General features: G+C 47.4%; 44 protein-coding genes and 1 pseudogene (1 of these 45 running past the window's edge). 35 read left to right on the plus strand and 10 right to left on the minus strand.

Features of this window, described 5'->3' with window-relative positions; translation table 11 throughout:
- Positions 1 to 57: 57 nt before the first annotated feature.
- From ACYVGO_RS18155 to secG, 4 genes and pseudogenes are all read left to right on the plus strand, one after another.
- Positions 58 to 993 (plus strand): annotated as a pseudogene (locus tag ACYVGO_RS18155) (AAA-type ATPase lid domain-containing protein); the annotation flags it as partial.
- 106 nt (positions 994 to 1,099) lie between these two features.
- A complete protein-coding gene (lptE, locus tag ACYVGO_RS18160) occupies positions 1,100 to 1,543 on the plus strand; it encodes an LPS assembly lipoprotein LptE (RefSeq protein ID WP_371731997.1) in 444 nt (147 codons plus the stop codon).
- 88 nt (positions 1,544 to 1,631) lie between these two features.
- The gene (locus ACYVGO_RS18165) at positions 1,632 to 2,462 is read left to right on the plus strand and encodes a hypothetical protein (RefSeq protein ID WP_460970469.1); all 831 of its coding nucleotides are present in this window, start codon (positions 1,632 to 1,634) and stop codon (positions 2,460 to 2,462) included.
- 58 nt (positions 2,463 to 2,520) lie between these two features.
- A complete protein-coding gene (gene secG / locus ACYVGO_RS18170; protein ID WP_142772120.1) occupies positions 2,521 to 2,925 on the plus strand; it encodes a preprotein translocase subunit SecG in 405 nt (134 codons plus the stop codon).
- A 67-nt stretch (positions 2,926 to 2,992) separates the two neighbouring features.
- Here the strand turns inward: secG and ACYVGO_RS18175 are convergent, their stop codons facing one another.
- Entirely contained in the window at positions 2,993 to 3,700 is a 708-nt protein-coding gene (locus ACYVGO_RS18175; protein ID WP_142772119.1) for a hypothetical protein, read from the minus strand.
- 250 nt (positions 3,701 to 3,950) lie between these two features.
- Here ACYVGO_RS18175 and ACYVGO_RS18180 point away from each other — a divergent pair, with 250 nt between their 5' ends.
- The 3 genes from ACYVGO_RS18180 (at position 3,951) to ACYVGO_RS18190 (ending at position 6,583) form a co-directional block, all read left to right on the plus strand.
- A complete protein-coding gene (locus ACYVGO_RS18180; RefSeq protein ID WP_012925587.1) occupies positions 3,951 to 4,247 on the plus strand; it encodes a co-chaperone GroES in 297 nt (98 codons plus the stop codon).
- 112 nt (positions 4,248 to 4,359) lie between these two features.
- Positions 4,360 to 5,997 (plus strand): chaperonin GroEL, encoded by a 1,638-nt coding sequence (gene groL / locus ACYVGO_RS18185; RefSeq protein ID WP_142772118.1) that lies wholly within the window; start codon positions 4,360 to 4,362, stop codon positions 5,995 to 5,997.
- 163 nt (positions 5,998 to 6,160) lie between these two features.
- Positions 6,161 to 6,583, plus strand: coding sequence for a DoxX family protein (locus ACYVGO_RS18190; protein WP_460970470.1), 423 nt, complete (start codon positions 6,161 to 6,163; stop codon positions 6,581 to 6,583).
- Positions 6,584 to 7,061: 478 nt separating this feature from the next.
- On the opposite strand, the gene ACYVGO_RS18195 is transcribed toward ACYVGO_RS18190, so the two are convergent.
- Positions 7,062 to 7,724, minus strand: coding sequence for an ABC transporter ATP-binding protein (locus tag ACYVGO_RS18195; RefSeq protein WP_142772116.1), 663 nt, complete (start codon positions 7,722 to 7,724; stop codon positions 7,062 to 7,064).
- Positions 7,725 to 7,883: 159 nt separating this feature from the next.
- Between ACYVGO_RS18195 and sucC the strand changes: the two genes are divergently transcribed.
- On the plus strand, positions 7,884 to 9,101 hold the full coding sequence (sucC, locus tag ACYVGO_RS18200) for an ADP-forming succinate--CoA ligase subunit beta (protein ID WP_142772115.1): 1,218 nt from the start codon (positions 7,884 to 7,886) through the stop codon (positions 9,099 to 9,101).
- 123 nt (positions 9,102 to 9,224) lie between these two features.
- Here the strand turns inward: sucC and ACYVGO_RS18205 are convergent, their stop codons facing one another.
- Positions 9,225 to 10,058 carry a M48 family metallopeptidase gene (locus tag ACYVGO_RS18205; RefSeq protein ID WP_142772114.1) on the minus strand — a complete coding sequence of 278 codons (834 nt, stop codon included), beginning with the start codon at positions 10,056 to 10,058 and terminating at the stop codon, positions 9,225 to 9,227.
- A gap of 198 nt (positions 10,059 to 10,256) precedes the next feature.
- On the opposite strand from ACYVGO_RS18205, the gene ACYVGO_RS18210 reads away from it, so the two are divergent.
- From ACYVGO_RS18210 to ACYVGO_RS18255, 10 genes are all read left to right on the plus strand, one after another.
- Positions 10,257 to 10,868 (plus strand): fumarylacetoacetate hydrolase family protein, encoded by a 612-nt coding sequence (locus ACYVGO_RS18210; RefSeq protein WP_142772113.1) that lies wholly within the window; start codon positions 10,257 to 10,259, stop codon positions 10,866 to 10,868.
- A 210-nt stretch (positions 10,869 to 11,078) separates the two neighbouring features.
- Complete coding sequence (locus tag ACYVGO_RS18215; RefSeq protein ID WP_460970508.1) at positions 11,079 to 12,995, plus strand: M23 family metallopeptidase; 1,917 nt, start codon at positions 11,079 to 11,081, stop codon at positions 12,993 to 12,995.
- A gap of 48 nt (positions 12,996 to 13,043) precedes the next feature.
- Positions 13,044 to 13,493 (plus strand): thioredoxin-dependent thiol peroxidase, encoded by a 450-nt coding sequence (gene bcp / locus ACYVGO_RS18220; RefSeq protein ID WP_460970471.1) that lies wholly within the window; start codon positions 13,044 to 13,046, stop codon positions 13,491 to 13,493.
- 56 nt (positions 13,494 to 13,549) lie between these two features.
- A complete protein-coding gene (locus tag ACYVGO_RS18225) occupies positions 13,550 to 14,407 on the plus strand; it encodes a transketolase (protein WP_460970472.1) in 858 nt (285 codons plus the stop codon).
- Between the two features lie 40 nt (positions 14,408 to 14,447).
- Complete coding sequence (locus ACYVGO_RS18230) at positions 14,448 to 15,428, plus strand: AAA family ATPase (protein WP_460970473.1); 981 nt, start codon at positions 14,448 to 14,450, stop codon at positions 15,426 to 15,428.
- Positions 15,422 to 15,994: a hypothetical protein gene (locus ACYVGO_RS18235; RefSeq protein WP_460970474.1), complete on the plus strand. Its 573-nt coding sequence runs from the start codon at positions 15,422 to 15,424 to the stop codon at positions 15,992 to 15,994. The genes ACYVGO_RS18230 and ACYVGO_RS18235 overlap by 7 nt, the downstream gene beginning before the upstream one ends.
- Positions 15,995 to 16,002: 8 nt before the next feature.
- Positions 16,003 to 16,956, plus strand: a complete 954-nt coding sequence (locus tag ACYVGO_RS18240) for a transketolase family protein (RefSeq protein ID WP_460970475.1) — start codon at positions 16,003 to 16,005, stop codon at positions 16,954 to 16,956.
- 104 nt (positions 16,957 to 17,060) lie between these two features.
- Positions 17,061 to 17,633, plus strand: coding sequence for an RNA polymerase sigma factor (locus ACYVGO_RS18245; RefSeq protein ID WP_142772106.1), 573 nt, complete (start codon positions 17,061 to 17,063; stop codon positions 17,631 to 17,633).
- A gap of 72 nt (positions 17,634 to 17,705) precedes the next feature.
- Entirely contained in the window at positions 17,706 to 18,170 is a 465-nt protein-coding gene (locus ACYVGO_RS18250) for a hypothetical protein (protein WP_142772105.1), read from the plus strand.
- A gap of 9 nt (positions 18,171 to 18,179) precedes the next feature.
- Positions 18,180 to 18,632 carry a hypothetical protein gene (locus ACYVGO_RS18255; protein ID WP_142772104.1) on the plus strand — a complete coding sequence of 151 codons (453 nt, stop codon included), beginning with the start codon at positions 18,180 to 18,182 and terminating at the stop codon, positions 18,630 to 18,632.
- 122 nt (positions 18,633 to 18,754) lie between these two features.
- Here the strand turns inward: ACYVGO_RS18255 and ACYVGO_RS18260 are convergent, their stop codons facing one another.
- The 4 genes from ACYVGO_RS18260 to ACYVGO_RS18275 form a co-directional block, all read right to left on the minus strand.
- Complete coding sequence (locus ACYVGO_RS18260) at positions 18,755 to 19,783, minus strand: LiaI-LiaF-like domain-containing protein (RefSeq protein WP_142772103.1); 1,029 nt, start codon at positions 19,781 to 19,783, stop codon at positions 18,755 to 18,757.
- 75 nt (positions 19,784 to 19,858) lie between these two features.
- Entirely contained in the window at positions 19,859 to 20,326 is a 468-nt protein-coding gene (locus ACYVGO_RS18265) for a PspC domain-containing protein (RefSeq protein ID WP_460970476.1), read from the minus strand.
- A 249-nt stretch (positions 20,327 to 20,575) separates the two neighbouring features.
- Entirely contained in the window at positions 20,576 to 21,196 is a 621-nt protein-coding gene (gene trpF / locus ACYVGO_RS18270; protein WP_460970477.1) for a phosphoribosylanthranilate isomerase, read from the minus strand.
- 163 nt (positions 21,197 to 21,359) lie between these two features.
- Entirely contained in the window at positions 21,360 to 22,349 is a 990-nt protein-coding gene (locus ACYVGO_RS18275) for a c-type cytochrome (RefSeq protein ID WP_460970478.1), read from the minus strand.
- A 367-nt stretch (positions 22,350 to 22,716) separates the two neighbouring features.
- Between ACYVGO_RS18275 and ACYVGO_RS18280 the strand changes: the two genes are divergently transcribed.
- The 6 genes from ACYVGO_RS18280 to ACYVGO_RS18305 all read left to right on the plus strand — a co-directional run bounded on the left by ACYVGO_RS18280 (position 22,717) and on the right by ACYVGO_RS18305 (position 34,546).
- Positions 22,717 to 23,055, plus strand: coding sequence for a PadR family transcriptional regulator (locus tag ACYVGO_RS18280; RefSeq protein ID WP_142772099.1), 339 nt, complete (start codon positions 22,717 to 22,719; stop codon positions 23,053 to 23,055).
- Positions 23,052 to 25,730: an ABC transporter permease gene (locus ACYVGO_RS18285; RefSeq protein ID WP_460970479.1), complete on the plus strand. Its 2,679-nt coding sequence runs from the start codon at positions 23,052 to 23,054 to the stop codon at positions 25,728 to 25,730. Before ACYVGO_RS18280 ends, ACYVGO_RS18285 begins: the two co-directional genes overlap by 4 nt.
- A gap of 85 nt (positions 25,731 to 25,815) precedes the next feature.
- The gene (locus tag ACYVGO_RS18290) at positions 25,816 to 28,473 is read left to right on the plus strand and encodes an ABC transporter permease (RefSeq protein WP_460970480.1); all 2,658 of its coding nucleotides are present in this window, start codon (positions 25,816 to 25,818) and stop codon (positions 28,471 to 28,473) included.
- A 160-nt stretch (positions 28,474 to 28,633) separates the two neighbouring features.
- Positions 28,634 to 31,297, plus strand: coding sequence for an ABC transporter permease (locus tag ACYVGO_RS18295; protein ID WP_460970481.1), 2,664 nt, complete (start codon positions 28,634 to 28,636; stop codon positions 31,295 to 31,297).
- 117 nt (positions 31,298 to 31,414) lie between these two features.
- The gene (locus tag ACYVGO_RS18300) at positions 31,415 to 34,075 is read left to right on the plus strand and encodes an ABC transporter permease (RefSeq protein ID WP_460970482.1); all 2,661 of its coding nucleotides are present in this window, start codon (positions 31,415 to 31,417) and stop codon (positions 34,073 to 34,075) included.
- Between the two features lie 15 nt (positions 34,076 to 34,090).
- A complete protein-coding gene (locus tag ACYVGO_RS18305) occupies positions 34,091 to 34,546 on the plus strand; it encodes a YybH family protein (RefSeq protein ID WP_460970483.1) in 456 nt (151 codons plus the stop codon).
- 74 nt (positions 34,547 to 34,620) lie between these two features.
- On the opposite strand, the gene ACYVGO_RS18310 is transcribed toward ACYVGO_RS18305, so the two are convergent.
- Positions 34,621 to 35,475: a sugar phosphate isomerase/epimerase family protein gene (locus ACYVGO_RS18310; protein ID WP_460970484.1), complete on the minus strand. Its 855-nt coding sequence runs from the start codon at positions 35,473 to 35,475 to the stop codon at positions 34,621 to 34,623.
- A 303-nt stretch (positions 35,476 to 35,778) separates the two neighbouring features.
- Between ACYVGO_RS18310 and ACYVGO_RS18315 the strand changes: the two genes are divergently transcribed.
- From ACYVGO_RS18315 to ACYVGO_RS18340, 6 genes are all read left to right on the plus strand, one after another.
- On the plus strand, positions 35,779 to 36,117 hold the full coding sequence (locus ACYVGO_RS18315) for a PadR family transcriptional regulator (RefSeq protein ID WP_182464038.1): 339 nt from the start codon (positions 35,779 to 35,781) through the stop codon (positions 36,115 to 36,117).
- Positions 36,118 to 36,227: 110 nt separating this feature from the next.
- Positions 36,228 to 38,840 carry an ABC transporter permease gene (locus tag ACYVGO_RS18320; RefSeq protein ID WP_460970485.1) on the plus strand — a complete coding sequence of 871 codons (2,613 nt, stop codon included), beginning with the start codon at positions 36,228 to 36,230 and terminating at the stop codon, positions 38,838 to 38,840.
- 2 nt (positions 38,841 to 38,842) lie between these two features.
- A complete protein-coding gene (locus tag ACYVGO_RS18325; protein WP_460970486.1) occupies positions 38,843 to 41,461 on the plus strand; it encodes an ABC transporter permease in 2,619 nt (872 codons plus the stop codon).
- Positions 41,462 to 41,574: 113 nt separating this feature from the next.
- Positions 41,575 to 44,217: a permease prefix domain 2-containing transporter gene (locus ACYVGO_RS18330; protein ID WP_460970487.1), complete on the plus strand. Its 2,643-nt coding sequence runs from the start codon at positions 41,575 to 41,577 to the stop codon at positions 44,215 to 44,217.
- A gap of 90 nt (positions 44,218 to 44,307) precedes the next feature.
- The gene (locus ACYVGO_RS18335) at positions 44,308 to 46,917 is read left to right on the plus strand and encodes a permease prefix domain 2-containing transporter (RefSeq protein WP_460970488.1); all 2,610 of its coding nucleotides are present in this window, start codon (positions 44,308 to 44,310) and stop codon (positions 46,915 to 46,917) included.
- Between the two features lie 69 nt (positions 46,918 to 46,986).
- Positions 46,987 to 49,632 carry an ABC transporter permease gene (locus ACYVGO_RS18340; RefSeq protein WP_460970489.1) on the plus strand — a complete coding sequence of 882 codons (2,646 nt, stop codon included), beginning with the start codon at positions 46,987 to 46,989 and terminating at the stop codon, positions 49,630 to 49,632.
- 62 nt (positions 49,633 to 49,694) lie between these two features.
- On the opposite strand, the gene ACYVGO_RS18345 is transcribed toward ACYVGO_RS18340, so the two are convergent.
- Together ACYVGO_RS18345 and ACYVGO_RS18350 are read right to left on the minus strand one after the other, a co-directional pair.
- The gene (locus ACYVGO_RS18345; protein ID WP_460970490.1) at positions 49,695 to 50,159 is read right to left on the minus strand and encodes a hypothetical protein; all 465 of its coding nucleotides are present in this window, start codon (positions 50,157 to 50,159) and stop codon (positions 49,695 to 49,697) included.
- 97 nt (positions 50,160 to 50,256) lie between these two features.
- The gene (locus ACYVGO_RS18350; RefSeq protein WP_460970491.1) at positions 50,257 to 50,619 is read right to left on the minus strand and encodes a DoxX family protein; all 363 of its coding nucleotides are present in this window, start codon (positions 50,617 to 50,619) and stop codon (positions 50,257 to 50,259) included.
- Between the two features lie 155 nt (positions 50,620 to 50,774).
- Between ACYVGO_RS18350 and ACYVGO_RS18355 the strand changes: the two genes are divergently transcribed.
- The 5 genes from ACYVGO_RS18355 to ACYVGO_RS18375 all read left to right on the plus strand — a co-directional run.
- Positions 50,775 to 51,164 carry a winged helix-turn-helix transcriptional regulator gene (locus tag ACYVGO_RS18355; RefSeq protein ID WP_142772090.1) on the plus strand — a complete coding sequence of 130 codons (390 nt, stop codon included), beginning with the start codon at positions 50,775 to 50,777 and terminating at the stop codon, positions 51,162 to 51,164.
- A 219-nt stretch (positions 51,165 to 51,383) separates the two neighbouring features.
- Positions 51,384 to 51,710: a PadR family transcriptional regulator gene (locus ACYVGO_RS18360; protein ID WP_142772089.1), complete on the plus strand. Its 327-nt coding sequence runs from the start codon at positions 51,384 to 51,386 to the stop codon at positions 51,708 to 51,710.
- A gap of 89 nt (positions 51,711 to 51,799) precedes the next feature.
- On the plus strand, positions 51,800 to 54,415 hold the full coding sequence (locus tag ACYVGO_RS18365) for an ABC transporter permease (RefSeq protein ID WP_460970492.1): 2,616 nt from the start codon (positions 51,800 to 51,802) through the stop codon (positions 54,413 to 54,415).
- Positions 54,416 to 54,514: 99 nt separating this feature from the next.
- On the plus strand, positions 54,515 to 57,112 hold the full coding sequence (locus tag ACYVGO_RS18370; protein ID WP_460970493.1) for an ABC transporter permease: 2,598 nt from the start codon (positions 54,515 to 54,517) through the stop codon (positions 57,110 to 57,112).
- 99 nt (positions 57,113 to 57,211) lie between these two features.
- Positions 57,212 to 57,671, plus strand: partial view of an ABC transporter permease gene (locus ACYVGO_RS18375; RefSeq protein ID WP_460970494.1) — the 5' portion only. 2,138 nt of this gene lie beyond the right edge of the window; the window shows 460 of its 2,598 coding nt (coding positions 1–460); the start codon lies at positions 57,212 to 57,214; its stop codon lies beyond the right edge, outside the window.

The following is a 57,671-nucleotide window of genomic DNA, read 5'->3' on the forward strand; positions in this document are numbered from 1 at the left end:
ACGCAGGTTTTGGATTAGTGCAGTCTGTAAGTCGGCTTCGCTATGACGATTGGACAAGTCCAGACTCAGAAAACCGATGTGCGGGTTGTAGCGGCTACCAATGTCAATCTGATGGATGCGGTAGAAAAAGGAAAGTTCCGGGAAGATTTATATTATCGGCTAAACACCGTTCCCATTTTCGTCCCCCCTCTGCGCGAACGCGGCACCGACATCGAACTCCTGTTTCGCAAGTTTACATCCGACTTTGCCGAACGCTACCGTATTAATCCATTGCAGTTAACCGACGGAGCCAAGCAAACCTTGGTGGCGTATCCGTTTCCGGGTAACATCCGGCAGTTGAAGAATATTGCCGAGCAGATATCCATTCTCGAATCGGAACAGAATAAACCGATTGACGCCGAAACACTGGCAAAATACCTGCCTACATCCCAGCAACCCAACCGAACGCTGGCCCTGTTCCCACAAGCTCATGGGTCAACTGCCGAAAATTTTTCGGAACGCGAACTGCTCTACAAAGTGCTGTTTGATATGCGCCGGGACGTCAATGACCTCAAAAAACTAGTTCGTGATGTTCTCGGTAATGAACAGGACGGGCGGCAGATTCTACACAATCATAAAGACCTCTTCGACTCAATTTCGCCCGATAGTGACCTTCGCCCGGCGACGGATATAGGCGTAACCCGATTTCTGCCAGCTACCAATGGCTCTATTCGTCCAGAGAATCCACCGCCTTCTGAAACCTACGGAAGTCATCCACCCGTGCAAATTTTCGACGATGTAGATGGTGACGTCAATGAAGTGACGGAGGTAGAAGACGTAACCCACGAAACTGAGGAAGACGACTCGCTTTCACTCGAACGACAGGAGAAAGAAATGATCCTAAAAGCCCTTCGGCGTAATAACAACAAGCGTAAATACGCAGCTCAGGCACTTGGCATCTCCGAACGGACGTTATACCGGAAAATCAAACAATATGAAATTGATGAAGAGTAAAGTAGTAATGAATAATGTTCAATGGATAATGGATAATTGTTTAGAGCGCCCTATTCTCCTTACATTATTCATTATCCATTGTACATTATTCATTTCCTCCTGCGGTGTGTATTCTTTTACAGGTACAACGCTTAATCCAGCCATAAAAACGGTTACAGTAAATAACTTTGTACTGGCAACAGCAGGTGGTCCGGCCAACCTGCCCCTAACCTTTAATGAGAAACTAAAGGAATATTACCAGCGCTATACCAACCTTAAGGTAGTACCGGCCAACGGCGATATGGTGCTGGAAGGCAATATTACAGGTTATGATCTACTGGCCGTAGCGCCGACTGCCCAGGATCAGGCTGGGGTTAACCGACTGCAGATCACGGTACTGGCCCGATTTTATAACAATAAAGACGAAAGTAAGAACTTCGAGCAATCATTTTCATTTTATCAGGATTTCCCACAAGGCCAGACACTCAGTCAAAACGAAAGCCGGTTAGTCCCAAAAATTCTGGATCAGATCGTACTCGATATATTTAATAAAACTGCCGCCGACTGGTAAAAAGATTTACGAGGTACGAATTACGATGTTCGATGTAAAAATGTACTTTCGTAAATCGTAATTCGTACCTCGTAAATCGTATATCCCTTTGCTTGCCCTCGATAAAGAAACATTCTCGTACTGGGTCACCCATCCCGACGACCTGTCAACTACCGATTTCGTGCAGTTGCAGGAGAGTTTATCAACCTATCCGTACTGTCAATCGTTACATACACTAACAGCTAAGGCGGCTTCAATCCATCAGCGCAGCCAGGCCATATCCCATGTACGTCAGGCCGCAGCCCATGCATTGAGTCGTAATGCGTTACGTAAACTGATTGAGAATGAGTTTCAATGGTCCGAAAACCTGCTGACGAAACTCAATGAGTTATCAGCTAAACACGTCCCTATCCCCGACGATTATCAACAGGAAAGCTATGCACTGTTTAAGTCGAAGGCAGGGCTTAGCAACGGATTTCCAAAATTATCTCTGCTACGGTTACCTGTCCCAGGCGAAAATCGTCAGCTAGAAACAATACCTACCCCAGAAGATCCTACACTAGCTGAAACAAACCTGCAACATGAATTGGCGCAGATAGCTGAACCGGTCGTTGTTCAACCGGAACCCTCCCCCGCCGACCTGGAACGGCAACGGCAGTTCGACCTGATCGACAGTTTCATCAAGAATGAACCCCGGATCTCACCCGTACGAACCAAACTTGGCGAACCTTTGGCTCAGGAAGACCTAACCAAGCGTGCCAAGCCCGTTGGCGGTGGGTTAGTGACCGAAAGTTTTGCCAAAATTCTGGAGAAGCAGGGGAAAATAGATAAAGCCTGCGAAATGTACCGACAGTTAATGGTAAAAAATCCCGAAAAAAAGGCGTACTTTGCGGCAAAAATCAGTGAATTAGAGAACACGAAGAATTCGGCAGAGGACTAAGTTCAATTTTTCTCTAAATCTGTAAACGCATTAACCAAAATATTTAGCAACTTTTTTCATGATAACGGCAACTATTGTCATCATTTGTATTGTCACTGTTCTGCTAATTCTTATTGTATTAATTCAGAACTCAAAAGGAGGAGGATTAGCTGGCGAATTTGGTGGTCTGGGTTCTAACCAACTTATGGGTGTAAAGAAAACCACCGACCTGCTTGAACAAATTACCTGGGGACTTGGTATCGCCATGATGGTGCTATCGATGGCATCTTATATCTTGGTCGATCGCAATCAGGTAACGGGTATCAATAGCGCAAACGTTGATCGAGCACAAACCCAAACGCTGCCAGGTGCTGCCGCCCCAACGCCTGCTCCTAGCGCAGCGAACGGCGCTGCACCAAGCCAGGCTGTTCCAGGAGCCCAAACTCCAGGAGCATCCACTTCAGCGCTGACACCCCAGAAGTAAACCCGTATTCGGGCAACAAAAAAGCCAGACCGTTTCGAAACGGTCTGGCTTTTTTGTTGCCCACTAATTAGGCAACTGCCTGTGCCAGCAATTGCCGGGCAATAGGTAATAGTGTTTCCTGAACGGGGTAAGTTCGTTTACTCTCCAGCATATACGTTGCCGGATTAGGCAGATACCGGTGCCGTCGGATCAGGTCGAGTTTAATATTTTCAACCGTATTCACTAAACTCTTCTGCACAGCTTCAACAAAACGAAGCTGCACTAACCGACCACCAGGTTCCTGTTCAGAATAAAGTGTCATGGAAAAATAATAGACCTGCGTTTCGGCCTGATTGGTAGCATGAATGAGCAGATACCCCTCCTCCGGCCGCAATGGCAACAGACCTACTGGCGCTAGCGTCAGCGATTTAGCTATATCATCCCAGCGCTGCCGTCCCTCAGTTAACAAGGTTTGAAAGCGCGGCAGGGCAAATTCCATAATGGCATCCACTTCAGCCATAAAGGCAGGGTCCGTTACCTCAGATTTGTATTCGATTCGGGGCGGTGGTCCACTAACTCGACTGACACGCTTGGGGAAAGCCGCATTTAACGTACCTTTGCCCCTCGCAAAACGAATACCTGCATCGTAGTGACCGCGTAGTTCGGGTAGGTCCGGGAAGAGTTTGTATTCCGTAAAATTCTGCTGAACCGCCTGCAAGTATGCCATCACGACATATTTCTGATATTCGGCATCAAGCCAATTTTGCGTAAACCAGTCAGGTTGTAATTTTTTCATAAACCGGAAAAAGGCATTTTGTGGGTGTATGATTTGGTTAATCTAGGCAATCATTCGTAAACAACCAAATTCTATTCGCCAGAAGTGCATAACCTGCCGAAGGAAGTTTAGTCAATGTAGTGAATGGCAGTATGTCAGACAAAAACCTGAAAATTTGGCAGTTTACCGCATTGGCACAGTAATTGGCGGGTCCAGAACGTCGTGTAAGTACAGTACACAAACAGTTAATAACCTTAATCAACTCATTATCATGGTAGCAGAAACGGAAAGCGTTAAAGTGAACGTGAAACCGCTGGCCGACCGGGTGCTGGTAGAAGCCGCACCGGCTGAAGAAAAAACCTCGTTTGGAATTATCATTCCAGACACGGCGAAAGAAAAACCCCAGCGTGGTACGGTCGTTGCCGTTGGCGCAGGTAAGAAAGATGAGCCGCTGACGGTTCAGGTGGGCGATACGGTACTGTATGGCAAATATGCTGGTACAGAAATCACCGTTGATGGCAAAGAATACCTCATCATGCGTGAATCCGACATTTTCGCAATCCTGTAAGTTGAATGACTAATGCACAATGAATAATGTATAATGGCACCAAAAAGGTCATTGACACTATTCGCTTTTCATTCTTCATTTTACATTTTTCATTCTACATTTTCCCAAAACAATGGCTAAGAAAATATTTTTCGATACTGAAGCTCGTGAGCGCATTAAGAAGGGTGTTGACACCCTGGCCGACGCGGTGAAAGTTACCCTCGGTCCTAAAGGCCGCAACGTTATTCTTGATAAGAAATTCGGCTCACCTGTAATCACCAAAGATGGTGTAACGGTGGCCAAAGAAATTGAACTGAAAGACGCCATGGAAAACATGGGCGCTCAGTTGGTAAAAGAAGTTGCTTCGAAAACCGCTGATTCGGCTGGTGACGGAACAACTACCGCTACTGTATTGGCACAGGCGATCTACTCGATCGGTGCGAAAAACGTAGCGGCTGGTGCTAACCCAATGGATTTGAAGCGTGGCATTGAGAAAGCTGTTCTGGCTGTTGTTAAGAACCTTTCGGAGCAAGCTCAAACCATCGGTGATGACTTCGGCAAAATTGAACAAGTGGCTACCATCTCGGCTAACCATGACGAGGAAATCGGTAAAATGATTGCCGAAGCCATGAAGAAAGTAGGTAAAGAAGGTGTTATCACGGTTGAAGAAGCTCGCGGTACCGAAACGGAAGTTAAAACCGTAGAAGGTATGCAGTTCGACCGGGGTTACCTGTCGCCATACTTCGTAACGAACACCGAGAAAATGGAAGTTGAACTGGAGCGTCCGTTCATCCTGATTTCGGAAAAGAAAGTTTCGTCGATGAAAGAGTTGCTGCCCGTACTTGAGCAGGTTGCTCAAACAGGCCGGCCTCTGTTGATCATCGCTGAAGATGTTGATGGCGAAGCTCTGGCTACGCTGGTTGTTAACAAAATCCGTGGTGCCCTGAAAGTAGCTGCTGTTAAGGCTCCTGGCTTCGGCGATCGCCGGAAAGCTATGCTGGAAGACATCGCTATCCTGACAGGTGGCCAGGTTATCAGCGAAGAGCGCGGCTTCAAACTTGAAAACGCATCGATCGAATACCTGGGTCAGGCTGAAAAAATCCTGATCGACAAAGACAATACAACTATTGTTAACGGTGTTGGCGAGAAAGAAAACATTTCTGGTCGCGTAAACCAGATCAAAGCCCAAATCGAAAACACGACATCAGACTACGATCGCGAGAAATTGCAGGAGCGTCTGGCCAAACTGTCGGGTGGTGTGGCTATTCTCTACATCGGTGCTGCTACCGAAGTAGAAATGAAAGAAAAGAAAGATCGTGTTGACGATGCGCTGCATGCAACCCGTGCTGCTGTTGAAGAAGGTATCGTAACGGGTGGCGGTATCGCCCTGATCCGTGCTATCTCTTCGCTTGACGGTATCACAACAATCAATGAAGACGAAAAAACCGGTGTTAACATCATCCGTGTTGCCCTCGAATCACCTCTACGTACGATTGTAGCTAACGCCGGTGGCGAAGGTTCAGTTATCGTGAACAAGGTGAAAGATGGTCAGGGTGGATTTGGTTACAACGCCAAGAACGATACATTCGAAGATCTGTTTGCCGCTGGTGTAATCGATCCTAAGAAAGTAACGCGTCTTGCTCTGGAAAACGCAGCATCGATCGCTGGTCTGTTATTGACGACCGAGTGTGTTATTGCAGACGAGCCAGAAGAAGCTCCAGCTGGTGGCGGTCATGGTCACCCAGGCGGTGGCATGGGCGGCATGATGTAATATCAAGTTGCTGATTTTTTATAGAAACGCCCCTGGTCGAAAGATCGGGGGCGTTTTTTCTTAACTCCGTCAAGTGCGTTACCAAAAGCAGTAAAGCCACCTACCCAGGCAATTAAATTAGCGGCTTATTGTAGCTTTGATGGGAATATAACTAAGAGCATGTATGAAGAAATTCTTCTCCACAGAAGGGATTTTACAGGAAAGTGGCCTTACATTGATCAGGCTTATCGTCGGTTTGTTCCTGGTGTATCATGGCTGGGAAGTATTCGATGCGACTAAAATGAACGAATATGCAGCCTGGGATAATTTCAAGCAGGATTTCTCCCCTACGTTCATGGTTTATCTCGGCAAAGGTTCTGAATTGGTAGCTGGCCTGCTGCTTACCACCGGTTTATTAACCCGATTGGCCTGCCTACTTATTATAGGCACCATGCTTTACATTACGTTTTTTGTAGGTCATGGAAAATTTTGGTACGAGGACCAACATCCCTTTCTATTCGTACTTCTTGCGATGGTTTTCTTTTTTACCGGGCCTGGCAAATGGAGTCTGGATGCCTTACTTACAGGGAACCGTCTGAAAAGTTGACGTGCCGCCCTTTAATCAATTATGAGGCCATACAGGAAGCAATAACGTATGCATTACCATAACGTATGTTTCGTACAAGAAACTGTTGATAAGCCAATGGGATTACTCATCGAAACGGTTTGCAGAAATGGATTCGGAAGGTCAATAAAGGTGAGGGAACAGGCCTATTTCGCTTAGCTAAGCAGTCAAATTAACTGTTTGTAGACAGGTCAAAACCTAAACTATAGGCAAACAAAAAAGCCAAGCGAGATACTCTCTTGGCTTTCTGATTTACTCAACGTTATGAAAAACTTTTCTTTTCGACACAATTATAAAACAAAAATACAGAATTTTGATTCTTTTTAGTTAATTTTTTTTTGGATAAAATCGTAAAATCCTAATAATAAGTTCTTTATAAGAAAAACCGCACACTTTTAAACGATTATTTATAAGTAGATTTACTTATAAATACAGACACAAAACAATACACGAACAATAATTAATTAAACAAAAGCCCATCCCGAATCGTAACCGTTCGATCGGCGAGGGCGGCTAAAGCCTCATTGTGGGTTACTATAATAAACGTTTGACCCAGTTCGTCACGTAACTGAAAAAATAACTGGTGTAGCTCCTCTGCGTTCTTAGAATCAAGGTTCCCGCTAGGTTCATCTGCAAAGACAATGGCGGGTTGGTTTATCAACGCCCGCGCTACAGCTACCCGTTGTTGCTCACCTCCTGATAATTGAGAAGGTAAATTTGTTAAGCGATCGCGCAGGCCAAGCTTTACTAATAATTCGGTAGCTCGCTGCCGAACAGCACTCTCCTCCTTACCTGCTATAAACCCAGGCAGGCATACATTTTCAAGAGCCGTAAATTCGGGTAGCAGGTTATTGAACTGAAAGACAAAGCCAATCTGCTCGTTACGAAATTGAGCCAGCTGACGGTCATTTAATGCAAAGACATTTTGTCCGGCAATCTGCAATTCACCTGCATCAGGCCGATCGAGTGTACCCAGGATTTGAAGTAGGGTAGTTTTGCCAGCCCCTGATGCCCCTACAATAGAGACAACTTCACCCGATTCAATATTCAGGTTAATTCCTTTCAGAACGGGCAGATTGCCGTAGTTCCGGCGTATATCAGTAGTTTGAAGAAGCGAACTCATAGTGAATGATAAATGATGAATGATGAATGCCAAGCTGAAAAAGAACAACTGAGCGTGATTTTAGTCGATCACGTTCATCATTCTTCATTCATCATTCATCATTTCCTGTTAACTTGCCGCACAAAAATACGATTTCCAATCCTCCTTGTTGCAGTTGTCATGAATATACACGAGTATCAGGGTAAAGAAATTCTCAAAAAGTACGGTGTCCGCATTCAGGAGGGCATTGTAGCTGAGTCGCCCGAAAAAGCCGTTGAAGCCGCCAAACTGATTATTGCTCAATCGGGCCAGAAGTTTGTCGTGGTTAAGTCCCAAATCCATGCTGGCGGACGAGGAAAAGGCCAGATTGTGGGTTCTGAACAACGCGGAGTAGCCTTAGCCAAATCGGTCGATGCTGTGCGCGACATCGCCAAAAACCTCATCGGGAATGTACTGGTTACCCACCAGACAGGACCAGAAGGCAAGCGGGTCAACAAAGTTCTCATTGCTGAGGACGTTTATTATCCAGGTGCATCCTCCCCAAAAGAGATGTACATCGGCATCCTGCTCGACCGTACGAAAGCCTGCAACGTAATCATGGCCAGCACCGAAGGGGGTATGGACATTGAAGAAGTAGCAGAACACTCCCCCGAAAAGATCGTGAAGGAGTGGATCGACCCTGCCGTTGGTCTGCAACCTTTCCAGGCTCGTAAAGTAGCCTTTGGCCTTGGTCTGGAAGGGGAAGCCTTCAAGGAGATGGTGAAGTTTGTTACGTCGCTTTACAAAGCGTATGTAGATACAGACGCGTCGATGTTCGAAATTAACCCGGTTCTGAAAACATCGGACAACAAGATTCTGGCTGTCGATGCCAAAGTTAATTTGGACGACAATGCTCTCTATCGTCATCCCGATCTGAAAGCCATGCGCGATCTGGCCGAAGAAGATCCCCTTGAAGTGGAAGCCTCTGCCAGTGACCTGAACTATGTAAAACTCGACGGAAACGTAGGTTGTATGGTAAACGGCGCAGGTTTGGCCATGGCAACGATGGATATCATTAAACTGTCGGGTGGCGAACCGGCTAACTTCCTTGATGTTGGGGGTGGAGCGAATGCCAAGACGGTAGAAGCGGGTTTCCGTATTATCCTGAAAGATCCAAACGTAAAAGCCATTCTGATCAATATCTTCGGCGGTATCGTACGTTGCGACCGGGTAGCTACTGGTGTTGTTGAAGCTTACAAAGCCATTGGCGATATTCCGGTTCCAATCATTGTTCGTCTGCAAGGAACGAATGCAGCTGAAGGCGCTAAAATCATTGATGATTCAGGCCTCAAAGTACAGTCGGCCGTTGAGCTGAAAGAAGCTGCCGAAAAAGTACGGCAGGTTGTAGCAGCGTTGTAATTTCTGTCTGGGCCAAGCTCTGTCTTGGCCCAGGAGATATTTAAGAATTGGCCAAGCCAGAGCTTACCCAGACGAAAAAAGCCGGAACGAAAGTCCCGGCTTTTTCTACTATAAGTGCACGGATTAACGCCGTGCGCTGGCGTAGTACTTCTGCGCATCAGGTAATAATTTCTGCAAATCGGCAATCCGACGGGCATCAGATGGATGATCCGAAAAAAACTCAGCGGGTGCTTTACCACCACTTGCTTTTGCCATCCGTGTCCAGAACGTAATTGCCTCGGCAGGGTTATAACCCGCCATCGACATGAAAATCAGGCCAAGGTGATCCGCTTCTGACTCTTGGTTACGACTATGCGGTAGCGCCCCAAAATATTGATACATCAGGGGACCTCCTGTACCAATAGCTTGTTGAAATAAAGCTTGTGTCTGCGGGCTTTTTGAAGACGTAGCAATTCCAGCTGCAACTTGCCCAGCCTGCAATAGTCCATTAGCAACCAACCCTTCGCTCATTCGTTCGTTACCGTGTTCGGCAATAGCGTGCGACACTTCATGACCTAATACGGTTGCTAAACCCGCTTCGTTTTGCGTGTAGGGTAAAATACCGGAGTAGACAACAATTTTACCACCCGGCATACACCAGGCATTCACCTGATTACTCTGCACCAAATGGTATTCCCACTGGAAGCCTTCGAGCCGTTTAGAATACCCGTTGCTATTCATGTAACTTTCAACAGCCTGCCGAATACGATTGCCAACCCGATTAACCATTTCAGCGTCTCCGCTGCTGGTAGGAACAACCCGGCTTGTATCCAAGAATGCTTTATACTGAGTGAAACTCATGGCTAGCATATCATTATTAGGTACCAGGATCAGTTGTTTGCGGCCCGTTAAAGGCACTTTCTCGCAAGCTGTTACAGCAAAAGCGAGCGACAACATGACAATTATGATTTTTCTCATTTGTTTGTGTATTGTTTGGTAGAGTGTTCTGACGGTATATGACCTGCAAAGTACCAGAATTGTTCAAATTTTTCCGAATGGATGCGGTCTACCCCTCTTTAGTCCTTAGATTTGTGCCAATCTAAATAGTTTAGTAACGCGGATATCGTGTCCGCTTTTTACCTTATAAGAGCGGACACGATGTCCGCGTTACTTTATATGAAAATTATTTGCGTTGGTCGAAACTACGCCGACCATATCAAGGAACTCAATAATGAACAGCCCGAAGATCCAGTTATCTTCATGAAACCCGAAACGGCCATTCCCCTAAAAAACGAGCCATTTTTTTATCCTGACTTCTCCAGCGATGTTCATCACGAAGTTGAGATTCTGGTAAAAATTAACCGGGTGGGCAAGAACATCGACGAGAAATTCGCGCATAAATACTACGACGAAATTGGCGTTGGTATCGACTTCACAGCTCGGGATCTGCAAAGCAAGTTAAAAGCAAAAGGATTGCCCTGGGAGTTAGCCAAAGGATTCAACGGCTCCGCTCCTATTTCCTCTTTTGTTCCAAAGACGGATTTCCCGGATCTGCAAAATTTAAATTTCCATTTAGACATCAACGGCGAAACCAAACAAATTGGCAACACGAACCTGATGATGTTTAAGATTGATTACCTGATTTCATTTGTATCACGCTATTTCCTGCTTCAGCAAGGCGATATACTATTTACAGGAACACCCAAAGGTGTTGGCCCTGTAAAAATCGGCGATCGACTGACGGCCTTCATTGAAGATAAGCCCATGTTGACGTTTGACGTGAAGTAATCTCATCTTGTAAGGCCGAACCTTAGTCCGGCCTTACAAAGACTATTTACAATTTTGCTTTTGATACGTTTCCTTTTTTATACGTTCATTTCTATTCTGTTCTGTGTAGAACTGGCCACCGGACAATCGGCGAAACCAGTCTCATCAACTCAATCAGGACAGCCCCAAACAGGCTATATTCAACCCGGTACGCTTGTCGATGGCTACTTTATGTTTCCGATCCAGCCTGGGGCCAGTAATTCGTTGTCAGGTGGTATGGGGGATTTACGGCCCAATCACTTTCATGCTGGTTTAGATATCCGTACCGGTGGGCGCGAAGGGCTGGATGTCCATGCGGCTGCGGATGGGTATGTATCCCGAATTGCAGTTTTCACGGGTGGATATGGAAACGTGATTTTCATTAAACACCCCAATGGTCTGACCACCGTTTATGGTCACCTGAAAGCCTTAAAAGACACCCTTGGCCGTTTCCTCCGCGAGCAGCAATACGAGAAAAAAACATTTGAAATTGACCTGCGCCCTCAACCGGGCCAGTTCCCGGTTAAGCAGGGCGATGTTGTTGCGGCATCAGGAAATACTGGCGGATCGGGTGGGCCGCATTTACACTTCGAGATTCGGGATAATAAAGACAACCTGATTAACCCGTTGCTGTATAATTTCTCCGAAATTCAGGACAATGTACCGCCCTATTTTGAGCGCGTGGCCCTGAAAACAATGACCGCCACCTCGCGCATTAACGGCGAATACCAGCGTGTCAGTTACGCACCCGTACGCCGACCCGACGGCACGTATACCATTGTTCAGCCCATTACAGCTTCAGGATTAATTGGGATGGAAGTGCTGGCTTATGACAAAACCAGCGGTTCGCCTTATCGAAATGGCATCAGTTGCCTGGAAATCCGGCTCGATGGTCGCGAGGTGTTTTCGTATAACATGAATAGCTTCCCGAACGAGCAAACGCGGTTCATGAATGTTCATGAGAACTACGAGGTCGAGCAAATGAGTGGCCAGCGGTATCATCGGGGCTATATTGCCGATGGCAATATTTTGAATCTGTATAAGCTCCAAAGTAATGCCGCCTATCGCGGGCGGTTACCTCTATTAGACGGCCAGCCACACGAAGTTACCCTGACGCTCTATGATGCCTCCGATCAGTCAACACAGTTAACCTTTACGATTCTACCGGAAGCGGCACCGGCCAGTCAAATCCGGCCAGATTCATTGACAATTCCGCCGGCCAATTTTAGAGGGGAGTCACTAAGCGGTGAGCCGATAGCCACCATCACGACTGACGAAAATGTGCTGAAGCTAACGGTCAAGAATATTACCGCTTCAAGCCCACCGGTAGCTAAATTAATCACCGGCCGCGTAGTGACCGAGCAGCCAATTAGCTATATACGTAACAACCAAGCAGTTTATCTTATAGATTTGCGCCAGACTTTACCCGACTCCGTCCAGTTTGGCCGAAGTGTAATACGAACAAATTTTAAAAAGCGTATCATACCGGGCCGGAGCGAAGTAGTTGTCGATTGGAATACCCGACTGGAATTCAGTCCACGAACACTGTTTGATACGTTGCATCTGGCTATGCGGGCGTTGCCAGGGGGTGGGTTGGAAATAAATCAGTCGACCATTCCACTCAACGATTATTTAACGATCCACTACACACCGAATTATCCGATTGCCATTGATACGGCTCGAACGAAAGCATATTGGACGAGCGGTGGGAACGCAAGTTTTCTGGGGGGCACGTGGGCTAAAGGACATATTGAATTTAAAACCCGTTGGCTGGGGAAGTTTCAGTTAATGACCGACATCAATCCACCGAGGGTTGAAATTCTGTCGGCCACGCCTAAGGGAATTACGGCTCGTATTCGGGACGACCTGTCAGGCATTGCCGAATTCCGGGCGCTGGTCAATGGTGAGTGGGTGCTGATGCAGTACGATTACAAACGGGCATTACTCTGGTCCGATAAACTAAACCCAGATGAACCTTTCGAGGATGGTGCCGAGGTGTTAGTTCAGGTAAAAGACCGGTCGGGCAATATTGGTTCCGACACGACAACTATTGACGTACCCAGAGCACCCGTTCGGCGAAAAGCGGCTCCGAAGAAAAAGAGAAGATAAAAAAGCTTACTGAATACCGTAAACTGAATACAATAAACTGTAAACTGAATGAGCCTTTCTATCGGTGATCCAGCTCCCGACTTTACGAGCACTGACCAAAATGGCCAGCCCATTAGACTATCTGACTATCGGGGCAAAAAAGTGGTGCTCTACTTTTATCCTAAGGATGATACGCCGGGTTGTACTGCGCAAGCCTGTAGCCTACGCGACAACTACGCCGATTTACGCGCGGCCGGTTACGAAGTAGTGGGCGTTAGTGTGGATGACCAGAAAGCACACCAGAAATTCATTAAAAAATATGACCTCCCCTTTTCGCTCGTTGCCGATACAGATAACCAGTTAGTAGAAGCCTACGATGTATGGAAAGAGAAGTCGATGTATGGTCGGAAGTTTATGGGTACCGTCCGAACAACATTTATTATTGACGAGGCTGGTATCATCACAGATATCATCGGCAAAGTAGATACCCAAAACCACGCAAAACAAATTTTAACCTAATACGGGCAAGTCCCGTCATTTTTGATTGAAAAGCGGGTTCCCACCCGTACTACCTCATGGAAATCGAACAACTCAAAGGCACGGCTACGGCCGTTCGGCGCGATATTCTTCGCATGGTTGCCGCTGTTAATTCGGGTCACCCCGGCGGATCGTTAGGTTGCACTGATTTTTTTGTCGCCCTTTACTTCGAGGTGATGAACCGGAAAAAAGATGCCGACGGCACGCCTATTTTTGACATGGACGGCCGGGATGAAGACATCTTCTTCCTCTCGAATGGACATATTTCGCCCGTTTTTTATTCGGTGTTGGCACGGGCAGGCTATTTTCCTGTCGCGGAATTAGCCACTTTCCGTAAGTTAGATAGTCGGTTACAGGGACACCCTACAACGGCCGAACACCTTCCCGGCATTCGCATTGCGTCGGGTTCGCTAGGTCAGGGTTTATCCGTAGCCTGTGGAGCTGCTTATTCCAAAAAGCTCAATGGGGATAAAAACCATGTGTACGTCCTGATGGGCGATGGTGAGCAGCAGGAAGGCCAGATTTGGGAAGCCGCTCAGTTTGCTCCCAACAAAAAACTCGGCAACCTGACCGCCATCATCGACCTCAACCACGCTCAGATTGACGGCACGACAGACAACGTCAATAGCAACCGTGATCTGGCTGCCAAATACCGCGCTTTTGGCTGGTACGTCGAAGAGATGGAAGGAAATGACATTGCCGATGTCATTCATACCCTCAAAAAATCGCAGGAAGACCCGGATGTACCAACGATGATTCTAATGCACACCGAAATGGGCTTTGGCGTTGAATACATGGTGGGTAACTACAAATGGCACGGTACGGCTCCTAACGCCGAGCAGTTAACCCAGGCTCTGAACGGTCTGCCACTATCGATTGGTGTAACGGATTATTGATTGTTTAAAAACAGCATCCTGCTGTTTTTAACATAGCCCCATGAAAATCAAACGCCTGATCATCGAAAATTTCAAGTCCATTGAACGGATCGAGCTTGTTGAGCCGAATCCGTTCACGGTCTTTGTCGGCCCTAACGGGTCGGGTAAGTCGAATATTTTCGAGGCTTTGGAGTTTGTGAATCGCTGTTCAAAAGCCTTAGTCTCTGAGGTTTTTAGAGAATTTGGGGGAGTAACTAAAATTAGTCGCCGGAATGGCGCTGACATAGATAGGTTTCACTTTAACGCTGAATTTGACAAAGAGAGTGAGGTCACCAATATGGAGTTTGCTTACAACACTATCACGGATAAGATTAAGCAGCCCAATCATATTGATGATGCATGGCTTCATTTACGCCAGGATACAGTGGACCAATTTTATCAACGTTTCGGCCGAATTTTTGTCAGTAATGAAAAGCTATTAAAAGTCAACTATCAAGATGATCGCTCCCTTAATATAGCTGCAACTAATTTGGAAGCTGTTTTAAAGCGAATTCTAACGGACAATGTACTTCGGGTTGAAATCTTTGAATGGTTAGAATTATTCGTTCCTGGATTTAAAGCCGTTGAGGTGGATGATCGGGATGAACTCCACTGGTTCGAGGAATTTGCCCCCAGTTATTTCACTAAAGACCTAATCTCCGACGGAACATACAACATTCTGGCGATACTTGCCGCTGTTTATCAAAGTGACGATAAGCCTCAATTTCTTTGTATCGAAGAGCCCGAAAATGGCCTTCATCCACAGGTTGCGCGTGAGTTAGTAGACTTTTTTCGTATCATGTGCGAAGAACGGGGCCATCACATTTGGCTAAATACACACTCGCAATCCATGATCTCCCGGCTTAAACCTGAAGAAATGGTTATCGTCGATAAGAAACAGGGAGCTACGCGAATCAAGCAGATTTCAAAGGAGGAATTTAAAAATTGGCGGATGGACGAAGCCTTACTAATGAATGCTTTCGGAGGTGGGCTTGCGTGGTAAATGTTGGTTTTATTTGTGAAGGTAAAACAGAACAAGAAATTATTGAATCAACCAATTTTCAAGATTGGCTCAATCGAAATAGCTTAAGGTGTGTTAATCCTGTTTTCGATGTTGCTGGAAGTGGTAATCTACTACCTCATCGTCTCGCAGATATCCGCGATACACTATTTAGGAATGGAGCTAACATCATTGTTATTATAACTGACCTCGACCAAGATGAGTGTATTACGGTAACGCGTCAGCGTATAACTCAACAAGATAATCAAGTTGTGATTGTTGCTGTAAAACAAATCGAATCTTGGTTTTTAAGTGATTCAACTACTTTACGCCGACTGTTTTCAGATAATACATTTGAGTTTATAAATCCAGAAGCAGAGGATAATCCATTTGCTACCTTAAAGCGCTTATTTGAATTAAAGACTCAGCGGGGTATTGGTACAAAACCGATGTTAGCCCGACGAATGTTGAAGTACGGTTTCAGCATCGAAAACGCGGCTCAGCACCCAAATTGTACCAGTGCCAATTATTTTTTAACCAAATTGCAAACCCTCGCTTCGGCGAATTAATATAGACCATGAAAAAATACGAGTATACCGAGAAAAAAGATACGCGTTCGGGTTTCGGCGCGGGTATATCTGAACTGGGCCGGACGAATCCTAACGTTATTGCCCTGACAGCCGATTTAGCGGGTTCGCTCAAGTTGGAGACATTTATTAAAGAATATCCAGAACGGTTCGTTCAGTGTGGGATTGCCGAAGCCAATATGATTGGTGTATCGGCGGGTTTGACCATTGGTGGTCACATTCCGTTTGCCACAACCTTTGCCAACTTCGCTACGGGCCGGGTGTATGACCAGATTCGTCAGTCGGTGGCGTACTCGAATAAGAATGTTAAAATCTGTGCTTCCCACGCAGGCTTAACCTTAGGCGAAGATGGTGCTACACACCAGATTCTGGAAGATTTGGGCATGATGAAAATGTTGCCCAACATGACCGTCATCAATCCATGCGATTACAATCAAACCAAAGCGGCTACACTTGCCATTGCTGAGCATGTGGGTCCGGTTTATTTGCGCTTCGGTCGCCCGGTGATTCCTGTGTTTACCCCCGCCGATCAGAAATTTGAGATTGGTAAGGCCTGGACCGTTAATGAAGGAAAAGACGTATCTATTTTCTGCACAGGTCACCTGGTTTGGGAAGCCATCAAAGCCGGTGAAATTCTTGCCGAACAGGGAATCGAAGCCGATATTATCAATATTCACACGATTAAGCCGTTAGATGAAGAGGCTATTCTGGCATCGGTGAAGAAAACGGGCTGCGCCGTATCGGCAGAAGAGCACATGATTAATGGTGGGTTGGGCGATAGCGTTGCACAGGTTCTGGCACAAAACTTCCCTGCTCCACTCGAATATATCGGCGTTCATGATACCTTCGGCGAAAGCGGTACACCTGATCAACTGATGCAGAAATATGGCCTGACTGCCAACAAAATTGTTGAGCAGGTTAAGAAAGTAATGGCACGAAAATAGGTTTACGGTTTTTGGTTTACGGTTTACGGTTGGCTGGCGCGAAAGCAGTTTACATGCGCCAACCAACCGTAAACCAAAAACCTAAAACCGTAAACCATGAAACAATGACTGACGCAGAAATCCTCGCCAAATACCGCGACCCGTCAAGCCGGAATTTTGCCTTTAATCTGCTGGTACGCCAATACCAGCAGAAAATTTATTGGCATATCCGTAAAATGGTCATTGACCATGACGATACCGACGACCTGGTGCAGGAAACGTTCATAAAAGTGTGGAACAGCCTGGAACAGTTTCGGGGTGATAGTCAGTTATATACCTGGATATACCGAATTGCCACCAACGAATGTCTTAACTTTCTGAATAAGAAACGTCGACGTTTTTTTCTGCCGATTGGCGACGTGGAAGGTGAGTTAATGCAGAAGCTGGAAAGCAATGCCGATTATGTTACATCGGGCAACGAACTCAGTGGTGAAGACGTACAGTTAAAACTGCAAAAGGCGCTGTTAAAATTACCAGATAAACAGCGGTTAGTGTTCAACATGAAGTACTTCGATGATATGAAGTACGAAGAAATTTCGGACATTACCGGTACATCGGTTGGTGCCTTAAAAGCATCGTATCACCTGGCGGTTAAAAAAATTGAGGATTATTTGACTAAAACTGATACAACCGATTAAACCACAGCCGCTTTAGACTGTCCAATCTGCAAACACGGGAATGAAATTGTGTATTAGATACACACCACGATAATGACTAATAAAAACGAATTTCGGCTTGATGAACTGCCACCTGAGCATCCCATGCGGCAATTGCCGTTTGTGGCACCAGACGGTTATTTTGACACGTTGCCATCGCGCGTGCAGGCTCGCGCGATTCGTAAGTCGAAGCCGGCCTTCCGTATTACCTGGTCCTGGCAACGTACAGTAGCCTCGCTGGCAGGAGCTAGCCTGATTGCTGTACTTGTTTGGCAAACCTTGCCTCAACGGCAGGAATCGTTGGGGAGTGAGGCATTGGCTGGTGTAAGCAATGAAGTTATTACCGCTTATCTTGACGAACAGGGCGTTGATGCAAATGAACTAGCCGATGCTCAACAGCTTCATTCTTCATTAGGGAGTGATACAACAGCGATTCAGTTTCTTAATGTGCAGCCGATCGACATTCAGCAACATATCAAAGAAGAAACTGGACTGGACAATACGAATCTCGGTTCCTGATTTTTTAGCATGGTTAACTTTACCACAATGAGACACGCATGGATTGGTTGGCTGGTTGGGCTGGTGTTTATGGCACAGGTGGCCAGCGCACAGAACGACGTCAACGGACGGCAGAAGATAGAAGCGGCTAAGATTGGCCTGATCACGAATCGGCTTAACCTAACAACCGATCAGGCTCCGCAATTTTGGGCGGTTTACAATGAATACAACGCCAAGAAGCAGGAATTAAACCGTCGGATTCGGCAATTGAACAACGAACCGTCGCGTACAAACCTAAACGATAATCAATTAGTGAACGGGTTGCGGGAAGTCAATGCCACCAAGCAAAAACTGGCTGATCTTGATGACGAATACATGGGCCGTTTCCTAAAAGTAATTAGTCCGCAACAATTGGCTGAGTTGTACAAGACCGAGCAGATGTTTAATAAAATGCTGCTCAATAAATTGAATCAAGGCAACTGAACCGCACGGGCGGCCCCGCAGGGTTTAGCTGATTGAGGGATTAATCCGATTTTGTTTTATAATTCGCTTCGAAGAAGCGCAAAACAAAATCGGATTAATCCCTCAATCAGCTAAATCCCGGTCTAGTAACGCACCACCTTAAATCTTGAAATGCCCCCATCGAAACGGATGGACATTTTCTTCTTGCTGGCATCGTAACCAGGGCTTTCAAATTCGCCACCACCAACGTCGGTAAAATCATCCAGCTGTTCCAGATTCAGGGCACCGTCTTTCTTGATCCGACAACCCACTTCTTTCGGAACCCGGACCGTTACTGAAGCCGCTCCCACGTTTAACTTTATCTCAGACAGATCGGCTTTGGCACCGAGTTTTAAATCCAGATCGGCAGCTCCGGCGCCAATTTTCAGGCTCTTGACAGCATAAGCACTTAAGTCCAAATCCCCCTGCCCTGCTCCAAGTGCTACGTCCATTGTCCAGACAGGCGTAGCGTTCAGGTGCACATCAACCCGATTCTCGAACTTGCCATCTTTCAGATCAATGTGTTGATCGTCATCCGTGGGCTTTAGTTCAATGGTTGGGATATGGGTGGTTTCATCCCGATCTACCGACATCGAATAACTACCCGAGGTTTGTTTTGTATCGGCTTTGATAAGTTCCGTACTGGGATCGCTGATGGTAAACCGGCCAGCGCCCCCCGACAATTTCAAGACAGCTTCACGAGTATCAACATCCATTGTTTCAGCAAACGTGTTAGTCTGGATTCTTGTGTTCTCCGAATCCCGATGCTCACGCTCCGACCGATAATCGTCATCCGTATTATCGTCGTCATCGCTGTCGTTATTTCCATTGTCATCATCGTCGTCATCATTATCATGCCAGCGCATGTTGAACTCATCGTGGTTTCGATTATGCGACAGGAACCCGAACAATGTTGTTGGCACGGCTACAGCCAGCATGACAGTTGTAACAAAAGCTGCCGGATTTCCACGACGTTCCAGAATCAGGTTTACACCCGCCAGAATTAGCAATACTGGCCATAAATTCACTAATGAATGCCAGTCTATATCGAGCATTCCGGCCCGCCGGGCTAAAAACAACACCCCCAGCGTTAACAGGAAAATGCCCCAGAACAATCCATTTTTTCGTTGCATAAGTTTTAAGGATGTATGATGTAGGATATATGATGTATTAACTTAATACATCATATATCCTACATCATACATTTTTTAAAGGGTTCCGTTTGGGTCGTTGGTGGTTGTATTATCGTAAGGAGGTTTGATCCGATCCTTAAAAATCAGCCACAAACCAATTGCGATCAGAATAAACGGCCATAGATCACCAAAGTCAATGTCGAAATAACGGTCCAGTAAAAACAGGACACCCAGGATAATCAGTACGGCCCCGCCAATAATGCTACGGTCGGGTGATGCAGGCTTGTTCGGATTGTAGGGATTCATGGCAAAATAAGGATTAGAGAAAGCTGACGACTGGGATACAGAACCATCGAAACGGCGCTCGGGTAATGCGATCCACAAGATAATGTAAATGATGATGGCCGGAAAGTGCGGCAGGAAAATTCCGATCACAAATAGTACGCGTACCAATGCACGATCAATGCCAAAATAATCGGCCAAACCAGCACACACGCCCCCAATTTGGGCCTGGTCGGCAATACGTTCTAATCGCTTGTTCATGGCTTCTTTCCGGAACGCCGGACCGTTGTTTAAATCCGATGTAAACCTAATAGATAGCTATTTTGCCCCAAAGGAGATTTGGAAGAATGGACGCGGCTATGGATAGAAGTATGTTTTCAATGATAGTAGGTAATGCATAGTAGTGGTCAGTATTAGGAGCGAGAAGCGAGGAGTGAGAATGGCTGACGCAAAACTGATATACGCGTCAGCTATTCTCACTCCTCGCTCCTAACTCCTAATACTAATTTCCTACTCTTCTTCAATCGCTTCCAGAATATCCATCAACTCACCGAATTCCTTATTACCGGGTTGTTCTTCATCGCCACCACTAAGCGCAATTCCCTGAACAGATAATTCGGCTAATAACTCATGGACATTCTCGGCAGATATGCCAATCCCTAACAGTATAGGATAGCGTGATGCTAATCGTTGCAGGGTCGTTTTCAGCTCATCGTCAAGATGGAGCGGCCTATTGCTTTCCAGCAGAATATAATCGGCTCCGGCAACACCCGTCTGAAACAGGGTATCGAGCTGATCAAGTGTCAACTGTGATAAATCGACGTGCAAAATCAACGGCTTAGTAAACGTACTCAGGTAAGATAAGAGGGCTGATTCGTTGACCTGTAGTATGTCAGGTTTGTACGTATCAAGAAGTTGCTCAATAACTTCAGGATCTGTGGATGTAGTTTCGCCAACAATCTGAACGCCTGCCACCCAGCCTCTGATCTCGTCAAATTTTTTCGGTTCGATATAGTCCGGTGAATCGGCATCCATCGAGAAGCCAAGCATATCGACACCCATACCTGCGCAATAGCGGGCATCGCTGAGATTAGTAACGTTGGAGATTTTAACGAGCGTTTTAAGAGACATAGTTTCAGTGAGCAGTTTTTCGGTAGCAACAGCTTGTTTCCGTAGCGTACCGACAAAGTTACGGACAGCAAGGCATAAAAATACCTTCTGAGGTTAGCAGCTAATCTATACTACTAGACCCAGAAGGTATCTTGCCGAATTACGTTATCAGTTCGTGACGGAGTTAGCGTATGGCTACATGGGGCTTGAACTTCTCTGTCACCTTATTAGGGATCGGTTTCAGCGACATCAGATAGGTGTAGATAGCCCCTAAATCCTGTTCTTTCATACCCGCATACATCATCCAGGGCATCACCGTCTGAAAATCATTCGGTCCAAGTTTTTGCGGCTTGTAACTACTATCAGCATATGTCTTGAAACGAGCGATAAATGCCTCTTTAGTCCAACTGCCAATACCAGTTTCCTTATCGGGAGTGATGTTAGACGTATAAAGCATTCCGGATGGCAGTTTGAAATCCCGCCCGCCCGCAAACGATTTTTCCTTAATAATCTGGCCCTTATCAACCTGCGTATGGCACTCTACACAACCGGCTATCATAACCAGATACTTACCGGTGGCCAGTTCATCTTTCGGATCAGGCATTGACATAGGCTCAGCTTTTACCGGAATCGTGTTCAGGATAAAGTTGAACGGAAAATCAGCTTTCGATTCAGCAGGTTTATTTTCAATTGGCTTGAGCGTACGCAAATAAGCAATAATGCTCTGAACATCCTCATCGCCCATTTTGCCATAATACGGATAGGGCATGACGGGAAAGAAGGCATGGCCATCACGGCTAACACCGGTTGTAATAGCCCGGTAAATCTCGCCGTCGGTCCAGTTGCCTATGCCATAGGGCGTAATGTTTTTCGCGGTGAACGAGCCGGGAAAACCCATTTGCTGATTAAACAGTTCGCCACCTTTCCCTATCGTTCCGGGCATCAATGGTCCAGAAAAGAGTGTGTAATCGCGGGTACTATGGCAGTCGATACAGACTGTCACGTGATTCGCCAGATAGGCACCCCGTTCAATTCGTTGTGGTGTGGCATCCACTTTCAGGGATGGAGCTTCACCCACATTCGGCAACGCCAGTTTAACATAAGCCAGCAAAACTACGACGCCTAACGCAAGGACGCCGATCACGATACCGATCACTTTAAAAACTTTTTTCATAATTCGTTAAAAGAGGAAAGCCCGGTTGGTCGGGGTGGTCATTTTTACCGTAAGATATTGGCAAACAGCAGCCAAGAGTAAGTCATAGCTTCATATTTTTAGTAAACGGCAATTATTTTGTGTATCCGCGTTGACTAAAAACCGTTCTCGGTCTTTTTCAGCTATACCTCATGCATACTTATCTATATCAGGGTTTCCTCAAATCCTACTGCATCACCTCACGAATCCATCCTGTTCACCATCGGACAAAAAGTGTACGATTTCGGACAGAGCCATTTCGTTAAACAGCCCTTGTTAAGCTTAAAATGGCCTTTTCACGGATTGGCAAAGCATTTGTTCTACAAAAGTTGATTTTATCCTTCGAGTTATGAAACGAACATACTTAGGCGAGTTTGAAGAAATCGTTTTACTAACGGTTGCAGTCCTGAACGATGCGGCTTATGGCGTTGCGATTACCGATGAGCTAGATCGGCAAACGGGGCGCTCGGTTAGTATCAGTGCTGTTCATGCTGCTCTGCATCGACTCGAAGAAAAAGGCATGCTCAAATCGCACATGGGCGATGCTACGGCCGAGCGTGGTGGGCGTCGCAAACGCCTGTTTACGGTCACGGCCCTGGGTAGCCGTGCACTACACGATATTCGGGCCATGCGGGATCAACTGTGGAATTCGATTTCGCCCAATGCCTTACCTGCTATTAGCTTATGAGAACGCTCCGCACCAGCGGCCCAACGGAGGCATTCCAGCCACAACCACCTCGCTGGGCGGATCGCCTGCTGGAATGGTTTTGCGCTCCGCATTTGCTGGAAGAAGTGCAGGGCGATTTATACGAGCGCTATAGGCGGGATGTGCATCGAATGGGCGCTAAAAAAGCCAATCAGCGGTATAGCGCCAATGTACTACGGTTTATACGCCCCTTTGCTCTGAAACGAAAACCAACCGCCCAGCGGTCTGAACAATACCCATCACTTTCCTTATTCAGTACCGACATGATCCAGAACTATCTCAAAATCGCCTTCAGAAACCTGGCCCGAAACAAAGCCTATTCGGCCATTAATATTATTGGGCTGAGCATTGGATTGGCCGCAGCCATGTTGATTATGCTGTACACGAAAGATGAAGTCAGCTATGATCGCTTTCATGCGCATAATCCATTTATTTACCGCATTACCAGCAAATCAGTAACGCCGGCTGGTATCGTTGAAAATCAGCAACCTTACACGGGTATTTTTCCCGGCCCAAAATTCCAGGCGGGTGTTCCAGAGATAACATCTTTTGTTCGCTATCAGGAAAACCGGAAAGATCTAAAACAAGGCAATGAAGTAAAAAGTCAGACGGCCTATTTCGCAGATTCCAGTTTCTTCTCGATATTCTCGTTTCCGCTACTAAGGGGTGATCCTAAATCCGCTTTAAAGAGCCCAAAATCGGTCGTTATTTCGGAAGAATTGGCCGATAAAAATTTCGGAACAACAAACGCGCTTGGCAAAATACTATTCTTTAAAGAAGGCGAGAAATTTGAACCGTATACGGTAACAGGAGTAGCCAAAAAATGTCCGCAAAATTCGTCCATCAAATTTGATGTGCTCATGCCTATGGAGGTCAAGGCTGAAGATATGGCGGACAATGAAAACTGGTTCAGTGTGTTCATGAATACATTCGTCATTCTCAGCCCTAATGCTAATCTGAAGGCAGTAGAGGCCAAAATGAATCAAGTTTATGTAGCCGATGCGCAGGAGAGTATTAAATCAGTAGCTAAAAAATTTGGCATCACCGACAAAACGGTGTATTCGCTCCAGCCGTTTACCGACATGCACCTAAGCAAAGAGCTACCAGCCAGCAACGGTCTTGTCGACGAAAGCAATCCTACTTTTTCGTATATCTTATCAGGCATTGCCTTATTCATTCTGCTTATTGCCTGCATCAATTTTGTCAATTTGACGGTGGCTCGCTCCTTAAAGCGGGCTAAAGAAATTGGTGTGCGGAAAGCAGTTGGTGGGGCTAGGGCTCAACTCATCATGCAGTTTCTGGGTGAGTCGTTCCTGCTTTGTTTTGCGGCCTTTTTATTTGCCATCGTCCTGATCGAACTGGCGTTACCAACCTTTAATCAACTGGCAAACAAAGCCTTGTCTCTTTCTTATCTGTTCGATGCAAAACTAGTGGCGGGCTACATCATCCTGTTTATTGTCACAAGCTTACTGTCTGGATTTTACCCGGCCCTTGTTTTATCGGGCTACAATCCTGTTCAAACACTGTATAGCCGCTTCAATCTTTCCGGCAAAAATTATCTGCAAAAATCATTGGTTGTCTTACAGTTCACGCTGGCTTCTTTTCTAATAATTGCATCCCTTACTATTTATTCACAGTTCAACTATTTGACCAGTAAAGATTTGGGGTATGACGACAAAAATCTGGTGGTTATAGACAAATCAAACTTAAAACGTAGTGAAGTAAAACTCTTAAAAGAAGAATTACTAAAAGACCAGAATATACTAGATGTTTCGCCCAAAAATGGTGGATTTTGGGGTACGGTGGCTAAAATAAATGGCGAAACGCAATTGAGTTTTGCCTACGAAACCGTGAATGAAACCTACCTTCCTCTCTTTAAGATACCAGTTTTAAAAGGGCGAAATTTCTCAACCGCCTTCCCATCAGATTCGTCGCAGTCGGTACTGGTCAATGAAACATTTGTTAAAAAAGCAGGCTGGAAAAATCCACTGGGTCAAGTCGTTGACTTCTGGTTTAAAAACGAAAAGTATCACGTAATTGGCGTGGTAAAAGACCACCATTTTGCCTCCTTAAGTCAGGAAATAAAGCCGCAATTATTTACAATGAAAGCGGCTAATGAATATGGTAAGGCATTTATCAAGATCAAACCTACTACCGAAACGGCGAGCCTACAGCACATCGAAAAAGTCTTTAAAAAGCTATTCCCACTCAATCCGTATTCGTACAAATTTATGGATCAGGAAAACCTGAAACGCTATGAGTCGGAAGCTAAGTGGAAACAAATGATGCTCTTTGGGGCTATCCTCACCATCTTCATTTCGTGCATTGGTCTATTTGGGTTAGCAACCCTTTCGGCAGAACGGCGTACCAAAGAAATTGGCATTCGTAAAGTGTTAGGAGCCTCCGTTCCGAGTATTGTCCAGTTACTATCAACCGACTTCCTGAAACTGGTTTCTATCTCGTTCATTTTTGCCTTCCCGGCCGCCTGGTATGCCATGGACGAATGGCTCAAGAATTATCCGTATCGTGTCAACATGAGTGTGTGGGTTTTTCTGGTGACAGCTTTCATTGCCATTTCCATAGCATTTTTAACCGTTAGCTGGCAGTCCTTACGAGCCGCCATGATCAATCCGGTAGCCTCCCTTCGGTCGGAATGAAGAATGGATAATGCCTAATGAATAACTGATTAAATACCATTGAATTCATTGTCCATTATTCATTTTACATTTTCCATTATTCACTATGGTAACACCACCCCGCTGGGCCAACCGACTGCTGGAAATCTTCTGCAATCCTTTCCTGCTTGAAGAAGTGCAGGGCGACTTGTATGAGCGATTCAATCGACGTGTTGCTACGGTTGGCCTCGCCGAAGCCCGACGACTCTTCATCAAAGAAGTCCTGGGCTTTTTGTGGCCCCGGTCGGGCCAGCGATCAGCGGGAATACCCTTTGCGTTGAAACCTCAATCTGACTCTCCTAAACCCTTATTTGCTGCCATGTTTCGCAACTACCTGAACATCTCCTTACGAAATCTGTGGCGTAACCGTCAGGTCAGTGCCATCAATACGCTTGGGCTATCCATTGGGCTGGCTTGTGGTATTGTTATTTTCCTGCTGGTCAGCTACATGTTCAGTTTTGATCGTTACCACGCCAAAGCTGATCGTACATTCTGGGTCGTAACAGACATCCGGCACGAGAACGTAGTACCTACCGATGCCACACCCCGCCCACTGGCTGATGTGCTCCGGCGAGATTACCCATTCGTGGAAAGTGCCGTTCGACTTGAGAATACATTTGGGCGAGTCATTGGTATTCCGAACGGCAAAGGTGGGTTCGCAAAGAAGTTTGAAGAATCGCGGAATATCTGCTTTACCGAACCGCAGTTTTTCGATGTCTTCGATGTCAACTGGCTTAGTGGCAATCCGAAAACGGCTTTGTTGGCACCCAATACAGTTGTACTATCGGAACGATACGCCCAGAAGTACTTCGATACCGATCATGTTATTGGCAAAACGTTACGGTTTGATAACCGGACCGATCTAAATGTAACCGGCATCATCAAAAATCCCCCATCGAATACCAAACTACGCTATGATGTCCTCATTTCGTACAGCACAGTTCCGGCTATGATGGGCGACGGTGGTAAACAGGCCATGCAGAATTGGGAGGGCGTTACAACGATGTGTTTTGTAGCACTTCGGCAGGGTGTGGCCCCACAGCAGTTAAGCGATGCGCTGGTGGCAACCGGCAAAAAATACCTGACAACTAAAGATGCCAAACTGCTGGATTTTCATGCTCTGCCCCTCTCCGACCTGAATCACAATCCTCAATATGGCGGAACGGCTCCCCGGCCAATTTTATACGCGCTGATTATTGTTGGTTTATTTCTGGTCATTGCGGCCTGTATCAACTTCATCAATATCGCTACGGCCTACGCCCTCAAGCGCTCGAAAGAAGTGGGCGTTCGGAAAGCGATGGGCAGTACACGTATGCAGTTGATCAGTCAGTTTCTTATCGAAACAACACTTATTACGCTGACGGCAGTAGCTGTGGCAATCGTATTTGCTCACCTTGCTTTACCGCTGTTAAACAACGCCTTAGCCATTCTGGGCACCGACCTCTCGGTGATCGACCTCATTAAACCCCGATCACTTTTGTGGTTTGGGGCATTGATTCTGGGAGTGATTTTACTGGCGGGTTTTTATCCATCGCTGGTGCTTTCCCGGTTCAATCCGGTAGCGGCTTTGCGAGGCCGGATTACGACGAAACAGGTTGGGAGTGTATCGGTTCGGCGGGGGCTGGTGGTCGTTCAGTTCTTCATCACGCAGTTGTTTATCATTGGGCTTATCGTGATGATGGCGCAGGTAAATCACATGCAGAAGAAAGACCTCGGTTTCTACAAAGACGCCGTTCTGACGATTCCTGTCCCCACGAATGACCCCATCCGTCAGCAAACCCTGCGCGATCAATTACAGGCGCTGCCAGGTGTGGAACAGGTTTCGCTGGGGGCCGAGCCTCCCGCATCGCGCCACCGAGATCCGGTTTCGTTTACGTTCGATACCCACACCCAACCCGAAAAATTCCCGGTCCGCGCCAAAATTGGTGATATGAATTACGTGCCGCTTTTCGGGCTGAAACTGCTGGCTGGTCGTAATTTCAGCACCAACGATACAACCAATAACGAGGCCCTTGTCAATGCAACGATGGTGAAGCAATTGGGGCTTCGCTCACCCGCCGACGTTTTAGGAAAACGGCTTACCATCTGGGGCCAGAACAGAATTATTGTCGGCGTTGTCAACGATTTCAATACCGATGAACTGTATGCGACCATTCCGCCAACGACGCTTATCAATTACCACCCCGAGAATAATATAGCGGCCATAAAAATCAATCCGGCCGATTTGTCGGCAACGGCAAAAGCGGTGGAAACCAGTTGGAATGAGCTATTTCCCGAGTATGTGTACAAAGCAGCTTTTGTGGATGAAATGCTCGATCAGTTCTACCTGAAAGAGCGTGTTCTACTGGGACTGATACAGGTCTTTTCGCTGATCGCTATCCTGATTGGCTGCCTGGGCTTATATGCCTTGGTATCGTTCATGAGCGAGTCGAAAACGAAGGAGATCGGCATTCGAAAAGTAATGGGTGCTACGGTCAATCAGGTTCTCTGGCTGTTTGGCCGGGAGTTTAGTAAACTGATGCTCATCGGTTTTGCCCTGGCGGCACCAATTGGCTGGTTTCTGATGCGTGGCTGGCTCAATGGGTATGCGTACCACATTGATTTCGGCTGGTGGGTTTTCGCGCTGGCGCTGGGAATGATTGTGATAATCACGCTACTGACGGTGTCGTATCAATCACTGAAAGCAGCTATCATGAATCCGGCTACCTCCCTTCGGAGTGAATAATGGATAATGTTCAATGTAAAATGAATAATGTAAAATGGACAATGGACAATGGACTGACAGAAGCCTCCCAAATGAATAACGCGTAACGATCAATTCTAACCGTAATTCATTATTCATTATTCATTATCCATTACCCATTACCCATTACCCATTATCCATTATGATAACCCCGCCCCGATTCGCCGACCGCCTACTCGAATGGTTCTGCGCTCCTCACCTGCTGGAGGAAGTGCAGGGGGATTTGTATGAGCGATTCGTTCGGGATGTGCGGGACGTAGGTATCCAACGCGCCAACCGGCGATACTGGGGCAACGTGCTGCGCTTCGTGCGCCCCTTTGCCCTCAAACGCCAACCAACGGTCGGCCGTCGCGGGGAGTATTCACCACCTTTTTCACTAAGTCCTGTTATGCTCAGTAATCATGTTAAAATCGCCTGGCGGAACCTCGTTAAAAACAAGGTGTATTCAGCCATCAACATTTTTGGATTAGCCGTGGGCCTGGCCACCTGTCTGCTGATAACCCTGTATGTTTTTGATGAACTTAGTTACGATAAACACCATACAGACGCTAACCGGCTCTATCGGGTAGCCACAGATACAAAACAGGAGCATTGGGCAGCAACAGCGGCACCTACGGCTCTGGGCCTGAAAAACGACTTCCCGGAAGTTGAACAGGCCACCCGGCTATTGAAGGTGCCGAACATGGACAAGATGCTGCTGCGGTATACGCATAATCACCAGCAAAAGCAGTTTTTTGAAACCAACGGCTATTATGTGGATTCCACCTTTTTCGAGCTATTCACGTATCCGTTTACACATGGGAATCCGCGAAAAGCCATTAATCAACCAAACACGCTCGTTATCTCTGAAACCTTATCCAGCAAACTCTTCGGCAAGGAAAACCCAGTTGGCAAAGTCATCAACGTTGGGCTCCCATTCGGCGATTATAACTATACCGTCGATGGAGTATTTAGCGATAAAAACAAATCGCATATTGATGCCCATTTTTTCCTCTCGATGCAGAATGGCGATATTGGCAATTGGGTGAGTCAGCAAAAAAACTGGGCGACAAATAATATTTTCAACACCTATATTAAGCTGAAGGATGGCGTGAATGCCGAGGCCTTCGAAGCAAAACTACCCGCCTTCTTGAACCGGCATGGGGCCGCCGATTTAAAGGCCTTAGGGGTTTCTAAGGAGCTGACGCTCCAGGCTGTACCAGACATCTATCTAACCTCTAACCTGGATAATGAGATTTCTGCGAACGGGAGCCTGACGTATCTGTACGTCTTTGGCTCAATAGCCGCCTTTTTGCTGCTGATTGCCTGTATCAATTTCATGAATCTGTCGACGGCTCGCTCCGAAAAGCGGGCAAAGGAAGTGGGCATTCGGAAAGCAATGGGGGCTATTCGTGCCTCGTTGGTAGGCCAGTTTTTAGGCGAATCATTACTCATGTCCATCTTGGCTCTTTGTCTGGCACTGGGTTTTATTCAACTCCTGCTGCCTGTCTTTAATGGCCTTACGCAAAAGAACTTAGACCTTTTCCAGAATCCGGTTTTTGTTGTATGGATTGCGGCCATAACACTCCTGACGGGCTTGTTATCTGGCTTATACCCTGCGTTTTACCTCTCGTCATTCAGGCCAATCACCGTACTTAAGGGGAAGCTCGTTAACAGTATTTCGGCAACGGCGCTTCGTAAGGGACTGGTGGTTTTTCAGTTTACAGTCTCGATCGTTTTGATTTTAGGAGCGATCGTCATCTGGCAGCAATTAGCCTTCGTTCAAAATCAACACCTGGGCTTTATGAAAAGCCAGAAAATTGTTATACCCCTTCAGAGTAATCAGGCGACTACGAATTACGCTGCCTTCAAGGATGAAATCCTTAAGAATCCGAACGTGATTTCGGCAGCGAGCGGGTCCACGTACCCCGGCATTCCGAGCGATAATGATCTGCTTTTTTATGCGGAGGGGAAATCTGTCCATGAGGCCGTAGATATAAATTTTGCAACGGTCGAGAACGACTATGTCGAAACGCTGGGCTTTAAACTCCTATACGGCCGGGCTTTCTCGAAAAACTTCACCGCCGATTCAACGAGTATCATTCTCAACGAGGTAGCCATCAACCAATTAGGCTATGACCCTAAAACGGCTGTCGGGAAGACTATCTACTTCGAATGGCAGAATGTGCGCCACCCTATGCAGATTGTGGGGGTGGTCAAGAATTTTAACTATGAGAGCCTACATCAGGCAATAAAACCATATGGATTAACGACCACCATTGGGGATAAACACCACTATTTTATCGCCAGTGTGCAACCCAAAGAGTATACTAAACTCTTGGCCGACATGGAGCAAGCCTGGAAAAAGATAAACCCAGATACGCCCTTTTCGTATTCATTTCTCGACCAGGATTTTCAACGGAATTACGAAAAAGAACAGCGAACGTCCAGCATAGTCCTGTATTTCACGCTGATCGCCATTATGATTGCCTGCTTAGGCTTGTTCGGACTGGTTGCGTTCTCAGCCGAACAACGGACCAAAGAGATTGGTATCCGAAAGGTGTTAGGCGCATCTGTACCGAGCATTGTAGCCCTACTTTCCAGAGAGTTTGTACGTCTGGTTTTGGTAGCGAATCTGATCGCTATACCCATCGCCTGGTATGGCATGAACCAGTGGCTCCATGATTTTGCCTACAAGGTTTCGATTGAGTGGTGGGTCTTTTTGCTGGCGGGTTTGCTGGCACTCAGTACAGCCTTGCTCACGGTAAGCTTCCAAAGTATTAAAGCCGCCCTGATGAATCCAGTTACCTCTCTTCGGTCGGAATAAATAATGAATAATGTAAAATGGATAATGACCTGAGTTCCCTATAATCTCTAAATGACCAGTGTTCCATTATTCATTATTCATTATTCATTATTCATCATCCATTGAACATTATCCATCATGAAAACACCGCCCCCTTTAGCCGACCGTTTACTCGAATGGTTCTGCGCTTCTCACTTGCTGGAGGAAGTGCAGGGCGATTTGTATGAGCGATTCGTTCGGGATGTACGGGATGTGGGTATCCAACGCGCAAACCAGCAATACTGGCTTAATGTATTACGCTTCGTCCGTCCGTTTGCTCTCAAACGACAATCGCAACACTATTCTTCACCTGGTTTACTGAACCCACTTATGCTACGCAACTATTTCAAAACCTCGATTCGCAACCTGATCAAACACAAGGTCAGTTCGTTGATTAATCTGTTTGGCCTTACGCTGGGCGTAACGGCCTGCCTGGTTATTTACCTCATCACCAATTATGAACTGAGTTATGACTCGTTCCACCCCGATAGCGAACGCATTTACCGGCTGGTGGGTGAGTCGCAATACGGGAAGTCGGGCGAAAAACATCCGGTAGGCTTTGTTCCTAATGCCGTTCCCGGAGCGATTCGAAAAGAGATTGCGGGCATAGAGACGGTTGCCGCTTTTCATAATATTTCCTCAGATGTCCTCGTACCCAATGGCAGGGAAAAGCCAGCGCGGTTTGAAGGCAAAAAGCACGATGAAATCATAGTAGTCGAGCCGCAGTATTTCTACATTTTCACCTACAAATGGCTGGCTGGCAATCCTAAAACTGCCTTAAACGAGCCCTTCAAGCTGGTACTCTCCGAGCGGAAAGCCCGCACCTATTTTGGCGATTTACCACTAGAGAAGATCATTGGGAAAGAAGTAATTTATCAGGATTCCGTACGCGTTACAGTAGCTGGAATTGTGCAGGACTGGACAAAGCCAAGTGATTTTGTCTTTACGGATTTCATTTCGTTCGCTACCATTCAGGCCAGCCAGCTTAAGCGCGATATTGACCTCAGTCAATGGAACGACATCTGGTCGGCCTCGCAGGCATTCGTCAAACTTCCGCAGGGAACCATGCCCGATCAACTCACCGCCCAATTCAGCCGGTTTAGCAAAGCGCATTTCACGAAGGACATGGACCTGAAATTTACGCCCGCCTTACAACCACTTTCCGATCTTCATTTTAACGACGATTACAATGACAATTACTCCCGCAAAGCGCATTTGCCTACGCTTTACGGCTTGATGGCAATTGCCGGTTTTATTTTGTTGATTGCCGCCATCAACTTCATCAATTTATCGACGGCGCAGTCGGTACAACGGGCGAAAGAAACGGGCATTCGCAAGGTGATGGGAAGCAGCCGGACCAACCTGATTTTCCAGTTCCTGAGCGAAACAGCTTTTCTGACATTTATAGCCGTATTGATTTCCTTAACCCTCGTCAATCCGATACTCGCAGCCTTTCAGTCGCTGACCCCTCAGGGACTAACGTTCGATCTGTTCAGTTGGCAAACACTGATTTTCTTAAGCGTCGTTACGGTGACCACCTCGTTCCTTTCCGGCCTCTATCCCTCCTGGGTCTTGTCTTCGTACGTACCAGCCTTAACCTTAAAAGGCCAAACTAACTTGACTGGCGGACAGAAAGGGTATTTGCGAAAAGCATTGATTGTGTTTCAGTTCACGGTATCGCTCGTGTTCATTATTGGAACGCTCATGGTAACCCGTCAGCTCAACTTTATGCGCAACAAAGACCTGGGCTTTTCGACCGATGCCGTTATTGAGGTTCATACCCGGCACGATGATAAAAGTCTCGTATTAGCCCAGAAAATCAAACAGTTATCTGGTGTTGAACGGGCCACGTTGCAGTGGTTTCCGCCCATGGGACAGGCCTATATGGTAACCAAGCTCAACTATCGGGGCAAGAAGAACATCGAAATGGATGTGTCGGCTAAGGTGGGCGATGAGAACTTCATTCCGCTCTATAAGCTCCGGTTACTGGCCGGCCGAAATTATATGAAAAGTGACTCCCTCCGGGAGATCGTCATCAACGCTACCTATGCCAAAGCGTTAGGCTTTAAAAAACCTGCCGATGCCGTCAATCAGCTCGTCGAATTTCAGGGCAAACCGTATCCTATTGTTGGTGTCGTAGCCGATTTCCATGAGCAATCGTTTCACGAAAAAATTAGCCCGGTCTTCATCAGCTACATGCCTCGACAGGCAAAAAATATCGGTGTTAAACTAACAGCGAAAGGTGGTCAGCTCAGCGATATAAAAGCAACGCTGGCTAGCATCGAACAACAATGGCAGTCCGTATATCCCGACAATAAATTTGACTATACTTTTCTGGATGACTCCATTACCAGACTCTATGAAAAAGAGCAGAAAACCGGACAGCTTGTCAACACAGCAACGGCTATTGCGATCCTGATTTCGTGTATGGGCTTGTTTGGGTTGGCAACGTTTACGGCACAGCAGCGGACGAAAGAAATTGGTGTCCGGAAAGTGTTAGGCGCTTCAGTAGGCAGCATCGTAGCGCTACTCTCGAAAGACTTTTTGACGCTGGTTATTATTGCCCTGGTAATTTCTTCCCCTATTGCCTGGTGGGGCATGAACCAATGGCTGAAGGACTTCGCCTACAAGGTTGACCTTGAGTGGTGGGTATTTGCCCTGGCAGGCATGCTGGCCATTTTGATCGCTTTACTAACCGTTGGCTTTCAAAGCATTAAAGCGGCATTGACGAATCCGGTTAAATCACTTCGGTCTGAATAACACCGACCATTCTCTATGAAACCAATCTGCGTAATTCTCTGCCTGTTTTGTCTGGCAATGAAATCGATGGCTCAGCAGCCGAAGACGGCTTTTCCACCAACAGACGCCTTGCCGTCCGTAACGCTTCCACCCGACGTTGATCGGGTGCTGCGTGATTATGAACGCGAATGGCAAGCTAATAATACGGAGAAACTCGTGTCTTTATTTACACCCGATGGCTTTGTCATGCAGCCCAACCGCCCTGCCATTCAAGGACATAAAAACCTACAATTGGCTTATAGCAGATCAGCAGGAAGCCCCCTTTCATTGCGGGCTTTATCCTTTGCCCAAAGTGGTTCGGTCGGTTATATCATTGGAGCCTATCGTGCCACAGCAACGGGCACCGACATTGGTAAATTCATTCTCGCCTTGCGCAAAGGTGCCGATGGTCGCTGGCTGATTGCTGCCGATATGGATAATTCTGTAAAGTAAGCAAGGGGCAGGGGGCTCGGCGCAGGGTAAACCACTATCTGATTTACCCTGCGCCGAGCCCCCTGCCCCTTGCTTTACTGCACCTTCACCCGGTTATAAATCTCCCGGAAGTTCTTTACGCTTTCGGCTATTTCGGGGCCGTTGTTTTCCCAATGATACTCGTACTCTGCCGAGATCGGGCCTTTGAACTTCTGACGTTTTAGTTCGGTGATAACCTGTTCAATTTTACAATCGCCTGTTCCCCAGACCACGTCGTGGTATTTACCATCGGGGGTATCTTTTTTCACATCCTTGAAGTGCATGCCCAGTACGTGACCGTTCAGCTTTTTCAGGCACTCGATTGGGTCAAGTCCCGACCGAACCCAGTGACCAAGATCAGAGCAGGAGCCCACGTATTTGCTGTTGCCGATAGCCGCCAGCACCGTATCGGGATGCCAGTAACGCGATGGTTTGGGGTGATTATGCAGCGCTACGTTAATTTTGTATTCATCAGCCAGTTTACGAACCAGCGGCATTTGCTGCGGTGTGGGTTCGGAGTTGATGTTCAGAATGCCCATATCCTTGGCAAACGAAAATAACGTCTTCCATTCGTCGTCGGTTTTTGGATTAACGACACCGTAAGCTACTACCGTAAGACCCTTGTCTTTAATTAGTTTCTTGACCGCCTGACGCGTAGCGGCATCCATCGAAAAATCCATTTTGCCGTCTACGCCCCCACCAATGGTCTGACCCGGAAAAGCCTCCACGTATTTCAGGCCGCAACTGTCTATTTTACGAAGAGCTTCGGCAAAGGTGAACAACCGGAATGAGTAGGCTTGAGAGCCTAGTTTCCAGCCCGCTTTGTCTTCAGGTCCTTTCTGTGCCAACACAGGAACGGCACTTATCGAAAGCAATAACCCGCAGAGCAGGAATTTTGTCAGATGTTTCATAGAAAAGCTAGTGAGTTGTTTCTCGACAAAAGGATGTTCGCAACCTGCTTTACCTATTCAAGTTTAGACTTTCGCGAAACACCCCTCCCGTTCTCGCTTGGCTATCCGACCAGGAGACAATACGTAGGAACGAGACCGCAGATGGGATCAACCTGCAATCTGTCCCAAACCGTACGTTACGTGTCCGAAACTGGACACCGTTCTCAAAGCTATTTTACCAAAAACAGCCTTTTTAAGCGAATAAAAGACTTTTCTAGATCTGGCAAAGCATTTGCTCAGCAAACATAGAACTAATTGATGGCCATGAAACGAAGCTATTTGGGCGAGTTCGAAGAGATCGTTCTGCTAACCGTTGCTGTGATGGAAGGACAGGCGTATGGTGTAGCGCTTACGCACGAAATCATTGAGCAAACGGGGCGTTCAGTTCGGCTGAACCAGATTCACGCGGCTCTGCAACGACTGGAAGACAAAGGCATGGTAAAATCCGAAATGGGTGAGCCCACGGCCGAACGAGGTGGTCGCCGGAAACGACTCTTTACGGTTACGGCCTATGGTCGGCGAACGTTGCAGGAAATTCAGGATGTACGAGCGAATTTATGGACCCGGATGCCGGACCCATTCAATCCCGCCATCAGCTTATAAATAATGTAACCTGGATAATGATCAATGAATAATGGCCAAAGAAAGATCCTACTCATTGACAATGAGTTATTACCCTCTGATTATCCATTGTACATCATTCATTCTCCATTATGACCCCACCTCGCTTAGCAGACTCCTTACTTCGCTTCTTCTGTGCTCCTCACAAGCTGGAAGAGGTACAGGGTGATTTACAGGAAGAGTTTGCCTGGCAAGTGGAACGTATTGGCGAGCGTAGGGCACGCTGGCGCTACTGGTGGGATGTGTTGGGTTTTCTCAAACCCCGCTTTGTCTGCCGACCTAAACCGATCTATTCTATCCCAACGACTACGATGTTCAGAAACTATCTCAAAATCGCCTTTCGCACCCTGGTCAAAAACAAGGGGTATTCCTTTATCAATATTGGCGGATTAGCCGTGGGCATGACCGTGTCCATGCTGATTGGCTTGTGGATCTATGATGAGCTGTCGGTCAATAAATCATTTCAGCACTACGACCGTATAGCACAGGTCATGCGAAATCGAACGGTTAATGGCGAAGTAGGTACCAGACCTGGCATGCCGATTCCGATGGAACAAAGCCTGAAAACTACCTATGGGAGCAACTTTAAGCATGTTGTCATAGGTTGGTGGACCAGCTTACACACCATCACCCTGTCGGATCAGGTATTTTCGAAAAGTGGCAAATTCATGACGCCTGAAGCCCCCGAGATGCTCTCACTGACGATGCGCCAGGGCAGTCGGGCGGGGCTAACCGAACCAGCATCCATTCTTCTGTCGGAGTCGCTGGCGAAGGCCCTGTTTGGGAATGTTAATCCCCTGCATAAGACCTTAACGATTGATAATTCGATGACCGTCAACGTTACGGGTGTCTACGAAGATATGCCCGCCGGGAGCAGTTTTGCCGATGTGCAGTTCATTGCTCCCTGGGACTTGTATACCGCATCGACCGACTGGATCAACGAAGCCAAGGATGACTGGACCAACACCTCATTTGAAATTTTCGTTGAACTGGCTCCGTCAGTCAGCGTCGCTGATGCATCAGCGTCGGTCAGGAACCTGCTCGTTGGTAAAACCAATGTAGATCCGGCTCAGAAACCCGAAGTGCTCCTATACCCAATGTCGCGCTGGCATTTGTATTCAGACTGGAAAAATGGGCTCAACGAAGGTGGTCGAATTCAGTTTGTCTGGTTATTTGGCATCATTGGTCTATTCGTTTTGCTGCTGGCCTGTATCAACTTTATGAACCTGAGTACGGCCCGCTCCGTCAATCGAGCCAAAGAAGTGGGCATTCGTAAAGCCATTGGCTCCCGTCGGCAGGAGCTGGTGGTGCAGTTCTTTGGTGAATCTCTGCTGGTTGTTGCACTCGCCTATGGGGTGGCCATCGTGCTGATATTTCTAGTGATGCCGCTCTTCAATCAGGTTGCCGACAAGCAAATGACCGTTCCTTTTCTGAACCCACTCTTCTGGGCAATCGGGTTGGGGTTTGCCTTGTTGACTGGACTCATTGCCGGTAGCTATCCGGCCCTCTATCTATCGTCGTTTAGGCCCATTGCCGTCCTAAAGGGAGCCATACAAGTCGGCAAAGGTATTGCAACACCCCGGCGGGTACTGGTTGTTTTTCAGTTCGCGGTCTCGATCACGCTGATTATGGGTACGCTGATTGTTTACCGGCAGATTCAATTCGCGAAAAACCGCCCCATTGGCTACAGTCGCGATGGGCTTATTTCGCTCCCTTTGAACGTCCCTCATTACGAGCAAAACCGGGAAACTGTTCGAAATGAGTTAATTAGATCGGGGGCGGTACTCGACGTGGGCGAATCGGCCAGTCCGCTAACAGAAGTTCGGTCAACCAATGGCGGCTTTAACTGGGCGGGCAAAGACCCAACGCTACAGATCAATTTTGGGACGGTTGGCATATCGCATGAGTTTGGTAAAACGGTTGGCTGGACGTTCAGACAGGGGCGCGATTTCTCCAGAAAACTGGCTTCCGACTCGCTGGGTATAGTCCTGAATGAATCGGCAGTGGCATTTATAGGTATGAAGGATATCCTCGGCAAAACCATTACCTGGAATGGAAACGGCTTCAATGTCAGCTTTCACGTCATTGGTGTGATTCAGGATATGGTGATGGATTCTCCCTACGAGCCCGCCAAACCATCGGTCTTCTTCATCGGCCCGAAACCCGGCAAATTCCTGACCATGCGACTCAACCCCGCCCGTAGTCCACAGGCAGCCCTGGCAACCATCGGCGAGGTCTTGAAGGAGCACCTGCCCGATGCACCGTTCAACTACACGTTTGTGGATGACGAGTACGATCAGAAGTTTCGCAGCGAAGAACGCATTGGCACATTGGCCTCGATTTTTGCAGCACTGGCCATATTTATTTCGTGCCTCGGCATTTTTGGGCTGGCTTCGTTCATGGCCGAGCAGCGAACCAAAGAGATTGGTGTTCGTAAAGTGCTGGGGGCATCGGTGCTGAACCTCTGGAGTTTGCTCTCAAAAGACTTCGTAGCCCTGGTACTGATTGCGCTTGGCATAGCCGCCCCAATCGCTTATTATATGCTGAACAAATGGCTCCAGGCCTATACCTATCATACCACGATTGCCTGGTGGGTTTTTGCCTTAACCGGCGTAGGTACATTGGTTATTACACTGCTCACGGTGAGTTTTCAAAGTATTAAGGCGGCTTTGGTCAATCCGGTGAAAAGTCTTCGCAGCGAGTAGATATGAAGTCAGATTTCCAACCGCCCCCCTTAGCCGACCGACTCCTGGAATGGTTCATAGCGCCCCACCTGCTGGAAGAAACCCTGGGCGACCTCCATGAGGAGTTCGACTATCAGGTCGAGCGCATTGGTGAGCAACGGGCCCGCTGGCGCTACTGGCGAGATGTACTAGGATTTATAAAACCATTTGCGACAAAGCATAAACACGATTCTTTCACCTTTTCACTTCATCCCGATATGCTGGCCAGTTATTTGAAAATCGCAGTACGGAGCCTTTGGAAAAATAAGGTGTATTCAGGTATCAATGTGGCTGGCCTATCCATTGGCCTTGCCTGTTGCCTGGCTATTGGGATGTATATTCAGGACGAACTTACCTACGACCGATTCCATCACCAGTACGAGACTATTTATCGTGTTGTTGAAAAACAGAAACAGGCAGAAGGGCTTTTCAATGTAGCCGTCACGCCGGGCCCACTGGCAGCTACATTGACAAAAGACTTCCCGGAGGTTCTGGCAACGACCCGTGTTGGGCGCTGGAGTGGCATATTGGCGCAGGGTAATCAGATTGCCGAGGCTGCCAATATGATGATTGTGGACCCGTCATTTTTCAGCCTGTTTACGTTTCCGCTGGTGCGGGGTAATGTCAATAAAGTCTTTCAAAGTCCGAATGAAGTAATCATCAGTGAATCGATGGCCGAGCGTTTCTTCGGCAAAAACTGGTCGAAGGCACCTATAGTGGGCAAACCGTTTTCACTCAATAAAGACCAGATACTGACCCTGGTTGGCGTAGTTAAAAACCCGCCCGCCTACTCCCAACTTCAGTTCGATGTATTGCTACCCTTCAACTACCTGATCCGCAACGACGAGTGGAGCATGAAGTGGAATAGCAACAGCTACCATACGTATATCCGTTTACGTCCAGAAACGAATCCGGTTGCTTTTGACGAGAAAATCCGACTCCAGCTAAAACGATATGCCGATAAAAACGACGCAGTTCTGAGTCTGCAACCGCTCCGGGACGTCTATTTAAACTCCAAATTTGACTTTCAATCCGACTGGGGGAAACGCAGTGATATCCTGTATGTTCGGATTTTTCTGACGGTTGGTCTTATTGTGCTGCTAATTGCGGTTGTCAACTTCATCAACCTGGCTACAGCGCGGGCCTCGCAACGGGCGCGTGAGGTAGGCGTTCGCAAAACAGTTGGCGCACAACGATCAAGCCTGATCGTTCAGTTTCTGGGCGAATCGTTACTCATGACGAGTATTGCCATTGCCGGATCACTCCTGTTGATGCAGGCTTTTCTTCCCGTATTCAATACCTTAACGGACAAAAATCTCCAGTTACCCTATCAGGAACCCTACTTCTGGGCAGTCCTGACGGCCATAACCTTGATCGTGAGTCTGCTTACGGGTTTGTATCCCGCTTTTTTTCTATCATCCTTTCGGCCTGCACGTGTACTAAAAGGTGTTTTTACGATAAAGTCGGGGCAAACATTTCGGAAGTCATTAGTGGTTGGGCAGTTTGTACTGTCTGTTGTTCTGGCAATTACAATGTTGGTCATTTATCGGCAACTGAGCTTTATTCAGCATAAGAACCTGGGATTCGATAAGTCGCAGTTGGTCTATGTCCGACTAAAAGGCGATTTGAGGGGCAAAGCGTTACAGTTCAAGCAGGAGCTCCAGCAACTGCCGGGTGTTGCGCAGGTTTCGGCAACAACCAGTAATCTGATCGACGTTGTCAATTCGACCACCATTGAGTGGGAAGGGCAAAAAGCGAAGGATGAATTCCTGATCACGCAGATGAACGTTGATGCCGATTTCATGAAAACCACTGGCATGTCGCTGGCCTCTGGCCGTAATTTCTCGGCACAGATCCGATCGGATACATCGTCGAGCCAGGGGCGGTACCTGATCAATGAAACAGCGGCCAAACGAATGGGCTGGACACCTACAACGGCGCTGGGGAAGACGGTTAAATTCTGGGGCCTTTCCGGCACCGTGATTGGCGTACTCAAGGATTTTCATTTTCGCCCTTTACGAGTAGCTATCGAACCGTTCATTTTCCGGTTCCGTCCGAAAGACTTCTACTTCGATCTGCTTATAAAAACCAAACCGAACGCCGTACAACGCACCCTTGCTGATATAGCCGACGTGTACAAAACCTACGAGCCCAATTATCCCATTAGTTACGGGTTCATTGACCAGGACCTGGATACGCAATACCAGACCGAACAGCGAACCGGTCAAATTATCCTGTATTTCTCCATATTGGCGATGCTGGTTTCCTGCCTGGGCCTGTTTGGGCTCACGACGTTCACGACCGAACAACGGGTTAAAGAAATTGGGGTGCGGAAGGTATTGGGCGCTTCAGTCAGTAGTATCGTTACACTGCTTTCCAAAGACTTCGTAAAACTGGTGCTGATTGCCATTCTGATTGCGTCGCCACTGGCCTGGTGGGCTGCCAATATCTGGTTGCGCGATTTCGCTTATAAAGTGGCTGTTGAATGGTGGGTATTCGCCCTGGCTGGCATACTGGCTATAGGCCTGGCTTTGCTAACGGTTGGCTTTCAGAGTATGAAGGCCGCGTTAATGAATCCGGTTACCTCCCTTCGGTCGGAATGAGTAAAGTTCAATGGATAACGTAGAATGAATAATGTAGAATGTTACCTGTACCCATACGACCGACAAATACCCCCTGAACTTCATTATCCATTATCCATTTTACATTATCCATTATGACCCCGCCCCGTTTAGCTGACCGCCTGCTCCGCTTCTTCTGCGCTCCCCACCGGCTGGAGGAAGTGCAGGGGGACTTGCATGAGGAGTTCATCTGGCAAGTTGGACGGATCGGGGAACGCCGGGCCCGCTGGCGTTACTGGTGGGATGTACTGGGGTTTATCAAGCCATTTGCAATTAATAGAAAGTCAACGATCGGACGCTTCGGGGCGTATCCCAACCCAACAACAACTGCTATGCTGAGCAACTATCTCACTATCGCCTGGCGAAATGTACTTCGCTACAAACTAAACAGTACGCTTACCATAACCGGACTGGCCTTAGGGCTGGCTTGCAGCCTGTTGATGATTCTTCATGTACGGGAAGAGCTGAGCTATGACAAAGGGTTTTCAAAAGCAGACCGGATTTTCAGAATCACCTCGGAAAATATTGGCGAGAAAAACCGGCAATGGGCCGCTACATCGCCCATTTTGGGAGTAGAAATGCAAAAGGCAATCCCTGGGATTCAGAGCGTTGCCCGATTCCATCGGCCTTATCCCGATCGGGTGTTCAGCTATGTACCATCTGGTGGAGCGCCGAAGCAGTTCGAGGAGAAAAGCGGGTATTATGCTGATTCGACCGTGGTGGAAGTATTCGACCTTTCGTTTGTGACAGGTGACCCACGAACAGCTCTCAAACAGATCGACGCCATTGTACTCAGCGAAGCGATGGCAACCAAATACTTCGGCAATGAAAACCCCTTGGGCAAACAAATTCAGGATGATCTGGACAAACGCTTACTAACCGTAACGGGCGTCATAAAACCCTATTCGTTCCCAACGCATTTGCAGTTCGATTACCTGATTTCTATGTCCACCTATTATAACTCTACCGACAAAAGTGGGCTGGTACGAAGAGATTGGGCGGGCTTTTATAATTACGTCGTACTGAATAACAGTGCCTCACGTGCGGATGTAGAAGCACGAATGCCAGACTTCATGGTAAAATTCTATGAGGTTACAGGCGAAACCAGAAAAGAAATTCTGACAACCCGAAGAACGCCTATCCAACCCATTACAGACATCCACCTGCACTCGAAGCTGGAGAAGGAAATGGGGCCGAATAGCGACATCACCTACGTTTACGTTTTTTCCATAGCGGCCCTGTTTATTCTGCTGTTAGCCTCGGTGAATTTCATCAATATGGCCACGGCTCAGGCATTTAATCGAATGAAAGAAGTGGGTGTTCGAAAGGCATTAGGCGCCCGCAAAGGTCAACTAATCAAGCAGTTTCTGGGCGAATCATTCATCCTGACGCTGGTAGCCGCTTTAGTCGCCTTTCTTTTATTCCGGCTGGCCATTCCTTTTTATAATGAACTGGCCGCGAAATCGCTTCGCTTTGGTCAATTGTTCACGGCATCGAACGCGCTGCTACTGGTACTACTGATTGGCCTAATCAGCCTGATTGCCGGTTTTTACCCAGCCTTATTCATTTCTAATTTCGATCCCGTTAACGCCCTGAAAGGAAAGAAAAGTCAGTTTTCCTCCGTCACACTGGTTCGAAAAGGCCTGATTGTGTTCCAGTTCAGTGTTTCGGTATTCATGATCTTCAGCACGATTGTCGTGTACCGGCAAATGAAGTTTTTCCAGACGAAAGATCTGGGCTTCGATCAGGATCAGGTAGTAGCCGTGAAATTGTACGGGCGTGACATGTGGGACAAAGCCAACACGATCCAGCAGGAGTTTCAGAAAAATTCAGCCATCACAAACGTAGCGCGAATCTCAACCTTACCGGGTGATCGATTCGGCACAGATATGCTTACTCCACTAGGAAAATCCGAAGATGCGAGTCAACTACGCTTCATGTGGGCTGATGAAAACACACTCCCCGTGTTACAGATTGGGCTGAAAGCGGGTAGAAATTTCGTCAGGAATGCAAATACCGCTCACTTTCCTATTATTCTGAATGAAGCGGCCGCCAAAGCGCTCAAACTGGATTCGCCCATCGGTCAAAAAGCTGTATCCTTAGGAGATACAGGGGAGATTGTAGGCATTGTCAACGATTTCCATTTTGCCTCTCTGCACACCACAGTAGATCCACTGGTTATTGTTCAGCATCCTGGGCAAGCCAATTACTTTTTGCTAAAAATCAAGGGACACAAACTGGACGAAACCTTACAGTTCGCTCAAGCTACCCTAGCTCGTTTGTCGCCCGGTAGCCTGTTCATCTACACATTCCTGGATGAAAAAATGGCTCGTCTCTATGATTCAGAAAAACGGGTAGGCAATGTGCTGAACGTGTTTGCCATCTTCGCTATATTCATTTCCTGTCTGGGTTTATTTGGTTTATCGGCCTATGCTGCCCAGGTACGTACGAAAGAAGTCGGCATTCGAAAAGTGCTGGGGGCCACGGTGGCCGGAATCATCGTATTACTGTCCAGCGATTTCCTTCGTCTGGTACTCATTGCCACTATTCTTGCCTTTCCACTGGCCTGGTGGGCTACGAGTCGATGGTTGCAGGACTTTGCGTATTCGATTCCCATTGAGTGGTGGATGTTCGCGCTAACCGGCCTATTGACGATCGCTGTCGCAGTTCTAACCATCAGCTTCCAAAGCATCAGAGCCGCGTTGATGAATCCAGTACGCTCCCTTCGGTCGGAATAAGTGCGTAATGAATAATGAACAATGTATAACGAATAATTCCCAGAACGATCATGATTACCCCCCTTAATTATCCATTATTCATTACCCATTATGACCCCACCCCGCTTAGCTGACCAACTTCTTCGCTTCTTCTGCGCCCCTCACCGGCTGGAAGAAGTGCAGGGGGACTTGCATGAGGAGTTTGCCTGGCAAGTTGAGCGTATTGGCGAACGGCGTGCCCGCTGGCGCTACTGGTGGGATGTACTGGGATTTATCAAGCCATTTGCCGTAAAGCGTCAACCCAAAGCCCAGCAGTCAACAATGTACTCAATGAACCCGACTATGCTCCGAAATTATATCAAAATCGCCTGGCGGAACTTGTTGAAAGATCGACAATTCACCGCCCTTAATCTGATTGGTTTGTCTACCGGCCTGGCATGTACATTGCTGATTTATCTATGGGTAACGGATGAATTAACGATTGATAAATACAATGAAAAAGACGCCCAGCTTTTTCAGGTGATGGCGAATCACGTCAATGAAGATGGGATTAAAACAATCAACCATACACCGGGTCTTCTGGCCAATGCACTGGCCGCAGAAATGCCCGAAATTGACCATGCAGTCACTGTTGTCCCGGCCTCCTGGTTTTCCAGTAAAGGGGTGATTTCGGTTGGCGAAAATCGCCTGAAAGCGGGTGGCCAGTTTGTGGGAAAGGATTATTTCAATGTCTTCACCTGTCCTTTTTTGCAGGGTACTCAAACCAGCCTGTTCGCAGATAGGCAAACCATCGCACTTTCGGAAAACCTGGCGACGAAACTCTTCGGAACCACTACTAACGTAATTGGGAAAGCCATAAAATGGGATCAGGGTGAGTTTAGTGGCTTGTATCGGATCGGTGGTATTTTCGCGAACAACCCACCTAATGCGACCGAGCAGTTTGATCTCCTGTTCAGCTTTGATGTATTTACCACAAGGCGGCCTGGTATGGAATTCTGGGGCAATAGTGATCCCAGTACATTTCTGGTGTTGAAGGCAGGTACCGATCTTGATCGATTTAACAGCAAAATCAAGGATTTCTTAGCATCAAAAGATAAGAAGCAGACGGCCCAATTAATCGCGATTAAGTATTCAGATAAATACCTGCACGGCCAGTTCGAGAATGGCAAACAGGTTGGTGGCCGAATTGCCTACGTACGCCTATTCTCCATCATCGCCCTTTTTATTCTGCTCATTGCCTGCATCAATTTCATGAATTTGAGCACAGCCAAGGCATCCGGACGCATGAAGGAAGTGGGGATCAAAAAAGTAGTGGGTGCGTTACGTAGCTCGCTTATTGTTCAGTACCTGGGCGAGTCGATATTGATGGCTTTTTTGTCCTTGATTATGGCTCTTATCCTCGCTGCTCTGCTACTCCCCCAGTTCAACTCGATTACTGGAAAACACATTAGTCTGGGCGTTGATAGCAGACTGATCCTATCCATTTTAGCTATAACCCTGCTAACCGGTTTATTTTCCGGAAGTTATCCGGCCTTGTATTTATCCGGTTTCAATCCAACGGCAGTTTTGAAAGGGAAGCTTAAAACATCCATTGGTGAACTGTTGGTACGGAAAGGATTAGTGGTTTTTCAGTTCACGATCTCGATTCTGTTTATTGTCTCGGTGTTGGTTATCTATCGTCAAATCGACTACATACAGACCAAAAATCTGGGGTATAGCCGGGACAATATTATCCATTTCGAAATTCCGCTGGAAATGGATTCTGTTAAGTTAAAAGCCGCTGAGGCATTTCTTGGTGAAATCAAAACCATTCCCGGTGTCATCAACGCGTCGAGTTATTACCACAACCTAACGGGCGATCACGGTGCTATTTCCGGCTTTCAATGGCCGGGTAAACCGCAGGGCCAGGATATTGAATTCTCCAATCTTGAAGTGGGCTACCATTTCATCGAGACCTTAGGCATAGGACTAAAAGAAGGACGAAGTTTTTCTAATAACCCGAATGCTCAGAATGAGATTATTTTCAACGAAGCCGCCATCAAAAGCATGGGTTTGAAAAGTCCCATCGGCAAAACCGTCAAGTTCTGGGATCGCCAGAGGACGATTGTGGGTGTTGTAAAGAATTTCAACTTTGAATCGCTCTATTCAACGGTAAAACCCTGCTTTTTCCAGGCCTATCCGGTACTGCCTAATGTTATGGTGAAAATTCAGGGAGGAACCGAAAAACAAACCATAGCTCGAATTCAGAAAGCGTTTGAGGCTCATAACAGAGGGCTTGTTTTTGATTATCAATTCCTGGACGAGAACTACAAAGCCCTCTATGCTGCCGAACACCGGATTGGCTTCTTATCGCGGTATTTTGCCGGACTCACCATCCTGATCTCCTGCCTGGGCCTATTCGGACTGGCGGCTTTTACGGCCCAAAAACGACAAAAAGAAATCGGCATTCGGAAAGTGTTGGGCGCTACGGTTGGGAATGTAGCCGTCATGCTATCCATAGATTTTATGAAACTGTTGAGCATTGCGCTGTTAATCGCATTTCCTCTAATAGGCTGGGCACTCAATCGGTGGCTCCACAACTTTGCGTACCACGTGGATCTGAGCATAGGCGTCTTTATCATTGCTGGACTGTCCATTATGTTACTCACTTTAGCAATGGTTGGTTATCAGGCTATTAAAGCAGCCCTAATGGATCCGGTGAAGAGTTTACGATCTGAATAACTGCGTGGAGCAAGGTGCAGGGAGCGCGAATTTCTCAAGCACCCTGCTCCGCGCTCCCTGCCCCCTGCTATGAAACAACCACCCCGCTTAGCTGACCAACTTCTCCGCTTCTTCTGCGCTCCCCACCGGCGGGAAGAAGTGCAGGGGGATTTACACGAAGAGTTTGCCTGGCAGGTCGAACGCGTTGGCGAACGGCGCGCCCGCTGGCGCTATTGGTGGGATGTGATTGGTTTTATCAAACCATTTGCGATGAAGAAAAAACCGACGATCAATGACTATTCAGGAACCTATTTAATGAATCCGGCTATGTTAAGCAACTATCTCAAAATTGCCTTCCGAAACCTTCAGCGGAGTACGTTTTACAGCCTTATTAACATCGGCGGGCTAGCCCTCGGCATTGCGGTCAGCCTGCTGATTTTGCTGTTTGTGGTTCACGAAAGAACGTACGATCGTTTCCATGCCAACGCCGACCAGATTTTCAGGGTTTATACCCGAATGAAGTTTGGCGAACAGGAAATTCAATCCGATCGGCTATCGGCCCAATTTGGCCCAGCCATTCAGGAAGCCAATCCTGGGGTACTCGATTGGGTGCGTATCGGTACGCCACAAGGAAGAGTTGTGATCAAATCCAGCCCCGAGCGCAAGTTCTTTGAAGATAAATTTATCATGGCCGACCCGTCGTTCCTGACGATCTTCTCGTTTCCACTCGTAGAAGGATCGGCTAAAACAGCCCTGCTTCGGCCCATGACGGTGCTCCTGACGGAGCGAATGGCCGAGCGCTATTTCGGTCGCGATGACCCCATTGGCCAAACGATTACGTTTAATAACAAACTCAGGTTCGAGGTAACGGGTATCCTGAAAAACCCACCGTCGAACTCAACCCTACAGTTCGATTTTGTAGCTTCGCTCAAGAGTCACCCGGCAGTAGAACGTCTTCGGGAAGGAGTTATCAACGACGATGACGTGTCTCTCAATAGTCCATATGTGCAGGGGGGCAGTTTCAAAACGTTTTTCCTGCTTCGTTCATCAGCCGATACGGCTCGCATTCTTCGCACACTACCGGCGTTGGTAAAAGCATCGGGGGCAGACCCGAAAGGCACAACTTACCTCATCGACCCGCTGACAAGCGTTCACCTGGGTATGAATTTCGGCGATACGGCGAATTCACGCTATATCTCTATTTTTCTGGCTATTGCCGCCCTGACACTGCTGCTGGCATTGATAAATTACATGAGCCTGACAACCGCCCGCGCTACGCAACGTGCCCGCGAGGTAGGTGTTCGGAAGGTGATGGGGGCGGGCCGGTATGAACTGGCCGGACAATTCTACGGTGAGTCCATACTCGTTACAGTATTAGCCTTTGGACTAGCTCTAGGTCTAGTGCAGATTATGCGGCCTTCTTTCTACCAATTACTGCAACTCGACATGGATGCGTCTTTCGTCTACAGCCCCACATTCGGCCTGGCAGCTCTGGCATTGCTGGTGGGCTGCGTTCTTATTTCGGGCAGCTATCCGGCCTTGTTATTATCGTCGTTTAGCCCGGTCCGTGTATTAAAAGGTACCCTATCCCCTGGTAGCGGAGGCATACAGGTCCGGCGGGTTTTCACTGTGGTGCAGTTCACAGTGTCGATTGCCCTGATTGGCTGTAGTCTGCTGATTTATCAACAAGTGCAGCACCTGCAAAACCGGAAATTAGGTCTGTATAAAGACCGGGTTCTAGTGGTACCCATGGATGCATCACTGGCGAAACAATATGGCGTCTTTAAACATGACCTACGACAGGTGCCGGGTGTAGAGCGGGTAGCCGCTGCATCATCGGTACTCTATAAGGAAGGTGGAAATATTTTCTTTACGCAGTCGCCAACCACCAAAAAAGACGTGAGCATTCATGTGCTGTCGGTGGATGACCAATTTGCCGAAACGCTGCAAATTCCCTGGAAAAGCAAACCAGCCTTAACGCAACTGGCGGCTCCCAATACCGTAGTTCTGAATGAAATAGCCGTCCGAAAAATGGGTTTCGACGGCCATCCCCTGGGCCAGAAACTATCGTTTGGTACTAGCCAGAGTGAAGTCGTCGGCATTATGCGCAATTTCTACTTCACCAATATCAACGATTCTAACGAACCGCTGGCGCTGTTTGTCGCTAAAGACACGGCCAGCGCAATGGCAGCAATAGGAGGCAGTTTATACATCCGAGTCCAACCGGGTGCCGATCTGCCCCAAACAGTCGACCGCATCGAGAAAACGTATCAGAAGCTGAACGCAGAAAAGCCATTCGAGTACTATTTTCTAGATCAGACCTTTAACAACATCTACAAATCGGAAGCTCGGCTGGCTAGCCTGTTTGGCGTCTTTACGGTTTTTGCCTTGTTCATTGCCTGCCTGGGTCTTTTTGGTTTGGCCGCCTTTACCGCTGAGCAGCGCACCAAAGAAATTGGCGTTCGGAAAGTGCTGGGCGCATCGGTCACTAGTATTGTCCGGTTGCTGTCTACCGATTTTCTAAAGCTGGTAGTACTAGCCATTGTCATTGCTGTGCCCATTACGTGGTACGCGATGAGTCAGTGGTTACAGGATTTTCCCTATCGTACTGAGATTCAGTGGTGGCTGTTCGCTATTCCTGGTCTGCTGGGTCTGGGTATCGCCTTGCTGACCGTGAGTTTCCAGAGTATTAAAGCCGCATTGATGAATCCGGTTACCTCCCTACGGTCAGAATAGGGTGGAGCCGGGAGCGCGGAGCGCGGAAACGCCTAGCCCTGCTCCGCGCTCCCGGCTCCACCCTATTCATCCAACTGTCGGAACAGGATAAACGTAGCGAGTTCGGCAATGAGAAGGTTATAATGCGTTGATGCGATTCCACCAAGTAGGTACGTCAGAAAGACTTCATCGGCCAGGATAAAGGCAGCCCATAAGCCAATTGTGATACCGAACGCAGCCTGTACCGTAACGCTCTGTTTTGGATTCTGCCGAAGCGTTACGCGAAACGCTTTCCAGAAAAGAATCGCCCCAAGTGCCTCCCAGAGAATGACACCCGCAAACATAAAACCAGCTAGCCAGACCGGAGGCTCGTACATAGCTACTACTTTCTGAATCAGCCCGTAATTACCCGAAACGAAATGCCAGCCAGACGGAAGTAGCAATAAGGCATTTAGGGCATCGGCGCTGTTACTAACAAGTACAATTGAAAAGTAAAGCGCCCAGAACAGCAACAACCCAACCCTGATTCGTTTGTCCACGGTTTTCATGGTATATCCATCAACTAATCCTGGTTGAATATACCACTTATTGAATAACGGTATATGTAGAGACAAGGAATGCCTTGTCTCTATTATGTCCATACAATTATACGGCTGCAGTTGGCAAAAAGATCGACCTATCTCGTAAGAAAGCCGCAATCCAGATCAGCACAAGGGGCATGACCGCATTAAACGGAGTACCGTGCGATAGTTCAGTAGCAATAGCGCCCGCAAAGTAGCAGGACAACAAAATGAAACCCAGCTTCATAGTTTTGGGGTAGAGAAAAAGAGCCGCAAAGCCAATTTCCATCAGACCTAATGGAATGGCACTTGACCCTACGCCTACTTTAGTAAGCGTGTCAACTATCTCTTTCGATTGGGTTAACTTCATAATACCACTAAGAATGGCCATTCCAGCGGCCAGAACGGTCATAATACTGGTTAGAATGCGTGTTATTTTGGGATTCATAGGTAGAGTGTTTTTACAATAGCCTTGATTGGCTACGTATTGATGTCACAAACCTACCTAAACCCGCTATCCATTTGTAAGCAGTATCCCAAAGGATAGCGCTATCCTTTGGGATACCGTATGGTCAATTACGTTCTGACTAGTACCTTTAATCTATGAGCACAGCCATTGAAGAAGCCATTCCGGTTACAGGTTTACAGCCAGCCCATTCAAATGCGGCCTGTACGCAAAGTTTGCAGGCCGTACAGGATGCCCTTTACGTGTTAAATGGAAAATGGAAACTACCAATCATCATTGCGCTGCGTGATGGCCCGAAACGATTCCGGGAATTACAGCGCTTGGTAACCGGCATTACAGCCAAAGTGCTGAGCAAAGAACTGAAGGAACTCGAGATGAATGAGTTTGCGATACGGCATGTATACCCCACTATGCCCGTTACGGTTGAGTATGAATTAACCGAATATAGCCATACGCTGGATACCGTTATTGAGGCCTTACGAACATGGGGAGTTCAGCATCGGGAGCGGATTCTCGGCAAAAAATAGATGCACACCTGCTTGAGATATTGTCCAGGTATATAACAAGTTCATCCTGTAATCCTGTCTAAAAATGTTTAATTCCTGTCCAGATGCGTACAGAATCTGTCCGTTTTTGGACAAGCCAAACCTAAGCCAAATTGAAAAAAGTGCCATTCCTGAACGGAGTGGCACTTTTTTTAGTTTGGCCGAGCATTTGTTATACATATACACAACTAATAGATTCTGATGAAGGGAACGTACTTAGGCGAATTTGAAGAGGTCGTGTTGCTGGCGGTGGCTATTCGGTCGGGAGACGCCTACGGAGCTGCCGTTGTCACGGAGATTGAACAGCAAATGAATCGCTCAGTAAATCTGGGTGCGGTTCATTCGGCGCTAAACCGGCTCGCCGAAAAAGGGCTGGTCACTTCAGAACTCGGGGGAATGACTGCTGAACGTGGCGGACGACGAAAGCGACTTTATTCGGTTACTGCCGCCGGGCGACGGGCGTTGCAGGAGATTCGGCACGTGCGCAATCAAATGTGGGATTCGATTCCAAACACTGTCTGGTCCTGATAAGAATGAATAATGGATAATGTCCAATGCACTAAAATGATCATGACCGCACAATTCCATTTTACATTATTCATCATGCAGTATCCATTATGAAGATAACTCCCTTACTACGCTGGCTCTTCCACCCCGATCTGGTGGAAGAGCTGGAAAGCGATCTGGATGAATTGTTCCAGCAACGAGTCAAATTAATGGGCTTACGAAAAGCCCGCTGGCGATACCTGGAGGATGCTTTGAGTTTAGTACGACCTTCTCTACTAAAATGGAAACCAGTTGTTTACCAATACAATAATTACCCTCAACCAACAAATGCGACCATGATACGAAACTATGTCAAAATCGCCTGGCGAAATCTTGTTCGTAATAAAAGTTATTCGGCGATCAATATTGTTGGTTTGTCGGTAGGAATGACTGTAGCCATGCTGATTGGCTTATGGGTTTATGATGAGCTTTCGTTCAATTCCTACCATCAAAACCATGACCGAATTGCGCAGGTATTGGAGAATGAGACACTGGAGAACGGGGTTCAAACCTTCAGTTCCCTGCCCATGCCATTGAGCCAGGAACTCCGAACGAAATACCCTAACGACTTTAAGTACGTAGTGGCCTCAACGGCAGGTTTCGAGCAGATCATTGCCTACCAGAATAAGAAATTCACGAAGACGGGGAACTATGCCGAAGCGGAATTTCCGGACTTAATGACGCTAAAAATGATCAAAGGAACGCGCTCGGGCTTAAAAGATCCCAACTCGGTTCTGCTTTCAGAATCGGTAGCCAAGGCACTTTTTGGCGATGCTGATCCGCTTCAGAAAGCCGTTAAAATTGGCAATAAATATACGGTGCAGGTAACGGGGGTCTATGAAGATCTACCCCACAACTCGGCCTTTACCGATGTTACGTTCGTTGCGCCGATAGATCTGCTCTTTGAGAATAAAGAGGACAGGCACAATTGGCGGAGTAGCTCATTCGATATTTTTACGCAACTCAACCCGAACAGTCGTTTCGACGATGTTTCGGTAAAAATTAAAGACCTGTTTCGCAAGAACGCTGAGGACGAGAATAGGACCAGGTCGGCTCTCTTTCTACATCCTATGAATCAATGGCATCTGTATTCAACCTTTGAAAACGGGGTGAATGCCGGTGGGCGCATTCAATTTGTCTGGCTGTTTAGTATTATCGGTGTGTTTGTTCTGTTGCTGGCCTGCATCAATTTCATGAATCTAAGTACGGCCCGCTCTCAGAAACGGGCCAAAGAAGTCGGTATTCGGAAAGCGATTGGCTCGCAGAGAGGCCAGTTGATCGGTCAGTTTTTTAGTGAATCGTTCCTGGTCGTGGCCTTATCATTTGGATTGTCGTTAGCTTTTGTGTGGTTCATTCTGCCCTATTTCAACGAGGTGGCCGACAAGCAACTGGTGATGCGCTGGACAGATGCGCGGTTCTGGATCTTCAGTATTGGGTTTAGTTTGTTCACCGGCATCGTAGCGGGCAGTTACCCGGCACTGTATCTCTCTTCGTTTCAACCGATCAAAGTCTTAAAGGGACACGGTCCGTCGCTACGGTTTAATATTGGCCGGTTTGCGTCCATTCCCCGCAAAGTACTGGTCGTTATGCAGTTCACGGTTTCGGTTACGCTGATCATCGGGACGATCATTGTTTTTCGCCAGATTCAATTCGCTAAAAACCGACCGATTGGCTACAGCCGGGAGGGGTTGATTAACATCACGATGAATACGCCCGAAATCCAGGGCAACTACGATGCCGTTCGGAATGAGTTGTTAGCAACGGGCGTTGTGGCCGACATGGGCGAATCGTCGAGTCCGATCACGGGCATTTGGTCATCGGCCAACAATCTGGATTGGCGCGGCAAAGACCCAAACCGGGCTGCCTCGTTCGGCACCATCCTGGTCACGCCCGATTTCGGAAAAGTAGTAGGTTGGAAAATCAAAGAAGGCCGCGAATTCTCCAGGCAGTTCACCAGCGATTCCTCGACTTTCCTGCTGAACGAAGCTGCCGTTAAACTAACCGGATTAAAGAATCCGGTTGGCGAAATCATCAAGTGGCACGGTAAAAACTGGAAAGTGCTTGGGGTCGTAAAAGACATGGTTATGACCTCTCCTTTCGAGCCGGTAACCCCAACTGTTTTTATGATCGATTCCAAAGAACGGGGCTTCAATATTATCCATATCAAGCTGAATCCTACGGTGAGCGTCCGGGAAGCATTGCCAAAGCTGGAAGCCGTTTTCAAAAAAATCAATCCCGCAGCCCCGTTCGAGTATCGGTTTGCTGATCAGGAATACACGAAAAAATTCGCGGCCGAAGAACGCATTGGCACGTTGGCAAGCATTTTCGCCATCCTGGCCATCTTCATTTCCTGTCTGGGACTGTTCGGCTTGTCGTCCTACATGGCCGAACAGCGGATTAAAGAAATTGGCGTGCGTAAAGTACTGGGGGCCACCGTACCAAACATTGTCTCGTTGCTATCAAGGGATTTCTTACTGCTGGTGTTCATTGCTTTCCTTGTTGCGTCGCCCGTAGCCTGGTACACCATGGACAAGTTCCTGCAAGCCTACAAATACCGTATTGCCATCGAATGGTGGGTCTTCGCGCTAACGGGGGCTTTGGCCATAGGCATCGCCTTACTGACGGTGAGTTTCCAAAGCATTAAAGCCGCGTTGATGAATCCAGTTACCTCCCTACGGTCGGAATAAATGGCTAATGAAAAATGGATAATGTACAATGGATAATACCCCTAACGTAACCAAGACTATCCAAATTCATTCTTCATTATCTATTGTACATTATTCATTATGACCCCACCCCGCCTAGCCACCCGCCTGCTGCATCTGTTCTGCGCTCCCCACCGGGTGGATGAGCTGGAAGGGGATTTGGATGAGTTGTTCCAGCAACGAGTCCAGGTCATTGGCCTGCGAAAAGCCCGCTGGCGCTATATAAAGGATGTATTGAGTTTACTGCGGCCATCGCTGATGAAACGTGAAGGTATTACCTACCCGAGACCAACAACTACAACTATGCTACGAAACTATCTGAAAGTTGCTTTCCGGAACCTTACCAAGCATAAGGGATATTCAGCAATCAACATTGCCGGTTTGGCAACCGGCATGGCTGTGGCTATACTTATTGGTCTGTGGGTTGCCAATGAGTTTGCTTACAACCAGAATTACGCCAATTATGATCGTATCGCGAAAGTGATGCAGAATCAGACTTTCGACGATAAGATTGATACCTGGTCAAGTCAGGCGATGCAGTTAGCCCCGGAATTACGAACCAGTTACGGGTCGCATTTTAAATACGTTGTCACAGCCGATTTTCCTGGCGACCACCTATTATCGGTTGGCAATCAGAAAATTACGAAAGTCGGAAATTTCGTAGAGCCCGACATCACCGAGATGCTGACGCTCACCATGCTGAAAGGTACACGGGCTGGCCTTCGCGACCCCTACTCTATTCTGCTTTCCGAATCGGTGGCAAAGTCGCTGTTTGGCGAGGCTGACCCGTTGAACAAACTCATCAACATCGACAAGAAATGGGACGTAAAAGTAACGGGCGTTTATGCCGATTTACCGCCCAACTCCTCGTTTCAGAATTTGACATTTATTGCTCCCTGGGACCTAAAAAAGAAAGACTTACCCGAATGGCTCAGTTGGGGAAATAGCTGGTTCCAGACGTTTGTGCAGCTCGCTGATAATGCCACCATGGAAACGGTGTCGGTAGCTATTAAAGATGCCAAACTTAATAAAGTCCGACACGAAAGCGACGCTCGATTTAAACCTGAACTGTTTCTGCTTCCGATGGCCAACTGGCACTTGCATTCGGAGTTTAAAAATGGGGTAAATACAGGTGGGCAAATTCAGTATGTTAGGTTATTCAGCATTATCGGCCTGTTTGTGTTGCTCCTGGCCTGTATCAATTTCATGAATCTGAGCACCGCCCGAAGCGAGAAACGAGCCAAAGAAGTAGGGGTTCGGAAAGCGATTGGGTCGGTTCGGAGGCAGATTATGCTGCAGTTTTTCAGTGAGTCGCTTCTCCTTGTAAGCATCGCATTTATCTTCGCCATCCTGTTGGTTGTCCTTACGCTGCCTGCCTTCAACGCTATAGCCGACCGGCAAATTGGCATTCCCTGGAACAATCCGCTGTTCTGGATTTCGGTGCTTGGCTTCAACCTATTCACCAGTTTAGTAGCCGGTAGCTATCCTGCCGTTTATCTGTCATCGTTTCAGCCAATAAAAGTTTTAAAAGGAACCTTCCGGGTTGGGCGATTGGCAGCGCTTCCACGCAAAGTACTGGTGGTCGTTCAGTTCACTGTTTCGATCACACTGATAATCGGTACGTTGATTGTTTTTCAGCAGATTGAATTCGCCAAGAATCGACCTGTGGGGTATAGTCGTAGTAGTTTAGTATCGGTGCCCATAAAAGCCAATACCCTCATTACTCATTTTGCGGCCTTCCGGGATGAGCTGTTAAATACGGGGGTCATTGAGGAAGTGGCTGCCACGGATTCGCCTATAACCGACACTTACGTAACCAACGGCGGTTTAAGCTGGAAAGGGAAAGCCCCTAACATGGCCGATGAATTTGTGACGTTACGAATCACCCATGAATTCGGAAAAATGATTGGCTGGCAGCTCAAAGAAGGCCGGGATTTCTCCAAAGAATTTGCGACCGATTCCACCGGATTTATTCTGAATGAAGCAGCGGTTGCCTATATGAGGTTAAAGAAGCCGATCGGTGAAATCATCCAATGGAGTGGCGAGCCTTTTAAAGTCATTGGCGTGGTTAAAAACCTGGTGACTCAATCGCCTTATGAGCCAGTTAAACAGACCATTTTCTTTATCAATTACAAACGACTTTCGCTGATAACGTTTAAAATAAATCCGACAAAAAGTGCACCCGAAGCCCTGGCTAAAGTGGAAGCGATCTACAAAAAATACGATCCGGATAATACGTTCGATTTCAAATTCGCCGATCAGGAGTACGCGAAGAAATTCGGTGAAGAAGAACGAGTTGGCAAACTGGCCAGCGTCTTCGCCGTACTCGCCATTTTCATTTCCTGCTTAGGCTTATTTGGGCTGGCGTCATTCGTGATGGAGCAACGAACCAAAGAAATTGGCATCCGAAAAGTAATGGGTGCTTCCGTATCCAATTTGTGGCAGTTGCTTTCCCAGGACTTTGTGGTCTTGGTTATTATTTCGCTGTTCATTGCCGTTCCGGTAACCTGGTATTTCATGCAGGATTGGGTTCAGCGATACACGTATCATACCGAAATCTCGTGGTGGATTTTTGCCGTCTCAGGCGCAGGTGCCTTGCTGATCACTTTATTGACAGTCAGTTTCCAAAGCATCAAAGCCGCGTTGATGAACCCAGTTACCTCCCTACGGTCGGAGTAAATGGCCAATGAAAAATGGATAATGTACAATGGATAATGCCCCTAACGTGACCAAGACTGCCCAAATTCATTTTTCATTATCCATTGTACATTATTCATTATGAACCCGCCCCGCCTAGCCACCCGCCTGCTGCATCTGCTCTGCGCTCCCCACCGGGTGGATGAGCTGGAAGGGGATTTGGACGAGTTGTTCCAGCAACGCATCGAACAGGTTGGCCTGCTAAAAGCCCGCTGGCGTTATGTGAAGGATGTATTGAGTTTACTGCGGCCTTCTTTATTGAAACGTGAACGTACAAATGCATATCCCAACCCAGCTATTACAACCATGCTACGCAATTATCTGACAGTCGCATTCAGGAATCTGGTTAAGAACCGGGTCTATTCCTTCATCAACATTTTTGGTTTGGCATCGGGCATGGCCGTAGCGATGCTGATCGGGCTCTGGATTTATGACGAACTCTCGTTCGACAGACAGTTTAAAAACGCTGACCGACTGGCTAAACTCTGGCAATTTGTGAAGTTTGAAGAAGAGAAAGCGTCCTATGATGTGCTACCGATTC

This window comes from Spirosoma migulaei (assembly GCF_054776855.1).

Coding starts and splice junctions, on each gene's coding strand:
- secG (WP_142772120.1), top strand. CDS start 2,521: ATGATAACGGCAACTATTGTCATCATTTGTATTGTCACTGTTCTGCTA.
- ACYVGO_RS18175 (WP_142772119.1), bottom strand. CDS start 3,700: ATGAAAAAATTACAACCTGACTGGTTTACGCAAAATTGGCTTGATGCC.
- ACYVGO_RS18180 (WP_012925587.1), top strand. CDS start 3,951: ATGGTAGCAGAAACGGAAAGCGTTAAAGTGAACGTGAAACCGCTGGCC.
- groL (WP_142772118.1), top strand. CDS start 4,360: ATGGCTAAGAAAATATTTTTCGATACTGAAGCTCGTGAGCGCATTAAG.
- ACYVGO_RS18190 (WP_460970470.1), top strand. CDS start 6,161: ATGAAGAAATTCTTCTCCACAGAAGGGATTTTACAGGAAAGTGGCCTT.
- ACYVGO_RS18195 (WP_142772116.1), bottom strand. CDS start 7,724: ATGAGTTCGCTTCTTCAAACTACTGATATACGCCGGAACTACGGCAAT.
- sucC (WP_142772115.1), top strand. CDS start 7,884: ATGAATATACACGAGTATCAGGGTAAAGAAATTCTCAAAAAGTACGGT.
- ACYVGO_RS18205 (WP_142772114.1), bottom strand. CDS start 10,058: ATGAGAAAAATCATAATTGTCATGTTGTCGCTCGCTTTTGCTGTAACA.
- ACYVGO_RS18210 (WP_142772113.1), top strand. CDS start 10,257: ATGAAAATTATTTGCGTTGGTCGAAACTACGCCGACCATATCAAGGAA.
- ACYVGO_RS18215 (WP_460970508.1), top strand. CDS start 11,079: ATGTTTCCGATCCAGCCTGGGGCCAGTAATTCGTTGTCAGGTGGTATG.
- bcp (WP_460970471.1), top strand. CDS start 13,044: ATGAGCCTTTCTATCGGTGATCCAGCTCCCGACTTTACGAGCACTGAC.
- ACYVGO_RS18225 (WP_460970472.1), top strand. CDS start 13,550: ATGGAAATCGAACAACTCAAAGGCACGGCTACGGCCGTTCGGCGCGAT.
- ACYVGO_RS18230 (WP_460970473.1), top strand. CDS start 14,448: ATGAAAATCAAACGCCTGATCATCGAAAATTTCAAGTCCATTGAACGG.
- ACYVGO_RS18240 (WP_460970475.1), top strand. CDS start 16,003: ATGAAAAAATACGAGTATACCGAGAAAAAAGATACGCGTTCGGGTTTC.
- ACYVGO_RS18245 (WP_142772106.1), top strand. CDS start 17,061: ATGACTGACGCAGAAATCCTCGCCAAATACCGCGACCCGTCAAGCCGG.
- ACYVGO_RS18250 (WP_142772105.1), top strand. CDS start 17,706: ATGACTAATAAAAACGAATTTCGGCTTGATGAACTGCCACCTGAGCAT.
- ACYVGO_RS18255 (WP_142772104.1), top strand. CDS start 18,180: ATGGTTAACTTTACCACAATGAGACACGCATGGATTGGTTGGCTGGTT.
- ACYVGO_RS18260 (WP_142772103.1), bottom strand. CDS start 19,783: ATGCAACGAAAAAATGGATTGTTCTGGGGCATTTTCCTGTTAACGCTG.
- ACYVGO_RS18265 (WP_460970476.1), bottom strand. CDS start 20,326: ATGAACAAGCGATTAGAACGTATTGCCGACCAGGCCCAAATTGGGGGC.
- trpF (WP_460970477.1), bottom strand. CDS start 21,196: ATGTCTCTTAAAACGCTCGTTAAAATCTCCAACGTTACTAATCTCAGC.
- ACYVGO_RS18275 (WP_460970478.1), bottom strand. CDS start 22,349: ATGAAAAAAGTTTTTAAAGTGATCGGTATCGTGATCGGCGTCCTTGCG.
- ACYVGO_RS18280 (WP_142772099.1), top strand. CDS start 22,717: ATGAAACGAACATACTTAGGCGAGTTTGAAGAAATCGTTTTACTAACG.
- ACYVGO_RS18285 (WP_460970479.1), top strand. CDS start 23,052: ATGAGAACGCTCCGCACCAGCGGCCCAACGGAGGCATTCCAGCCACAA.
- ACYVGO_RS18290 (WP_460970480.1), top strand. CDS start 25,816: ATGGTAACACCACCCCGCTGGGCCAACCGACTGCTGGAAATCTTCTGC.
- ACYVGO_RS18295 (WP_460970481.1), top strand. CDS start 28,634: ATGATAACCCCGCCCCGATTCGCCGACCGCCTACTCGAATGGTTCTGC.
- ACYVGO_RS18300 (WP_460970482.1), top strand. CDS start 31,415: ATGAAAACACCGCCCCCTTTAGCCGACCGTTTACTCGAATGGTTCTGC.
- ACYVGO_RS18305 (WP_460970483.1), top strand. CDS start 34,091: ATGAAACCAATCTGCGTAATTCTCTGCCTGTTTTGTCTGGCAATGAAA.
- ACYVGO_RS18310 (WP_460970484.1), bottom strand. CDS start 35,475: ATGAAACATCTGACAAAATTCCTGCTCTGCGGGTTATTGCTTTCGATA.
- ACYVGO_RS18315 (WP_182464038.1), top strand. CDS start 35,779: ATGAAACGAAGCTATTTGGGCGAGTTCGAAGAGATCGTTCTGCTAACC.
- ACYVGO_RS18320 (WP_460970485.1), top strand. CDS start 36,228: ATGACCCCACCTCGCTTAGCAGACTCCTTACTTCGCTTCTTCTGTGCT.
- ACYVGO_RS18325 (WP_460970486.1), top strand. CDS start 38,843: ATGAAGTCAGATTTCCAACCGCCCCCCTTAGCCGACCGACTCCTGGAA.
- ACYVGO_RS18330 (WP_460970487.1), top strand. CDS start 41,575: ATGACCCCGCCCCGTTTAGCTGACCGCCTGCTCCGCTTCTTCTGCGCT.
- ACYVGO_RS18335 (WP_460970488.1), top strand. CDS start 44,308: ATGACCCCACCCCGCTTAGCTGACCAACTTCTTCGCTTCTTCTGCGCC.
- ACYVGO_RS18340 (WP_460970489.1), top strand. CDS start 46,987: ATGAAACAACCACCCCGCTTAGCTGACCAACTTCTCCGCTTCTTCTGC.
- ACYVGO_RS18345 (WP_460970490.1), bottom strand. CDS start 50,159: ATGAAAACCGTGGACAAACGAATCAGGGTTGGGTTGTTGCTGTTCTGG.
- ACYVGO_RS18350 (WP_460970491.1), bottom strand. CDS start 50,619: ATGAATCCCAAAATAACACGCATTCTAACCAGTATTATGACCGTTCTG.
- ACYVGO_RS18355 (WP_142772090.1), top strand. CDS start 50,775: ATGAGCACAGCCATTGAAGAAGCCATTCCGGTTACAGGTTTACAGCCA.
- ACYVGO_RS18360 (WP_142772089.1), top strand. CDS start 51,384: ATGAAGGGAACGTACTTAGGCGAATTTGAAGAGGTCGTGTTGCTGGCG.
- ACYVGO_RS18365 (WP_460970492.1), top strand. CDS start 51,800: ATGAAGATAACTCCCTTACTACGCTGGCTCTTCCACCCCGATCTGGTG.
- ACYVGO_RS18370 (WP_460970493.1), top strand. CDS start 54,515: ATGACCCCACCCCGCCTAGCCACCCGCCTGCTGCATCTGTTCTGCGCT.